This window comes from Nocardioides sp. (genome assembly GCF_030655615.1).
Taxonomy (GTDB): domain Bacteria; phylum Actinomycetota; class Actinomycetes; order Propionibacteriales; family Nocardioidaceae; genus Nocardioides.
Genome location: NZ_JAURVJ010000114.1, coordinates 1 through 51,462 on the forward strand (window position 1 = coordinate 1; position 51,462 = coordinate 51,462).

A 51,462-nucleotide genomic window follows, 5' to 3' on the forward strand; every position below is an offset into this window, starting at 1 on the left:
GTCGGGCACGTCGATCTCGTCGGTCTGCTCGAGCACCGGCACGACCTCGACCGCGGCGAACGACGTCTGCCGGCGGCCCTGGTTGTCGAAGGGGCTGATCCGCACCAGACGGTGCGTGCCGGCCTCGACCGAGAGCGTGCCGTAGGTGTAGGGCGCGTGGATCGCGAAGGTCGCGGACTTCAGCCCGGCCTCCTCGGCGTAGGAGGTCTCGAAGACCTCGACCTTGTAGTCGTGCTGCTCGGCCCAGCGGACGTACATCCGCATCAGCATCTCGGCGAAGTCGGCGGCGTCGACGCCACCGGCCCCGGACCGGATGGACACGAGGGCCTCGCGGGCGTCGTACTCGCCGTTGAGGAGGGTGCGGACCTCGAGGCTCTCGACGGCCTTGCGGACCTTGTCGAGCTCGCGCTCGGCGTCGGCGAGCGAGTCGGCGTCACCCTCCTCCTGGCCGAGCTCGACCATGATGCCGATGTCCTCGATGCGGGTGCTCAGCTCGTTGAAGCGGTCGAGCTGCCCCTGCAGCTCGGAGAGGCGGCCCGTGGTGCGGGTGGCGGCGTCGACGTCGTCCCAGAGGTCGGGTGCGGCGACCTGCTCGCCGAGGTCGGCGATCTCGACGCGCATGCCGTCGAGGTCGAGCACCTGGCCGATGGTGTGCATCGTCGCCTGGAGCTGCTTGATCTCGGTGTCGTAATCAGGGCCTGCCACAAGGGTCAAGGCTACTCGTGACCCCGTGGATCGTGAGATCGAGCCGCCCGCCGACCCGCCGCCGGGTCACATCTTGCGGCCGAAGACCTGCACCACCCACCACGCGCCGTGGCTGCGGACCGCGCCCATCCCGATGAGGCGGTACTGCCGGTTGAGGATGTTGGCGCGGTGGTCGCTCGACCGCATCCACTGGCGGACGACGCCGCGGCCGCGGTCGTTGGGCAGGGCCTGCGCGACGTTCTCGCCCCACGTGCTCAGACCGCAGCGGCGCCCGATCGCCATGAAGTCGGAGGTGTGGGAGATGGAGCGCTCGCGCGCCATCCGCACCGCCTGCTTGCGGGCGAAGGACTTGAGGCACGTGTTGAGGGTGAGGGCGCGCTGGTGGCGCCGCTGACGCTCCGCGTTGGTCGCGGTGCGGACCTCGCTGACGTAGGCGGTCGGGCGGGCCGCGCGGCGGGCGGACGGGTCACCGCCGACGCTGGCGGCGGAGGCGGGCGACGAGCTCACGACGGTGAGCGACAGCAGCGTGGCGGCCAGCAGGGACACCAGTGCGAGGAGAGACGTTGTGGGTCGGGACACGGACGCCCTTTGGCCCCGGCCGAGGGGCCTCAATCCACCCCTAGGGGTGGCTTCTGCGGGTCGGCGGGCCCGCTACCCGTAGGGGTTCTGGTCGGCGAGCGCAAGGGCGTAGTCGACCTTGAACGGCACTGTCTGCTGGTAGAGCCACGGCCGGTTGATCCACAGGTAGGCGTCGACGTTCTTGGCGGCGAGCCGGTTGATCCGCGCCGGCAGGCCCCATCGGGGGTTGGCGACGTCGGTCGTCGGCGGTACGCCGAGGGCGACGCACAGCTTCTGGTCCGGCGTCCTGCACATCTTGGCCCAGTTGATCGGGATGCTCCGTGGATAGACCTTGCGGAACTGCTTGCCGGAGAAGCCGCGGCCGTTGTCGGAGGTGTCGACGACAAAGTGCTTGCCCGTGATGCCGCGCGCGGCGAGGGCGTCGACGATCCGGGAGCCGAAGTTGACCGACTGACGCGTGGTGTCCATGTGGGTGATGCTGAGGGCGAAGCCACGGGTGTCGGCGACGCCGGCGTCGACGAGCATGCGGACGGCGTCGGTGATGTCGTTGCGGAACCAGCCGGGCGATCCCATGTCGATGTAGACCTGCGTGCGGGGCAGCGCGCTGAGCACCCGGGCCGACCACGCGATGAGGCGCGACGGGGCCTTGGACCCACCCGGCGCGCACCGCGCGAACGGGCCGTCGGGCTGCAGCACCACGGCCATCCTGGTGTCGCCGATGGCCTGGGCGGCGCTGGTGATGTAGCGCTTGTAGGACGCCGTCTCCGCCGCGGTGGGCAGCCGCTTGCAGGCGTCGCCCTCCCACGGCTTCATCCGGAAGATCGTCATCTGCGCCATCACGTCGGGGTCGCCGTGGGTGGTGTCGCGGATGTACTCGCCGACCTTGGACGCGATGTCGTCGTCCGGGATCCAGCGGCCGAACCACTTGGCCTTGGGCTGCAGCAGGATCTCGCCGATGGCGGCCTTGGTCTCGCCCTCGGCGTTGCGCCACGGGTCGTAGGAGTGCTCGGCCGGACCCAGGTAGACGCCCCACTCCTGGCCGGCGAGCGGGTTGGTCGGGTTGGCGGGCAGCGTCGGGGTCGCCGCGCCGTAGGTCAGCAGCAGCCGCTCCCCGACCCCCTGGCTGCGGGCACCGTCGGCCACGGCGCGGACCGCGACCTTGTAGGACGTCCCCTTGCTGAGCCCCTCGACCACGGCGGAGTGCACCGCGCCCTCGACGGTCGACCGCACCTTGCCGTCGACGAGCACCTCGTAGGACGTGGGCGCCCCCTCGGCGGGGTCGGACCAGCTGATCGCGAACGCGGGGGCGCCGCCCGAGCGGACGTCGACGTCGACGGCCGTGGGCGCACCGGGCGCCGGAGCCGCGGAGGCGCCGCCGCCGGACGGCGCGAGCGAGAGCAGGAGCGTCGCGGCGGTGGCGGCGACGAGGGCGACGTGGGGGGACCTGGGGCGCATGGTGCGACCAGTGGACGACGCGGCGCGGCCGCGGACAAGGGCGTGGGGCAAGGTCTGGCCGATCGGTCGTGGGGACTGGTCCGCACGGATCATCGGCGTCCTCCGGTCGACGCTTGAGAGGTCGTCGGGGTCCGGGCCTCAGGGCGCGAGCCGCACCGTGTCCCACCCGTCGCCGGTCCCGGCGGTCCGCCGGTAGACGAGCCGGTCGTGCATCCGGCTCGGCCGGCCCTGCCAGAACTCCACGACCTCGGGGCGCACGAGGTAGCCGCCCCACTCGTCGGGCGGCGGCACGGGGTCGCTGGTGTCGGTGCCCTCGGGGCCGCCGAACCTCGCCACCACCTCGTCGTACGACGCCGCGAGGGCCTCGCGCCCGGCCACCTCGCGCGACTGGTGCGACGCCCACGCGCCGAGCCGGGAGCCGCGGGGGCGCTGGGCGAAGTAGGCCTCGACGTCGGCGCGGGGCAGCGGCTCGGCGACCCCGTCGACGCGGACCTGCCGCTCGAGGGGGTGCCACGGGAAGAGCAGCGCGCAGCGCGGCTGGGTCGCGAGCTCGACGCCCTTGCGCGAGGCCTGGTTGGTGAAGAAGCGGAAGCCGTCGGGCCCGACCCCCTTGAGCAGCACGGTGCGCGCGGCCGGCTGCCCGGCGGCGTCGACGGTGGCGACGACCATGGCGTTGGGCTCGTGCAGGCCGGCGGCCCGCGCGTCGTCGTACCACCGCTCGAACATGGTGAGCGGGTCGGGCGCGAGGCCGCCCTCGGCGAGGCCGCCACGGGCGTAGTCCTCGCGGGCCGCGGCCAGGTCGTCGTTGAGGTCAGCCACGGTCCCGAACTTAGTACCGTCCCGGGAGGCCTCCACACCGGTGCGGCACAATGCCGGACGAGGCAAGAGGCCTCTTCACGAGCCCTCTTCACGATCCCTTCACGATCCCAAGGAGCGACGCATGACCGAGGTACACCACGGACTCGAGGGAGTCGTCGCGTTCGAGTCCGAGATCGCCGAGCCCGACAAGGAAGGATCGGCGCTGCGCTACCGCGGCGTCGACATCGAGGACATCGTCGGACGCGTCCCGTTCGAGAACGTCTGGGGCCTGCTCATCGACGGCTCCTACACCCCCGGTCTCGCACCGGCCGAGCCCTACAACCTCCCGGTCCACACCGGCGACGTGCGCGTCGACGTGCAGGCCGCCGTGGCCATGCTGGCGCCGGCGTTCGGCTTCGGCCAGACCTACGACATCACCGACGAGCAGGCCCGTGAGGACATCGGCCGGCTGGCCGTCATGGTCCTGTCCTACGCCGCCCAGTCGGCTCGCGGTCTCAACCAGGCCGTCGTGCCGCAGCGGAAGGTCGACGAGGGCAAGACCCTCGCCGAGAAGTTCCTCATCCGCTGGAAGGGTGAGGCCGACCCCAAGCACGTCCAGGCGATCGACGCCTACTGGAGCAGCGCGGCCGAGCACGGCATGAACGCCTCCACCTTCACCGCCCGCGTCATCACCTCGACCGGGGCCGACGTGGCCGCGGCCTTCTCGGGCGCCATCGGCGCGATGAGCGGGCCGCTGCACGGCGGCGCCCCGGCCCGCGTGCTGACGATGATCGAGGAGGTCGAGAAGTCCGGCGACGCCACGGCCTACGTCAAGGGTCTCCTCGACGCCGGCGAGCGGCTGATGGGCTTCGGCCACCGGGTCTACCGCGCCGAGGACCCGCGCGCGCGGGTGCTCCGTCGTACCGCCAAGGAGCTCGACGCCCCCCGCTACGCCGTCGCCGAGGCGCTCGAGCAGGCGGCCCTCAAGGAGCTGCGCGAGCGTCGCCCCGACCGCGTCCTCGAGACCAACGTCGAGTTCTGGGCCGCCATCGTCCTCGACTTCGCCGAGGTCCCGGCCAACATGTTCACCGCGATGTTCACCTGCGCCCGCACCGGTGGCTGGTCGGCGCACATCCTCGAGCAGAAGCGCACCGGCCGCCTGATCCGCCCCTCGGCGATCTACACCGGTCCCGCCGCCCGCAAGGCCGACGAGGTCGACGGCTGGCAGGCCGAGTGGGCCGGCTGACCCGCTGCCCCACCTGAAGCACCAGCACCTCCGTGGCCGAGTCGGCGTACATGTACGCCGACTCGGCGTCGTCCTCGGCCCGAGCTCAGCAGGAGGAGAAGGAGGAGGGCGTGACGAGACCGACGCTGCGGACCGAGCGGCTGGTGCTGGAGCCGCTGACGGTCGTGCACACCGAGCAGCTGGTCGAGCTCGACGCCGACCCGGAGGTGCTGCGGTTCATCTTCGGGCGGGGCCTGACCCGCGCCGAGGTGGTCGACACCTGGATGCCGAAGCGGACCCGCGCCGACGCCGACGCGCGCGGCATCGGCTACTGGGTCGGCCACGACGCGGGCGGCACCTTCCTCGGCTGGTGGTCGCTGGCCGTGGTCGACGACGACCCCGACAGCGCGGAGCTCGGCTACCGCCTGCGTCGCGACGCGTGGGGCCACGGCTATGCGACCGAGGGTGCGAGAGCACTGCTCGCGCACGCCTTCGAGACGGTCGGCCTCCGGCGCGTCTGCGCCGAGACGATGGCTGTCAACGCCGGGTCACGAGCCGTGCTGGAGAAGCTCGGCCTGAGCCACGTCGGCACGCGCGTCGAGCAGTGGGACGACCCACTGCCCGACGCCGCGCTCGGCGAGGTCGACTACGAGATCGACGCCGCGGCCTATCGGGCCCCGCGCCAGTCCTGAGCCGCGGGCTCAGCCAATCGTGCGGGCGGCGCCTCCCTGGCGTCCCTTGGGCGGGAACGGGACCTCCGGGCTGGAGCGCACGTTGCTGGGGTCGGACCCCTTGCGCACCTCGCGTCCGTCGTTGACGCGACCGTTGTCGGTGTCGTAGTCGACCGGGTCGCTCTTGCGACGGTTGTGCCGGCGGTTGGCGCTGCCGGTGATCTCGACCTTGTCCTTGAGGCCGTCGCGGTCGGTGTCGGCCGCGACCGGGTTGGTCCGCTTGAGACCGATCCGGAACGTCCCGGCCTTGGTGATCACCTGCTGCGTGATCCGGAAGCCCTTGACCTCGGCGCCGTCGGCGAGGCCGTCGCGGTCGGTGTCCTTGACGCAGGGGTTGGGCCGGACCCGGCCGATCGGCGCGGAGCCGCCGACCCGGACGACCTTCTGCTTCAGCACGACGCCACGCACCTCGACGCCGTCGGCGAGCGCGTCGGCGTCGGTGTCGCGACGCAGCGGGTTGGTCCGGCACCCGGCATAGCTCGACGGTCCCCTGACCTCGGCGCCGTCGAGCAGGCCGTCGCCGTCGGTGTCGGGGTCGTTGGGGTCGGTCCCGAGCGCGGCCTCCTGGGTGTTGGTGAGGCCGTCGTTGTCCGGGTCGGGGTTGGCGATGTCGTCGGCGCCGTTGAGCGGGTCGGTGCCCTGGCCGTTGACCTCGACGCCGTCGCTGACGCCGCCGTCGTCGGTGTCGGCGTCGAGCGGGTCGGTGCCGTGGGTCTCGACCTCGGCGCCGTCCGTGAGGCCGTCGTCGTCGGAGTCGGGGTCGGTCGGGCTCGTCCCGAGCGTGGCCTCCTCGGTGTCGGTCAGGCCGTCACCGTCGGCGTCGTCGACCGTCAGGTCGTCGGTGCCGACGAGCGGGTCGGTGCCGGCCGCCACCTCGGCACCGTCGGACACCCCACCGTCGTCGGTGTCGGCGTCCAGCGGGTTGGTCTCGTGGGTGTTGACCTCGGCGCCGTCGGTCAGGCCGTCGTCGTCGGAGTCCGGGTCGAGCGGGTCGGTCCCCTCGCTCGTCTCCTCGGCCGCGGTCAGGCCGTCACCGTCGGCGTCGTCCGTGACCACGTCGTCCGCGGGCACCATCGGGTCGGTGCCGCCGTCGACCTCGGCCCCGTCCGTCACCCCGCCGTCGTCCGTGTCGGGGTCTAGCGGGTCGGTGCCGTGGGTGTTGACCTCGGCGCCGTCGGTCAGGCCGTCGTCGTCGGTGTCGGCGTCGGCCGGGTCGGTGTCCTCGGTCGCCTCGTCGGCGTCGGTCAGACCGTCGCCGTCCGCGTCCCCGGTGGCCGGTACGTCGTCGGTCCCGTCGAGCGGGTCGGTGCCCTCCCCGACCTCCGGACCGTCGTCGACGCCACCGTCGTCGGTGTCGGCGTCCAGCGGATCGGTCTCGTGGGTGTTGACCTCGGCGCCGTCGGTCAGGCCGTCGTCGTCGGAGTCCGGGTCGAGGGGGTCGGTGCCCTCGGTCGCCTCGTCGGCGTCGGGCAGGCCGTCGCCGTCCGGGTCGTTGCCGGTCGGGAGGTCGTCGCTGCCGACGAGCGGGTCGGTCCCGTTGGTCACCTCGGCGCCGTCGATCACGCCGCCGTCGTCGGTGTCGCTGTCGAGCGGGTCGGTCTCGTGGGTGTTGACCTCGGCGCCGTCGGAGAGGCCGTCGTCGTCGGTGTCGGGGTCGAGCGGGTTGGTCTGCTCGTCGACCTCCTCGCCGTCGCTCAGGGCGTCACCGTCGGTGTCGGCGTTGTTGGGGTCCGTCCCGGCGTCGGTCTCGGCGCCGTCCGACACCCCGTCGCCGTCGGAGTCGGCGTCCAGCGGATCAGTGCTCTCGTCGTCGAAGCCGTCGTTCTCCGAGCCGCTGACCTCCTCGAGGTTGGTCAGGCCGTCGCCGTCGGGGTCCTCGTTCGCGTCGGAGGTGGCGTCGTCGTCGGAGTCGGGGTCCAACGGGTCGGTCTCGGTGTCGTTGACCTCCTCGTCGTCGGTGAGCCCGTCACCGTCGGAGTCGATCGAGCCGCACTCGACGCCGCCCGAGGGTGACGTGGCGCTGACGGCCATCTGCCCGACGCCGAGGTGCACGTCGGCGACCGGACCCAGGATGCTCGACACGTTGAGGTTCAGCCGCAGCACGGCGTCGAGCGTCGCGGACGCCGTACCCCCGGAGCTGGTGACGGTGGGGTCGAAGGCCCCGACGGTGAGGGTGACGCTGAGCGCCACCAGGTTGACCGGGATGGTGACCGAGCCGCCGTCTGCAGGGATCCGGATGACGTTGCCGCCAGCGAGCCGGACGGTCACCACCGGGTCCTCGTAGTCGACCTTGGTGGTGTCGCCGTCGCTCGTGGCGCGGAGGACAGCCGGGTTGACCACGTGCACCACCGCGGCCCCGCCGAGCAAGGAGACGTCGCCGACGACGGTGCTCGCCGTGGAGACCACCGCTGCCCCGCGACCACCCGGGCGGTCGACCAGCTTGGTGTCGGTGGTGGTCGTCGAGGCCGAGACCGCGGCCGTGCTGGCGATCCCGGGGATGCCGAGCAGGCTGAGCCCGGCCAGCCGGGTGACCGACCCGCCCAGCTGGCGCTCGCCGGCGACGGCGGGCACGCAGCTCGTGTCGTCGGTGTAGCTGGCGACCACGTCGCTGCTGATGACGCCGGCGGAGAGCACGGGCGCCAGCGGCACGGGCAGCAGCGTCTCGGCGGGCGGGTCCGACGAGGGGGGCGCCGTCGCCACCGCGCTGTCGGTCGGGAGGGGTGTGCCGCCGAGCGCGACCTCGAGGTTGGAGCTCGTGCTCCGGACCTCGGGCGTGGCGGCCGTGTCGGTCTCGACCCGACTGTGCCCGACGGCCACCTGGGCCAGGCTGCGGCCGAGGATCGTGGCCCGCACGTCGACGACGTCGCCGTGGGCCTCGGCCTCGTAGTGCGCCGGGAGAGGTGCGCGTGCCGTGGCCTGGCTGGCCGGCACGGCGGTCATCGCGGCGGCCATCGAGAGCACCAGGACGGCACGTCCGGGAAGGCGGGACGGGAGGTGGACAGAGCGCATGGAAGCTCCTGCTGTGGGGGGCGCACCGGTGGGGGCGGCGCTCGACCTCCGTACCCACCCCTCGGGGGGCTATGCCGGGCTGCCGGTCGTGGGCTATCGGCGACGATCGCGGGCGACGTACCAGGACGTCTTGCCGCGGGCCGCCCTGCGCGTCAGCGAGACGTGCACGTGGTCACGGTGCCGGAGGGTCTTGGAGCAGCTGCGCCGGTTGCGGCACGACGAGCTGAGGTAGGGCTCGGGCTCGAACTGGCGCCAGGCGGAGTACATCCGGTCGTTCCAGATGACGTACATGACGCCCATCCGCCGAGCCTTGACCGCCGGGTTGCCGTCGGCGTCGGGGGCGAAGAGGTCGTCGAGCACGCGGCGCGCCGCGGCCCGGCCGCGCTTGGTCCCGGCGTCGGCGAACCAGTCGATCGCGCGCCCCTCCTGGTGCTCGGAGCTCACCGCGCTCCCCCGGCGGCAGCCGCGCGAGATGGAGGCGTGGCTGCCGTGGCGCTTGACCAGCCAGCGGCTCAGCTCGCGGGCGCCCGGCTTGGCGGCGGGCGCGCACCGGCTGGCGGGCTGGTAGTCCGCGAAGTCCTCGAGCGGCAACCGCGCCGAGGCTGGGGCGAGCGGGAGGAGGGCGGTGGCGAGCAGGGCCGTCAGCAGCGCGGCGCACAGCCGGCCGAGGGCGTGGGAGGTCCGCGACATGGCCACGAGGCTAGGCAGCGTCCCGGTGCCCCGTAAGACCCCCGTGCGAGGTCTGGCCGGACGGCCGGGCCGCCATGGCCCGAGCGGGCCAGTTGGGTCAGTCGGGTCGGACGGTCCGGGCGAGGTAGGCCGCGCCCCGCGGCGAGACCTTGTAGCCGACACGGTGGCTGATGGTCAGGCCGAGGTTCTTGAGCTTGCGCACGTCGATCTTGAACGGCAGCGTCTCGCGGCCGACCATCTCGGCGAGGTCGGGCGCGCGACGCTCGGGGTGTTCCTGCACCAGGCGCAGGTAGGCGATCGTCCAGCGCCCGTGGGCACTGGCCCGGTCGAGCCGTTCGAGCCGCGTGTCGAGGTCGGTGACGTCGGCGTCGGTCAGGTCGGCGCTGGTCCGCAGCGCGAGCCGCGGGTCCTCCCCCGCCCACTCCACCCGCACGCGGTACGTCGTCCAGTCGGCCTCGCCGGCGAGCGCGGCCCGGAGCCGGTCGGCGTCGCGCCACCCCGCCAGCCCGGCCTCCTCGTCGGTGATGGCGGACGGGTCGACCACGTCGACGGCGGTCACCCGGACCATCCCGGACGACGACGTGAACACCGCGCCCGGCTTGACGTCCTGGCGCTGCCACCGCCGGAACGCGAGCGTCACCGACCCGTCGCGCACCCCGGCCGCGGCCTTCATCGGCAGCCTCATGCCGCTCCCCCGACCCGCAGGTCCTTGCCGAAGCACCGGCTCAGCGGCGCGTCCTTGTAGTAGCCGAAGCCGGGCACGGTCACGTAGCCCGACGACTCGTAGAGGGCGATCGCCTCGGGCTGCTTCGTCCCCGTCTCGAGCAGCAGGACCTCGGCGCCGGCGGCCGCGGCGGTCGCCTCGAGGTGGGCGAGCACCACCCGGGCCAGGCCCCGCCCGCGAGCCGCGGGCACGACGTACATCCGCTTGACCTCGGCGGTGCGGGTCGACCCGAACGCCACCACGTCGCTGCGCCGCCAGGCCCCGGTCGCCACCGGGGTGTCGCCGTCTCCGGCGTCGAGGTAGCCGACGTAGAAGCTGCCCGCGGGCGGCTCGAACATCAGCGGGTCGAGCGGCGTCGCGTCGGGGCTGCCGTAGCGGACGACGTACTCGGCCTGGACGTCCTCGACCAGTCGCAGCGCGTCGGGATCGCCGTAGGCGACGCGCTCCAGGCGCAACGAGCTGGTCCCGGGCACGACCCGTCCTCTTCTGATGGGGTAGGAACGAGGTGACCCTATCGGGAGGTTCACCGTGTCGATCCGTCCTGCCCTGCACATCCGCTCCCTGGCCCCCCTGCTGGTCGGGTCCCTCGTCGGCGGCCTGCTCGTCGCCCCTGCGGCGACCGCGCCGGCGGGTGCTCTCGAGAGGCCGCCAGCGCAGCGCGCACCGCAGGTCCTGCGCCACTCCTTCACCTACGACGGCACGGTCGTCCGGCTCGACCTGCGCCCGGTCGGCATCCGGTCGCCGGGTTTCCAGGCCTTCTCCCAGGGCGCCGACGGCACCCTCACCCCACGCCGGGTCGCGCCCGCCCGGGCCTACCTCGGCGGGGTCGTCGGCCAGCCGGGCGCGGTCGCGGTGGCGATCCGGCGCACCGACGGCGTGCTGGCCGGGCAGGTCACCGTCGACCGCGGCGCGACGGTGCGCTTCGCCGGTCGGGAGGTCGTGGAGACCCGCGGCCTGACCCCGCCGGCGGCGTTCGCGTGGCCGTCGGCCGAGGACGCGACCCGCAACGTCACCGTCGCCCCGGGCCAGGTCGGGACGGCCACCCGCCGGTGGGATCTCGGCGTCGACCTCGACGCCTCCTACGCGACCGGCGACCTGAGGCGCTCGATCGGCCCCGCCATGGACGCGGTCGACCTCCTCACGGTCCAGCTGCTCGCGACCTACGAGCGCGACGCCCGCCTGCGCCCGGCGCTCAAGCGGGTGGTGCTGCGCCTCGACGACGCCGCCAGCCCCTACGCCGGTGTCGAGGGCGGAGACCTCGGCAAGGTCCGCGAGGAGTGGACCCCGGCCCTCGACGCCGACGTGGTCGACGACGTCGCCCTGCTCCACGACGAGGGCGGGGGTGGCGTGGCCTACGTCGGCACGGCGGGGTCCGACTACGCGGTCTCCGTCAACGGTCCCGGCGCCGACATCGACGTCGTGCGCCACGAGCTCGGCCACCAGTGGGGCCCGGGTGACAACCACACCAACGGCCCCGAGGGCGCGACCATTGAGTCGGGCAACCAGTACGCCCGCTTCGACGGCACCGAGCTGTCGTCGATCTTCCGCCGCCGCGACACGCGCCTGGCCGACCAGCCGCGCCGCTTCCCGGTCGTGCCGACGCTGCGCACCGACCTGCCGCCGTACGCCGCCCTCGACCTGCGCGACCGCCTCCGCAGCGGCGTCGCCGTCACGCTGCGCCCGGCCCGCAACGACCACGACGCCAACGGGACCCGCGTGCGTCTCGCGTCGGTCGCCGGTCGCAGCCACCTCGGGGGCCGGGTCAGCCGGTCCGGGGAGGTCGTCACCTACGTCCCGCCGCGGGTCGGCGCGGTGCGCACGGTCGACTGGTTCACCTACCGCGTCGTCGACCCCACCGGCCGTCCGGCCACTGGCGTCGTCGTCGTCCGGGTGAGCCCCGGCTGAGACACTGGGCGGGTGACGATCGACATCCCCGCCGACCTGCTGCCCCGCGACGGACGCTTCGGCGCCGGCCCGTCCAAGATCCAGCCGGGCCACCTCGACGCCCTCGCCGCGACGGGCCGCTCGCTGATGGGCACCTCCCACCGGCAGGCGCCGGTGCGCGACCTGGTCGGCCGGGTCAGGTCGGGCCTGGCCGAGCTCTTCTCGATGCCCGACGGCTACGAGGTCGTGCTCGGCAACGGTGGCGCCACGGCGTTCTGGGACGTCGCGACCCACGGCCTGATCGAGCAGCGCTCGCAGCACCTGTCCTTCGGCGAGTTCACCTCCAAGTTCGCCGCGGCCGCCCAGGCGGCGCCGTGGCTCGATGACCCGTCGGTGATCAGGACCGACCCCGGCACCGCTCCGGTCGCCAAGGCCGAGGACGGCATCGACGCCTACGCCTGGGCCCACAACGAGACCTCGACCGCGGTGATGACCTCCGTGGTCCGCCCGGCCGGCACCACCCCCGACGAGGCCCTGGTGCTCGTCGACGCGACCTCGGGGGCCGGCGGCCTGCCGGTCGACCTGGCCGAGGTCGACGTCTACTACTTCGCCCCCCAGAAGTCGTTCGCCTCCGACGGCGGCCTGTGGCTGGCCTTCTTCTCACCGGCCGCCCTCGAGCGCGCCGCGCGCATCGCTGCGAGCGATCGGCACGTCCCGGCGTTCTTCGACCTCCCCACGGCGATCGACAACTCCACCAAGAACCAGACCTACAACACCCCGGCCGTCGCGACGCTGTTCCTGATGGCCGAGCAGCTCGACTGGATGAACGCCCACGGCCGGCTCGACGGGATGGTCGAGCGCACCACGGCCTCGTCCGACGCGCTCTACGGTTGGGCCGAGCGCTCGTCCTACGCCTATCCCTACGTGACCGAGCCCGCGCTCCGCTCGCTGGTCATCGGCACCATCAACTTCGACGAGTCCGTCGACGCCGCAGCCGTCGCCGCCGAGCTGCGCGCCAACGGAATCGTCGACACCGAGCCCTACCGCAAGCTCGGGCAGAACCAGCTCCGCATCGCGATGTACCCCGCCGTCGACCCCGCCGACGTCGAGGCCCTCACGCGGTGCATCGACCACGTGGTCGAGCGGCTCTGAGCTCCGCCCCTCTCAGCGGAGGACCGCCGACACGGCGTCGTACGTCGACCGGCCGAAGGCCACGATCCGGGCCTCGGTGACCTGGGTCGGGGTCGAGCCCAGGGTCTCGACGGCGGCGGTCACCGCGTCGTCGAAGGGCCAGCCGTAGACACCGGCCGAGACGAGAGGGAACGCGACGGTGAGAGCACCGATCTCGTCGGCGACGGCGAGGGCACGCGCATAGCAGGAGACCAGCAGCGAGCGGTCGGTCTCGCCGCGGGTGAAGTTGGGCCCGACGACGTGGATCACCCATCGCGCCGGCATCTGGCCGGCTGTCGTCCAGCCCGCGTCACCGGTCGCGAGCCCCTTCGGGAAGCGGCGCCGGCAGTCCTCGAGCACCGCCGGGCCGCCCGCCCGGTGGATCGCGCCGTCGACGCCGCCCCCGCCGCGCATCGCCCGGTTAGCGGCGTTGACGACCGCGTCGACGTCCTGGGTCGTGATGTCGCCCTCGACCACGGTCACCTCGGCCACGTCACGCCATCTCCTTGATCAGCTTGAGCGTCGCACGCTCCAGCGCCGCCTGCCGCTCGTCGGGGGTGTCGTAGCGGCGGCGCGTGGTCCGCTGGATGGTGATCCCGCGGTCGTAGGCCTCGATCACCCGCGGGTCGACGTAGGACGAACGCGCCAGGGTCGGGGTGTTGCCGAGGAACTCCGAGACCTCCTTCATCGCGCCGGAGACCGCGCGCTTGCGCGAGGCCTTGGTGCCGCCGGGCTCGGGCGTCTCGGCCAGCGCCGCCGCGGCGAGCACCGTGGCGTGCCAGGTGCGGAAGTCCTTGGCGGTCGCCTCGAGGCCCGTCGTCGCGCGCACGTAGGTGTTGACGAGGTCGGGGATGACCGACCGCCAGGACCGGCCCTCCTGGTAGGCCATCAGGCGCGGGTCGTCCTTGGCGCGCCGCTTGCGCATGATCTCGACGGCCTCGATCACGGTCTCGTCGTCGATCTCGATCCGGTGGTCGACCCCGGACTTTCCGGTGAAGGTGAAGACGAGGCGGTCCTGGTGGCGCTTGACGTGCCGCCGCTCGATCGTGGTCAGCCCGAACGAGCCGTTGGTGTCGGCGTAGACGTCGTTGCCGATCCGGAAGTAGCCCAGGTCGAGCAGGCGTACGGCGGCCGCGCACGCACGCTCGAGCGGCATCCCCTCGCGGCCCAGGTCGGCCAGCACCAGCTCGCGCGCCTTGACCAGGCCCTTGCCGAACAGCAGCATCCGGTCGAACTTCTCCGCGTCGCGACGGACCCGCCAGTCCGGGTGGTAGAGGTACTGGCGGCGCCCGGCGTCGTCGGTGCCGACGGCCTGCAGGTGGCCGTTGGCGTGGGGCGTCACCCAGACGTCCCGCCAGGCCGGCGGGATCACCAGCGCCTTGACCCGCGCGGCGTCCTCGGGCGGGAGGCGCTGGCCGTGGCGGTCGAGGTAGACGAACCCGGCGCCGGCGCGGCGGCGGGTCCAGCCCGGCTGGTCGGGCGACGTACGACGCAGTCTCACCACGCCTGGGAGCCTAGGAGCGGGCCGCAGGACCCGGCTTCACCCACGGGGACGGAGCGAGCGCACCAGCAGGCCGAGCATCACGACGCCGAAGCCGAGGCCGACCGCGTAGGGCCAGGCCGACCGTCCGCCGACCAGCTCGTCGGGGTCGCCGCTGATGTCAGGGTCCGGCGTGGGCTCCGCAGCGGGCAGGGTCGAGGACGGGTCGCCCGGCACGGCGGACGACGTGGGTGACGGTGGCGGCAGCGGCGCCACGGCCCGGGCGACCCGGCGCGGGAGCCGCACCCGCAGCACCTCGGACTGGGCGCCCTCGCTGGAGATCAGCACCACCCCGTCCTCGTCGACGGTGATCCCCTCGCCCTGCATCTGGTCGGGCAGGTCGAACCGGTCGACGAGCTCGAGGCCGGGCCAGGTGTAGACGGCGGCCGAGGAGTAGCCGCGCACGACCACGTGCCGCCCGTCGGGCCAGAAGGCGCCGTCGGTGGCGATCGCCCGGGCGTTGCCGATCGGCTGCAACCGGTTGGGGGCGTCGGCGTCGAGCCGCGCCGGGGCGAGCATGACGATCCCGCCGAAGACGCCCTTGGTGACGATCGCCAGGCGTCCGGTGCGCGGCTCGACCACCAGCGTCTCGGCGTCGTGCGGGCCGTCGGGATAGACGAGCTCGTAGGACGTCACCTCGCCGCGGACGTCGCGGTCGCCCCGCCCGACCGGGACCCTGGTGACGCTGACCGACGCGCGCTTCTCGCCGTTGTCACCGGTGTCGGCGACCCACACCTCGCCGGGGCCGGCCGGCGCCACCGCCTCGACGTCCTCCGGGTCGTCGGCCCACGTGGTGACGCCGACGGTCTCGCCGGTGCCGCGGTCGACGGTGAACACCCGGCCGGTGTCACCGGAGTCGTTGACGGTGACCACCAGGCCGTCGCGGGCGACCAGGCCGCTGGACTCGACGATCGCGGGGTCGGCGAAGGTCAGCTCGACCGTGGCCCTCGGCGCCGACGTCGCCCCGGCCGCGGCGATGCCGACGACGAACGGCAGCGCGACGGCCGCCGCGAGCAGGCGCCCCACGCGCCTCATGCCCCGAGCAGCGCGGCCAGCCGCGGCTGCAGGTGCCACTCGGCGACGAGCGCGTCGTAGTCGCGCTCGCTCTGCTCCCTGGCGGCGTCGGAGCCGGTCCGCACGCCGCGGAGCATCGTGTTGCGCGGCGTGTGCTCGCTCCCGACGAACTGGACCACGTCGACGCGATAGCCCTGGAGCCGCATCAGTGACGCGCGGAGCGCGTCGGTGAGGGTGTCGGCGAGCCGCTCGCGCAGGATCCCGTGGCGGGTCAGCTCGCCGTAGGGCGACGGGGTCTCCTCTCGCCGCAGCTGGGCGGCGATGTCGTGGTGGCAGCACGGGGCGGCCAGCACCAGCGCCGACTCCCACCCGACCGCGCGGGCGAGGGCCTCGTCGGTCGCGGTGTCGCACGCGTGGAGGGCGAGGACGACCTCGGGCGCCGGCTCGACGACGGCGTCGGCGATCGACCCCACGACGAAGGTCGCCTGCAGCCCGAGCTCGGCCGCGACCCGCGTGTTGTGCTCGCGCGACTGCTCCTTGACGTCGACCCCGGTCATCGCGACGGGCAGGCCGAGCACGCCGCCGAGGTAGCGCTGGGCGGCGAAGGTCAGGTAGGCGTTGCCACAACCCAGGTCGACGACCCGCAGCGGGTCCTCGGCCGTCGGCCTCCGCAGGTGGCCGGTCGCCCGCGCGTCGGCGACGGTCGCGTCGAGCAGCCGCAGGAACTCCTCGACCTGGCGCACCTTGGCCATCCGGGTCGGCTTGATCCGCCCGTCGGCGCCGGCGAGCCCGAGCGCCCGGTAGAGCGGGTCGTCGAGCGGCAGCAGCCGGTCCTTGCTGCGGTCGTGGTCGTGCTCGACGGCGACCGCCTCGGCGCGTGCCTTGCTCGAGACGAGCGCCTCGCCGCGCTTGGTCACCCGGACCTGGTGCGTCTGCGTCGCGGTCTCGACGTGCCAGTTGCCGAACGGCTCGGCGAGCAGCAGGTCGACCGCCGTGGCGGCCTCGGCCCCGGCCGCGTGGTTGGCCGTGTGCGCCTGCGTGGCGTCGTACGACGTCAGCTGGAGGTGCCGGCCGGACTTGAGGTCGACGTACCTCACCTCGACGCGCCGCCACGCGGGGACCGCTGTCTTGCGGCGACCGGACGCGACCGCCCGGACCAGCCCGTCGGCGTCGAGGAGCGCCTCTCGCACCAGGGCGAGGGCGGCGTCGAGCGTGGAGGTCACTTGCGGACCGCCGCGACCACCACGATCAGGAAGAGCCCCACCAGCGCCAGCGAGATCACGAGGCGACGGTGGCGGGGGTTCACCACCTCAGCCTAGGCCGCGCTCCGCACCCGCTCTCCACGGTGGTCGAGCCGGGCGGGCGCCGGCGAGCCCGCGCCCCCGCACCCGACGCACCCGACGCACCCGACGCACCCGACGCACCCGACGCACCCGACGCACCCGACCCGAGGCCACAGCTGGGCGACCGGCAGGAAGGCGCCCTGACCGCAGACCCATGCCCACCACAGGGCGCACGGAGCCCCGGGCCGGCCCTGCGACTCGGCGGCCGACACCCGGACCGGCGGCAGGAGTACCAGGCGGAGTCGGCCGCGAGACGCGGCCGGCCAGAGGCGACCAGTCCTACCAGTGCTCCATGGAGCTCCGGAAGACGCCGGCCAGGTCGTCGCCCGTGACCAGTTTGGGCGCGGTGGCGAGGAGCCGCTCCTGCTTGAGCGCCCCCTCGACCAGCCCGTCGACGTCGCCGCCGCCGTAGCCGACCTCGGCCAGGCCGTTGGGGATGCCGACGTCGCGCATCAGCGTCGACAGGACGTCGGGGAGCACGTCCGGGCCGGTCGCGGACGACGACAGCGTCGGGTCGAGCATCCGCGCGGCCGCGAGGTGGCGCTCGGGCGCGGCGTCGAAGGTGAAGCGGAAGGCCTCGGGCGCCGTGAGGGCGACCGCCATGCCGTGGGGCACGATCGGCTCGTCGGGCGGGTAGCCGTCGGGCCGGTAGTCGCGGACCCGGCCGGCGATGGGGTAGGCGTTGGCGTGGGGCACGTGGACGCCGGCGTTGCCGAAGCCCAGCCCGGCGAACGTCGCCGCGAGCGACATCTGCTCGCGGGCCGTGGCGTCGGCCCCGTCGGCGACGGCGGCCCGGAACGAGCCGGCGAGGAGGGCCATCGCCTTCTCCGACCACAGGTCGGCGATCGGGTTGGCCCCGCAGTAGGGCACCCGCTGCTCGGGCTGCTTGGCGTCGAAGTCGCCGTACCAGCGCGCGGTGTAGCTCTCGAGCGCGTGGCAGAGGATGTCCATCCCGGCCGCCGCCGTCACCATCGCGGGCTGGGTCAGGGTCAGCGACGGGTCGACGACGGCCATGGTCGGCCGCAGCCGCGGGTGGCTGATGCCGGTCTTGACGTGCAGCGACAGGACGTCGAGCACGCAGATCGTCGTGCTCTCGCTCCCGGTGCCCGTCGTGGTGGGGACGGCGACCAGCGGCAGCAGCGCGTCGACGGGCGCCTGCGCCTTGCCGACCGGGGCGTTGATGTAGTCCATCAGCTCGCCGGGGTTGGTGGTCAGCAGGTTGACGGCCTTGGCGGTGTCGATCGACGAGCCCCCGCCGACCGCCACGATCGCGTCGAACGGTCCGGCGTCGCGACCGAACGCGATCGCGTGGCTCAGCGACTCGTCGGTCGGCTCGACCCGAGCGGCGTCGTAGGTCGTCACCTCGAGGCCGCGCGCCTGCATCTGCTCGGCGATCCGGGCCGGGTGCCCGGTCGCGGCGACGCCGGGGTCGGTCACCAGGAGGACGCGGCGCACCCCCAGGACCGCCAGGTCGTGCCCGATCTCGGCGGAGGCGCCGGAACCGAACTTGAGGGCCGGGGACGCATAGGTGAAGACGGTCTCGCTCACTCCGTCACCCTAGGGCGTCACGATGCCTCAGGGGAGCCTGGGACCGGGGTCACTTGCGCCGTCCTGGAGGGCTACTTGAGCCTGCCTTGAGGTCAATCACAGGAGCCGTCGGACGGGCGTCATTGTCAACAAACTCTGTTACCCCGTTCAGGTTGAACTGTGTCGCAGGCGCGTGGGTTACTGGCTGGAAGATCGGTCCGAGATCCGGTTCCACACGGGCGGACTCGGCGTACAGGGGGACAGAGACGATGTCGGTTGAGACGACTGCGTCACGTCCGGCGGGCAAGTCCGCCGCGGCGGCGGCGATAGGCGTCCTGACGACCCTTGTCCTCTTCGTCGTGGTGATCCTGGCCTTCGTGGTCGCCCCGCTGCTCCTGCTGGCCGCGGCCCTGGCGGTCTACCTCGTCCTCCGTCCGACCTCCGAGTCGACGCCCACCCCGACCGCCGTCGGCGTCGCCCCCACCGCCACCGCCACCCACGGGTTCGGGTCGGGCGTCCGGTGAGCGGCACGGCGACCCGCTCGGTCCCGCGGCTCTCCGACGGTGTCGAGAACGAGCTCGGGCACGCGCTCCCCGAGGGCATCTGCCGCACGTTCCGCGTGATGCCCTACGCCCACCACCAGGGCCGCATCCTGGTGGCGGTCACCGACGCCGAGGACGCGATCGCCGAGCACGTCGTGGCCGAGCGCCTCGACCGCCCCGTCGTCCTGGTCCGCCACACGGCCCACGAGATCAGCGACGTCATCGACCAGGCCTACCCGCCGGTCGAGGCCGAGGTCGAGTCCCCCCAGGCCCGCCGGGCCCGGATGCAGATGACCCGGATGCTCACCCGCAGCGGCCTGGTGACCTCGGCGCAGATGCAGCGCGCGATGCTCGAGTACTCCCGCACCGGCGACCCGCTGGGCGACATCCTGGTCTCCCACGGGTCGATCTCCGAGGACGTGCTCGTCGCCGCCCTCTCCGAGATGCACCAGCTGCAGCGCGTCGGCCTGGTCGGCTTCGAGCCCGACTACGACATCGCCCGCCGCCTGCCCGAGAAGACCGTGCGGACCCTGCAGGCCATCCCGGTCGCCGAGACCGAGGGCGAGGTCCTGGTCGCGGTCGCCCGTCCGCTGTCGCCCGCCGACGCCCGCGAGGTCGAGGACCTCCTGGGCCAGCCCTTCCGCCAGCTGCTCGCCAACCGCAGCGACCTCGACCAGCTCATCCAGCGCATCCACAGCCACCACTACGTCGACGTGTCCACGCGGTTCCTCAAGGACAACTTCCCGGAGCGCTCGGCCCACGTGGTCGTCACGCCGGCGCAGAAGGCCCTCTTCCTCGTCGCGGTCGTCGCGGTCGTCGTCTGCGCCGCGTTCTGGCCGACCGCCACCGCCACCGCCGTGATCGGGGCCGGGACCCTGCTCTACCTCTTCGTGGCGCTCTACCGCGTGCGGCTCACGCTCCACGCCCTGGGGGCCCGCCTCGAGACCGACGTGACCGACGAGGAGATCGCGGCGCTCGACGAGCGCAACCTGCCCGTCTACACGATCCTGGTGCCGCTCTACCGCGAGGCCGCGATCGTGCCGCGGCTCATCCGCGACATCGACGCGCTCGACTACCCGCGCACCCGGCTCGACGTCAAGCTCCTCTGCGAGGCCGACGACCTCGACACGATCGACAAGATCAAGGAGCTGGCGCTCCCGCCCCACTACCACCTCGTGGTGGTGCCCGACAGCCAGCCCAAGACCAAGCCCAAGGCGTGCAACTACGGCCTGCAGCTGGCCACCGGGTCGCTCACCGTGATCTACGACGCCGAGGACCGCCCCGACCCCGACCAGCTCAAGAAGGTGCTCGTCGCCTTCGAGCGGGTGACCGACGACGTGGTGTGCGTCCAGGCCAAGCTCAACTACTACAACCAGGACCAGAACCTCCTCACGTCCTGGTTCGCCAACGAGTACTCCATGCAGTTCGAGCTGGTGCTGCCGGCGATGGGTGCCTCGGAGTCCCCGATCCCGCTGGGCGGCTCGTCCAACCACTTCAAGACCCACGTCCTGCGCGAGATCGGCGCCTGGGACCCCTACAACGTGACCGAGGACGCCGACCTCGGCATCCGTCTCCACCGCGAGGGCTACCGCACCGCGCTGGTCGACTCGACGACGCTCGAGGAGGCCAACTCGCAGGTCGGCAACTGGGTGCGCCAGCGCTCGCGCTGGAACAAGGGCTACTTCCAGACCTGGCTGGTGCACATGCGCCACCCGTTCCAGCTGCTCCGCCAGACCGGTCTCAAGGGCTTCGTGTCGTTCAACCTGACGATGGCCACGGCTCTCGTCCTGCTCATGAACCCGATCTTCTGGGCCCTCACCAGCGCCTACCTGCTGACCGAGTGGTCGGTCATCGAGGCCGTCTACCCCGCCCCGGTCTTCTACGCGTCGAGCCTGATGCTCGTCGTCGGCAACTTCGTCTTCGTCTACCTCAACGTCGCCGGCAGCCTGCAGCGCGGCGAGTTCGGTCTCACCCGGACCGCGCTGCTCTCCCCCATCTACTGGGGACTGATGAGCTATGCCGCCTGGCGCGGCTTCATCCAGCTGTTCACCAACCCGTTCTACTGGGAGAAGACCGAGCACGGCATCGACGAGGCACCCGCGCCATGACCTCCGAGGCCACCGAGACCACCGACGCCTCAGACGCCGCCGGCACCGCCGGGGCCACGGAGACCGCCGGGTCCGCGGTGACCGCCGGCGCCGGTGCGCGCGCGACGGGGGTGGCGACGGCGACCGAGTCCCCCGCCGCCGACACCTCGCTCCGCGGCCGCTCCTCGGGCGTCGTCCAGGCGGTCGGTCGCCGACCCGCCGACATCCGGCGCCGCCCGTGGGAGAGCCTCGCGATCTTCGTGGTCTTCGCCGTCTCCTACTCCGTGCTCGGCCACTGGCTGGTCGTCGACCTCCACGTCGTGGGCTTCGAGACCCTCGACCGCTGGGCGCGCGCCCTCATGGTCTCGACCAACGACCCGCCCAAGCTCGCCGCCGTCGGCTTCGACCTCCCACCCCTGTCGGTGCTGTTCCTCGCCCCGTTCGCGGTGGTCCCGGCCCTGACGAAGACGCTGGCCGTGGTCCCCGTCGTGTCGGCCGTCTTCGCCGGCTTCACGATGGTCACCGTCAACACGATGATGCGGCGCGCACAGGTCGTCATCGCCGTCCGGCTGGCCGTGCTGGCCGCGCTCGGCCTCAACCCGCTCGTGGTCATGTACGCCTCGACCGGTGGGCGGAGCTTCCTGTGGCTCGCGCTCGTGCTCGCCGCCCTGGGCGCGATCTTCGCCTGGTACGTCACCGCCGACATCCGCTTCGTGATGGTCGCCGGGGTGGCCTTCGCCGTCGCGACCCTCGCCGGCTACGGCAGCCTCGTGTGGTTCCTGGTCAGCCTCGTCCTGGTCGCGGTGATCCTCGCCCGCCTCGGCGCCGACGGCACCGAGGTCGAGGGCACCACCGTGGGCCTCGCGTCCCCGACCGTCTACGTGGTCGCGCTGTGGTCGGCGTTCAACCTGGCCATCCTCGGCGCGCCGTTCCACTGGGTGACCGAGAGCAGCGACGTGGGGACGTCCGGCGGTGTCTCCGACCTCTCCTTCCTCGAGATCCTGCGCGGGACCGGCGAGCTCGTCCTCGACGGCGCCCCGATCGCGATCGTCGTGCTGCCGGCCCTGCTCTTCACCGGCGTCGCGCGCCGCAACGGCTTCGCGCTCTGGCTCGGCATCCTGCTGCTCGTCACGATCCTCACCCCGGGCGTGGCGGTCCTGGTGCACCTGACCGACTCGCCGCTCACGATGGACAACGCCCTGCCGATGCTGCTCGTCTCCGTGGTCGGGGCAGTCTGGCTGGCGCGCTCGACCGTGCAGGGTCCGGGGCTGGTGGCCGCCGCCCTCGCCGCCGGTCTGGCCCTGAGCATCCCGTGGACCTTCTCCTCGATGGAGACCTTCCGTCACCAGGGCCTGGAGCGTGCGTTCCACGACGCCATCACCACGGGAGAGACCCAGGAGGGCACCCGCACCCTCGACGGGTCCTACGTCGGGTACGGCCTCGAGCAGGAGGTCGCCGACTACATCTCCGACCACGTCGACGGCCGGGGCTCGGTCCTCACCGACAACGCCTCCACCTACGCCGTGGTCCTGCTGACCGGCGCGCCCGAGCTCTTCCTCGACCGGGTCGACCGGTCCGACGACGACTGGGCCGAGGCCGCCGAGGCCCCCGCCGACCACGTCGACTACCTGCTCCTCTCCACCGACACCGCCCGCGACGCCCTGAGCCGCCGCTACCCCGAGGCCGCCGCCGGCGACGACCTGGTCCTCGAGCAGGTCTTCGCCAACGACCGCTACGTCCTGGTGAAGGTGCCCGACGACTACCGCTACGGCGACCAGCTGCCCGACGACCTCGACGCCGACGGCAACGGGGTCCTCGACAGCGAGGAGTCCGCCGACCCCGACGGCGCCCTCGACGAGGGCGGCGTGGGTGGCGTCGTCGGCGAGGGACCCGCAGACAGCACCGACAGCACTGCCGACGAGCAATCAGGAGGCACGCCATGATGCAGAAGAAGCCGTCCGTGATCGGGATCGCGCCCTCGGTCGCCGACATCAAGTCCGCACGCACCCGGGTCGGCAAGGTCGACTTCGGCACCAGTCTCAGTGCGCGCTTCTCGGAGGAGGAGCCCGACGGCACCCTCGACGAGATCGACGCCCCGCCGCCGGCCGCGCCGGCCGAGGCCCCCGAACCCGAGCCCGCGGACGACCCGTCCCACGAGGCCCACCTGGCTGTCGACGCCCTCGACGGCGAGACCCGGGCCGCCGCGCGCAGCACCGGGGAGATGCTCGAGCGGCTGATGTCGCTGATGGCCAAGGACACCCAGGACACCCAGGACACGCTCGACACCCAGCACACACCGCCGGAGGCGTTCGCCGTGCCCGACCCGACCTCGCCGAGCTTCTCGACCGGACCGACCCCGGCCCGTCCCGGGCGTCCCGACGAGGCCGTCGGCCGCACCGTGGCCGAGGTCGCCGAGTCGCTGATCGCCGCGATGCGGCGCGTCAACGAGGCCCACGAGCGTCACGTCGTGGCGCTCGAGCTCGAGACCGCGCGCCGCTGCGAGCTGCTCACCTCCCAGGCCGACCTCGACGCCGAGCTGATCCGGCTGCACGCGCGGCGCGACGCGCACGCCATCGTGTTCGCCGCCCGCTCGCGCACCGGCGAGGTCGACATCGACCTCCACGAGAGCGAGCAGCTCGAGGAGATCGGCGAGACGTTCTCCCGCTTCGCCGAGACGATCGAGACGACCGTCGCGTCGCGACGGCCGTTCCCCGACTTCCCGCAGGACTCGTGAAGCTGCCGCACACCCGCCCCGCCCTCCCGGCCGTCGCCCTGGGCCTCCTCCTCGTCCTGGTGCCGTCGGCCTGCAGCAGTGGCAGCTCCTCGGCCGGGTCCGCAGCGGAGCAGCCCTCGTCCGGTGAGCCGTCGCCCCTCCTCGGCGACGGCCCGGCCGCCGGTCCCGGCACGCCGGCAGCCCTCGACGAGGACCTCTTCAGCGTCGAGTCGCCGTGGAACGTCGCGGTCGAGGACGCCCCGGTCGACCCCGACTCGGCGGCCCTGCTCGACCAGTCCCTCCTGCGGACCCTCGAGGGACCCGACGGCGTCGTCAACGAGCGCGCCGTCGCCAACGTCTACCTCGACGTGCGCGAGGGCGGTCCGACCGTGGTCGCCGGAGGAGTCCCCACGGTGCTGACCTGCCGGCAGGACCGCTGCGGCGACGGCACGGGCGAGCTCACCGTCCCGGTTCCCGACGACGTCGACCCCGACCCGCTGCAGGACGGGCGCTTCACCGTCCTCGACCCGGCCACGCGTACCGGCTACGACCTGTGGCGCGCCCGGCGCGAGGACGACGGCACCATCTCCTACTACTTCCTGCGCCGGTGGGACCTCGACGGCCCGGGCTTCAGCCGGCCCTACGTCGAGGGGGCACGGGGCTCGGGCCTGCCGCTGTTCGCGGGCCTGGTCCGGCCCGACGAGCTCACGTCGTGCCGGATCGACCACGCCCTGGCCCTCAGCGTCCCCGGTCCGGCCGCCGGCTCCTTCGTGCAGCCCGCGTCGTCGACCGACGGCGACAACACCGGTGTCGCGGTGCCCGAGGGCGCCCGCCTCCGCCTGCGGCCCGACTTCCTCGCCGAGGCCCCGGTCGACCCGGTCACCGGCAGCACCCTGCCGTTCGACGCGGCCCAGCGCGACCGGGCCGACTGCATCGTCACGGCGCTGCAGCGCTACGGCGCCTTCGTGGTCGGCCGGGCCGACGTACCGACCCTGCACGTGCAGTCCGCCGCCGGCGACGCCGACGACGAGGCGACCGGGCTCACCGGCGACGAGCTGCTGAGCCTGGGCCTCGACGACTTCGAGGTCCTCGACCTCGACGGCCTGACGCGCTACCCCTACCCCGACCCGACCGACCCGACCGACCCGACCGACCCGACCGACCCGACCGAGGACGACCGATGACCGCCGCCCCCGCTCAGGGCCGCTCCCGCCGGTGGATCGCGGCCGGCCTGGCGCTGACCCTCGGCATCGGCCTCGCCGCCTGCAGCACCACCGACGACGACCTCGATCCCGCCGTCCCGTCCCAGGAGGTCCGGTCGATCAACCGCGCCGGGGTGGCTCCGGCGGGCGGCGACCAGGCTGGGTCCTTCGAGACGCCGGTCCCCCTCGACGAGCGGCCCGAGCCGACCCAGGGCCTCGTCGAGGTCGACGGCGACCCCGACACCCTCACCTCCACCGCCCGCACCTCCTTCGCCGACCGGGCCGACGACGTCACGGTCTCCCAGGAGTCCAACGGCGCCACCTTGGCGTTCGAGAGGCTGTGCGCAGGCGAGGTCGACGTCGTCGACTCGAGCCGCCCCATCACCGCCGACGACTACGCCGCGTGCCAGCGCAACGGGTTCGGTGTCGTCCGGCTCCGGGTGGCCGCCGACGGCGTCGTCCTCGCCGTCAGCAGCCGCACCGACGTCGGCGCCGACTGCCTCTCGGTCGACCAGCTCCGCACGGCGCTCGAGGCGGGCTCGACCGTCAGCACCTGGTCGCAGCTCGACCCCGCGCTCGACGACGTCGCGTTGCAGGTCGCCGGCCCGTCCGCCGGAACGCCCGTCGCCGACACCGTGGCCCGCACGGTGCTCTCCCTCCCCGAGACGTCCGGCTCCGACCTCCGCGACGGCTACACCGCCGCCGAGACGGAGGACCAGACCCTCGAGCTGGTGGCCGGCTCCGAGGACGACCAGGTCGACGAGCTCTACCTCGCGTCCCTCGAGGCCGAGCACGGCAAGCTGCAGGCCGACCTCAAGGCCGCCTGGGCCGCCTGGGCCGAGGCCGGGTCCGAGCTCGAGGCCGCCGTCCTCGAGCAGCGGCGAGGCGTCCGCGACGGCCACACCCCCGCCGCTCGCGCGGCCGAGGACGCCCGGGTCCGCACCGCCTCCGCCCGTCGCACCCGGGCGATCGAGCGCGTCGCCGCGGCCCGGACGGCGTTCCGCCCGGTCGACCGCACCTACCTCGACCTCGTCGACCGTCAGCGCCGGGCCGAGGAGCAGCGCGGGCGGGTCGGGCTGTTCAGCCAGGCCTATTACGCCGCCCACGCCGAGCTCCTGCGCCCGTTCGAGATCGACACCGACCCGGGCGAGGGGCGCGACTGCGTACTCCCCGACGTGCCGTCCGTCCTCGACGGCGACTACCCGCTCTCGCGCCAGCTCGAGCTCACCGTCACCACCCGGTCCTGGCAGCGTCCCGAGGTGCGCGCGTTCCTCACCGACTACCTCGAGCACAGCCAGGACCACGCCGCCCAGGCCGGCCTGGTGGCACTCCCCGACGCTGACGTGGCCCGTCAGCTCGCCTGGCTCGACGGGGACCCGCCGCGGTTCGTGGCCGAGGACGGCCGGGTCGAGGAGGTCCCGGAGGACGAGCCGGCGACGACCATGCCCACCACGCCGCCGGTGCAGGTCCCGGCCCGCTGAGCCCTAGCCGGCGGTGCGGAGGACGTCGAGCACCGTGGGCACGACCGGCACCGCGCCCGACTCGACGTCGGCGACCCGGACCCACTCGACGGCGTCGGTGGTGCCGTCGACCTCGACCGTGAAGGTGGCGTCGGGCGCCATCGTGGCGTCGTACACGAGGCCGACCGTCTGGACCTCCTCGTCGCGCCCGTTGGGCGCGGTGCCCCGCACGGTCTCGGTGGTCGTGGCGACGAGGCCGCCGACCGTGCAGGTCGCGCCGGTCTCCTCGCTGACCTCGCGTGCGACGGCGCCGGCCGGGTCCTCGTCGAAGTCGACTCCCCCACCGGGAAGCGACCACAGGCCGGTGTGGAAGCCACGCGGGGAGGTGCGGGTCAGCAGCACGGCGTCGTCCGGGTCGCTGCGCCGGACGAGGGCGTAGGCCGCGACCCGCTGCCAGCGGTAGGGCCGGTAGGCGTCGAGCGCCTCCTTGACCATCGCCACGGTGGGGACGCTGCCGTCGCGCACCCCGCTGATCGGTCGCCAGGCCGCCTCGATGGTGGAACCGTCGACCTCCACGACCTGCGGCTCGGGCGCGTCGACCGGCACCCACCCGTCATAGACGATGCGCAGCGAGTGCGCGTCGACGCGGCGACCGCGGCGCCAGGTGTCGGGCAGGTGCAGCGAGAAGGTCCGGGCGGTGTCGCCGATGGTGACGTCGAGACCGGTCTCCTCGTGCACCTCGCGGACGACCGCGTCGCGCGGGTCCTCGCCGTGGTCGAGGCCACCGCCGGGCAGGGTCCACAGCTCGCTGCGCGAGACGCGCGGCGCCAGGCGGCTGAGCAGGATCTGACCGTCGCGCACGATCACGGCGTAGGCCGCGACCCGCTGCACCCGGTTTCCTGACATGCCCTCAACCCTATTCAACGGCGGGGGACCACGTGGGGGTGACGGCGGAACGGGGCATCCCGTCGAGGGCGTAGGAGGTCTGCCGGTCGAGCGCGTCGCCGCCCAGGTGGGCGGGGTGCCACGGCGCCCACTCCCCGGGCCGGGGCCGGTGCTCGGGCAGTCGCTGCAGCCCGTCGAGGGTCGCCTGGAGCGTCGTGCCCAGCCGGCGGGTCGTCCCGACCAGGTCGGCGTCCGGCGGCACCCGCCAGGGCGCGCCGACCACCACGTCGACGGTGCGGCCGCGCGCGACCTCGGGCCTCGGGAAGGGCGCGTCGAGGGACCGCTTCTGCCCCCACAGCCGCTGCCCTCCCCAGACGGTCACGGGCACGAGGGGAGCCCCGGTCTCGCGGGCCAGCGCGACCGCGCCGGGCATCATCGCGCGCACGGCGTACGCCGCCGAGATCCCGGCCTCGGGGAACACGCAGACGACCTCGCCCTCGCGCAGCAGGCTGCGGGCGCGCAGGTAGGCCGCCGCGGGCGCCTCGCGATCGACCGGCACGTGCCGCATCGTCTCCATGAGCCGGCCTGCGGGCGAGTCCCAGATGTCGGCGCGGCACAGGAACCGGACCAGGCGGCCGGTGCCGAGCAGGGCCTGGCCGACGTAGAGGAAGTCGGGGAACGAGACGTGGTTGCACGCCAGCACGACCGGGCCGTCGGCTGGCAGGTGCTCGGCACCCTGGGACCGCACCCGGAGGTCGAGCCCACGCAGGGCGACCTTGCCGGCCGCGATCACGGCGCGGTAGGTCCGATCGGTCACGTCGGTTGTTCGGAGACGTTCAGGCGAACGGCGGGCGGTGGTCGACCGCGAGCGACCGGCGACCGGCCCAGCGCCACACGCGGGCGGCGCGGTCGCGGTCCTCGTCGGTGACCAGGTTGCCCATCCAGCGCAGGGCCAGGGTCATCAGCCAGTCCGAGCGCATCCCGGCGGGACCGAGCGCCGGCAGCAGCCGCGGCACGGTCACCAGACCGGCGAGGCGGCGGGCGATCGAGAACGACTCGCCGTAGTGGTCGCGCAGCAGCGCCGGCCACGCCAGGTCGAGCTCGTCGCGCTCCTGCATGACCTCGACCAGCAGGCGCCCGGTCTCGAGGCCGTAGTCGATGCCCTCCCCGTTGAGCGGGTTGACGCACCCGGCGGCGTCGCCGATCAGCGCCCAGTTGCGGCCGGCGACGTTGCTCACCGCGCCGCCCATCGGCAGCAGCGCCGACGTCTTGGCCCGGATCGGCCCCTCGAGCTCGAACTCCTCGCGGCGCTCCTCGGCATAGAAGTCCATGAGCGGCTTGATCGCGATCTCGGCCGGTCGCTTGGCGGTCGCGAGCGTGCCGACGCCGAGGTTCACCTCGCCGTTGCCGAGCGGGAAGATCCAGCCGTAGCCCGACAGGATCCCGCCGTCCTGGCCGCGCAGCTCGAGGTGGCTGCTGATCCACGGGTCGTCGGACTGGGCGCTCGCGACGTAGGACCGCCCGGCGACGCCGTAGACCGTCTCGCGGTGCCACTCCCGGCCGAGGACCTTGCCGAGCGGCGACCGGACGCCGTCGGCGACCACGAGGCGCCGGCAGCCGATCTCGAACGTCTCGTCGCCCTGCTTGAAGACCACGGCGGTCACGCGCGCACCGTCGCGTCGTACGTCGACCGCGCGGGCAGCGTCGACAGCCGTCGCGCCGCTCTTGATCGCGGTGGTGCGCAGGTGGTCGTCGAGCTCGGTGCGGGGCACCGCACTCCCCCAGTCGGGCAGCGTGCCGCCCGGCCACGGCAGCAGCAGCGTCTGACCGAAGCCGTGGGCGCGCAACCCCTGGTTGACCGTGCGGGCCCGCAGCCAGTCCTCGAGCCCCAGCCGCGACAGCTCGTCGACCGCGCGCGGGGTCAGGCCGTCGCCACAGGTCTTGTCGCGGGGGAACACCGCCGCGTCCGCCAGCACCGTGTCGAGCCCGGCCCGTGCCGCCCACGCGGCCGCAGCCGACCCCGCAGGACCCGCCCCCACGACCAGGACGTCGGTCTCCGTCGGCACGTTGCTCACCCCTCGATTGTCTCAGGCCCCGCCTCACCCTCCTGAATTGCCGCGTGGGTGGCGGGTGCGGGTGGGGCTGGGGGTCAGCCGGCGCGGTGGAAGGGGCGGTGGCCGATGAGGTGGACGCCGGCCTTGGCGCAGCCCGTCGTGCGGTGCGGGACGAACTGGGACACCGTCGAGTCGGGGACGTAGACGCGGAACCCGTCGACGGCGGTGGGGCGGCAGGCGCGGCGCGGGTAGTTGCCGGCGACGACCTCGTCGACGCGGCTGGCGACGCTGTCACCGGGGTCGAGGACGACGGTACGGACCCGGCCGCCGTCGCGCTCCGCGCTGGCGCCGACCTGCGTGCCGTTGCCGTGCCCGACGTAGGACAGGCCGCCGTAGCCGCGTACGAAGCACGTCCGGTCCGACGTCACGGTCAGCCGGATCACGCCGTAGCGGTGGCCGGCCCCGGCGTCGGTGGCGCGGTAGGACGCCGTGAGGTCGCGGTTGGCGCACTCGGGCGGCTGCGCGTGGGCGACGCCCGCGGTGCCCACGACGGCGCCGCTGGCCGCCAGCGCGAGTGCGGCGGTGGTCGTGGCGATCTTGGCCTTGAGGTTCATGGTGGTGGTCCTCCCTGTCGGCTCCCGTGCGGAGCCGTCAGGGGTGGGACCGGCAACCGCCCCTCGAAGTTGCCGCCCGCACCTGAGAAGACCCGAAAAAGCACGGTGACCCGTCGCGGCTGCGCGACGGGTCACCGTGTGTGGTGCTAGTTCTGGTACGACCCGAAGTCGAAGTCGTCCAGCGCGACTGCCTGTCCGGCATTGCCGAACTCGTAGTCGTAGGAGTCGTAGCCGGTGACGGAGTAGGCCGCGGCGCGGGCCTCCTCGGTCGGCTCGACCCGGATGTTGCGGTAGCGCTCCAGGCCGGTACCGGCCGGGATGAGCTTGCCGATGATCACGTTCTCCTTCAGGCCGCGGAGGCTGTCGGAACGACCGTGGATCGCGGCGTCGGTGAGCACCCGGGTGGTCTCCTGGAAGGAGGCCGCCGAGAGCCACGACTCCGTGGCGAGCGACGCCTTGGTGATGCCCATGAGGACCGGGCGACCCGAGGCCGGCTTGCCGCCCTCGGAGACCACGCGGCGGTTCTCCTCCTCGAACTTCACCCGGTCGACCAGGTCGGACGGGAGCAGGTTGGTCTCGCCCGACTCGATGACCGTCACGCGACGCAGCATCTGCCGCACGATGATCTCGATGTGCTTGTCGTGGATCGACACGCCCTGCGAGCGGTAGACCTTCTGGACCTCGTCGACGAGGTGCTCCTGCGCCTTGCGGACACCCAGGATGCGCAGGACGTCCTGCGGGTCCTCGGTGCCGACGATCAGGCGACGGCCGACCTCGATGTGCTCGCCGTCGGCGACCAGCAGGCGCGAGCGCTTGCTGACGGGGTACTCCTGCACCTCGGAGCCGTCGTCGGGCGTGACGAGGATCTTGCGAGCCTTGTCGGTCTCGTCGATCTCGACCCGGCCGGCAGCCTCGGAGATCGGCGCGCGACCCTTGGGCGAGCGGGCCTCGAAGAGCTCGACCACGCGGGGCAGACCCTGCGTGATGTCGTCGGCCGAGGCCGAGCCACCGGTGTGGAAGGTACGCATGGTCAGCTGCGTGCCGGGCTCACCGATCGACTGGGCGGCGATGATGCCGACCGCCTCACCGATGTCGACGAGCTTGCCGGTGGCCAGCGAGCGGCCGTAGCACTTGGCGCACGTACCGGTCTTGGCGTCGCAGGTCAGCACGGAGCGGACCTTGACGGTCGGGATGCCCGACGCGATCAGCTCGCCGATCTTGACGTCGCCCAGGTCGCCGCCCGCCTCGACCAGCACGTCGCCGGTCTCGGGGTGGACGACCTCGGTGGCCGCCGAACGCGCGTAGGCCGCGGTCTCGGCGTTCTCGTCCTTGCGGACGACACCGTCGTCGCCGACGACACCGATCACCTTGGGCAGACCGCGCTCGGTGCCACAGTCGTCCTCGCGGATGATGACGTCCTGCGACACGTCGACCAGACGACGGGTCAGGTAGCCCGAGTCGGCCGTGCGGAGCGCGGTGTCGGCCAGGCCCTTGCGAGCACCGTGGGTGGCGATGAAGTACTCCAGGACGGTCAGGCCCTCCCGGAAGTTGGACTTGATCGGCCGCGGGATGATCTCGCCCTTGGGGTTGGCCACGAGGCCACGCATGGCCGCGACCTGCCGGATCTGGTTCATGTTTCCGGAGGCACCCGAGTCGACCATCATGTAGATCGGGTTGGTGCGGTCGAAGTTGGCCTCCATGGCCTCACCGACCTTGTTCGACGCCTCGGTCCAGATCTCGATGAGCTCCTGGCGACGCTCCTCGTCGGTGACCAGGCCGCGCTCGAACTGCTTCTGGATCTTGGCCGCCTTGCCCTCGAACTCGGCCAGGATGACGGCCTTGTCGTCGGGGGTCGTGACGTCGTCGATCGAGACCGTGACGCCCGAGTGGGTGGCCCAGTAGAAGCCGGTGTCCTTGAGGGCGTCGAGCGAGGCGGCGACCTCGACCTTGGTGTAGCGCTCGGCGAGGTCGTTGACGATCGCGCCGAGGGCCTTCTTGCCCACCTCGTAGTTCACGAAGGGGTAGTCGGCCGGCAGGGTCTCGTTGAAGAGGGCCCGGCCCAGCGTCGTGTCGAGCGTCAGCGTCTTGAGCGTGCCGTCGAACTCGGCGTGCTCCATCGGGGGCACGACGTCGTCCATCCGGATCTTGACCTGGCTCTGGAGCGAGATCTCGTGCTTGTCGAACGCCATGATCGCCTCGGCGACCGAGGAGAACGCGCGGCCCTCGCCGCCACCCCCGTCACGGTCGGACGTCATGAAGAACAGCCCGATGATCATGTCCTGGGTCGGCATGGTGACCGGCCGGCCGTCGGACGGCTTGAGGATGTTGTTGGTCGACAGCATCAGGATCCGCGCCTCGGCCTGGGCCTCGGCCGACAGCGGCAGGTGCACCGCCATCTGGTCACCGTCGAAGTCGGCGTTGAACGCCGTGCAGACGAGCGGGTGGATCTGGATGGCCTTGCCCTCGATCAGCTGGGGCTCGAAGGCCTGGATGCCGAGGCGGTGGAGCGTGGGTGCACGGTTGAGCAGCACCGGGTGCTCGGTGATGACCTCTTCGAGCACGTCCCAGACCTCGGGGCGTACGGCGCGCTCGACCATCCGCTTGGCGGACTTGATGTTCTGCGCGTGGGAGAGGTCGACGAGCCGCTTCATCACGAAGGGCTTGAACAGCTCGATCGCCATGTTCTTGGGCAGACCGCACTGGTGCAGCTTGAGCTGCGGGCCCGAGACGATGACCGAACGGCCCGAGTAGTCGACGCGCTTGCCGAGCAGGTTCTGCCGGAAGCGACCCTGCTTGCCCTTGAGCATGTCGGACAGCGACTTCAGCGGCCGGTTGCCCGGGCCGGTGACGGGACGACCGCGGCGACCGTTGTCGAACAGCGAGTCGACGGCCTCCTGGAGCATCCGCTTCTCGTTGTTGACGATGATCTCGGGCGCACCGAGGTCGAGCAGCCGCTTGAGGCGGTTGTTGCGGTTGATGACGCGTCGGTAGAGGTCGTTGAGGTCGGAGGTGGCGAAGCGGCCACCGTCGAGCTGGACCATCGGGCGCAGGTCCGGCGGGATGACCGGGACGGCGTCGAGCACCATGCCGCGCGGCTCGTTGCCGGTCTTGCGGAACGCGTCGACGACCTTGAGGCGCTTGAGGGCGCGGACCTTCTTCTGGCCCTTGCCGTTGGCGATCGTGTCGCGCAGCGACTCGACCTCGGCCTCGATGTCGAAGCCCTCGAGGCGCTTCTGGATCGCCGTGGCGCCCATGTGGCCCTCGAAGTACTTGCCGAACCAGTTCTTCATCTCGCGGTAGAGCAGCTCGTCGCCCATGAGGTCCTGGATCTTGAGCGTCTTGAAGGTGCTCCAGACCTCCTCGAGCCGGTCGAGCTCGCGCTGCGCACGGTCGCGCAGCTGCTTCATCTCGCGCTCGGCACCGTCGCGCACCTTGCGGCGCTGGTCGGCCTTGGCACCCTCGGCCTCGAGAGCGGCCAGGTCGTCCTCGAGCTTCTTGGTGCGGTCCTCGAGGGAGCCGTCACGGCGCTTCTCGAGCATCTCGCGCTGCTGCTGCACCTTGGCCTCGAGCGAGGTCAGGTCGCGGTGGCGAGCGTCCTCGTCGACGGCGGTGATCATGTAGGCCGCGAAGTAGATGACCTTCTCGAGGTCCTTCGGGGCGAGGTCGAGCAAGTAGCCCAGCCGCGACGGGACGCCCTTGAAGTACCAGATGTGGGTCACCGGGGCGGCGAGCTCGATGTGGCCCATCCGCTCGCGGCGGACCTTGGAACGGGTCACCTCGACGCCGCAGCGCTCGCAGATGATGCCCTTGAAGCGCACGCGCTTGTACTTGCCGCAGTAGCACTCCCAGTCCCGGGTGGGACCGAAGATCTTCTCGCAGAAGAGACCGTCACGCTCGGGCTTGAGCGTCCGGTAGTTGATCGTCTCCGGCTTCTTGACCTCGCCGTGGCTCCACGTACGGATGTCGTCCGCGGTGGCCAGGCCGATCTTGAGCTGGTCGAAGAAGTTCACGTCGAGCACGATGGCTGCAACCCTTCGTAGTTCTTGAAGTAAGGAAGTTGGTGGGGGGCGGAGGCCGGCGGGTGGTCAGGGACCACCCGCCGGCGACTCACACCTCTTCGACCGAGCTGGGCTCGCGGCGGGACAGGTCGATGCCGAGCTCCTCGGCGGCGCGGAAGACGTCCTCCTCCGCGTCACGGAGCTCGATCTGCGAGCCGTCCTGGCTGAGCACCTCGACGTTGAGACACAGCGACTGCATCTCCTTGACGAGCACCTTGAACGACTCGGGGATGCCCGAGTCGGGGATGTTCTCGCCCTTGACGATGGCCTCGTAGACCTTGACGCGACCGGGCACGTCGTCGGACTTGATCGTGAGCAGCTCCTGCAGGGCGTAGGCGGCGCCGTAGGCCTCCATCGCCCAGACCTCCATCTCGCCGAACCGCTGGCCACCGAACTGGGCCTTACCGCCCAGGGGCTGCTGCGTGATCATCGAGTAGGGGCCGGTCGAGCGTGCGTGGATCTTGTCGTCGACGAGGTGGTGGAGCTTGAGGATGTACATGTAGCCCACGGATACCGGGTCGTTGAACGGCTCGCCGGAGCGGCCGTCGAACAGGTTGGCCTTGCCGGTGCCGTCGATCATCCGGACGCCGTCGCGGTTGGGGATCGTCGAGCCGAGCAGGCCCGTGATCTCGTCCTCGCGCGCACCGTCGAACACCGGGGTGGCGACCTTGGTGCCGGGCTTGGCCGTCGCGGCGTTGATGTCGATCAGGCGCTGCTTCCAGTCGGTCTTGCCCGGCTGGTCGCTCAGGTCGATGTCCCAGCCCTGCTTGGCGAGCCAGCCCATGTGGAGCTCGAGGATCTGGCCGATGTTCATCCGGCGCGGCACACCGAGCGGGTTGAGCACGACGTCGACGGGGGTGCCGTCCTCCATGAACGGCATGTCCTCGATGGGCAGGATCTTGGCGATGACGCCCTTGTTGCCGTGGCGACCGGCGAGCTTGTCACCGACGGAGATCTTGCGCTTCTGGGCCACGTAGACGCGGACCAGCTGGTTGACGCCGGGCGGCAGCTCGTCGCCGTCCTCGCGGTCGAAGACCCGGACGCCGATGACGGTGCCGGACTCGCCGTGGGGGACCTTCATCGACGTGTCGCGGACCTCGCGCGCCTTCTCGCCGAAGATCGCGCGGAGCAGCCGCTCCTCGGGGGTCAGCTCGGTCTCGCCCTTGGGCGTGACCTTGCCGACGAGGATGTCACCGGTGGTGACCTCGGCGCCGATGCGGATGATCCCGCGCTCGTCGAGGTCGGCCAGCATCTCCTCGGAGACGTTGGGGATGTCGCGGGTGATCTCCTCCGGCCCGAGCTTGGTGTCGCGGGCGTCGACCTCGTGCTCCTCGATGTGGATCGAGGTGAGGACGTCCTCCTGCACCAGGCGCTGGCTGAGGATGATCGCGTCCTCGTAGTTGTGGCCCTGCCACGGCATGAACGCGACCAGCAGGTTGGTGCCCAGCGCCATCTCGGCGTTGTCGGTGCACGGACCGTCGGCGATCGGCGAGCCGACCTCGACCCGGTCGCCCTCGGCGACCAGCGGGCGCTGGTTGATGCAGGTGCCCTGGTTGGACCGGCGGAACTTGGCCAGCTTGTAGGTCGTGTAGGTGCCGTCGTCGTTCATCGTCTCGACGAGGTCGGCGGACACCTCCTTGATGACACCGGCGTGGTCGGCGACGACCACGTCACCGGCGTCGACCGCGGCCCGGTACTCGATGCCCGTGCCGACGAACGGGCTGTCGCTGGTGATCAGCGGGACGGCCTGGCGCTGCATGTTGGCGCCCATGAGCGCACGGTTGGCGTCGTCGTGCTCGAGGAACGGGATGAGGGCGGTCGCGACCGACACCATCTGGCGCGGCGAGACGTCCATGTAGTTGACCTCGGCGGCCAGGATCTCGGAGACCTCGCCGTCGCGCTGGCGCACGAGAACGCGCTCCTCGACGAACTTGCCCTGGGCGTCGAGGACCTGGTTGGCCTGGGCGATGACCTGGCGGTCCTCGTCGTCGGCGGTCAGGTAGTCGATCTGGTCGGTGACCGAGCCGTTCTCGACCTTGCGGTAGGGCGTCTCGACGAACCCGAACGGGTTGATCCGCCCGTAGGAGGCGAGCGAGCCGATCAGGCCGATGTTGGGGCCCTCAGGGGTCTCGATCGGGCACATGCGGCCGTAGTGCGACGGGTGGACGTCGCGGACCTCCATGCCGGCGCGGTCACGGGACAGACCACCGGGGCCCAGCGCCGAGAGCCGACGCTTGTGCGTCAGGCCGGCGATGGGGTTGGTCTGGTCCATGAACTGCGAGAGCTGCGAGGTGCCGAAGAACTCCTTGAGCGCCGCGACGACGGGGCGGATGTTGATCAGCGACTGCGGCGTGATCGCCTCGACGTCCTGGGTCGTCATCCGCTCGCGCACGACGCGCTCCATGCGGGCCAGACCGGTGCGGAGCTGGTTCTGGATGAGCTCGCCGACCGTGCGCATGCGGCGGTTGCCGAAGTGGTCGATGTCGTCGGGGCCGACCTCGATGGTGCCGCCCGGCGCCTCGGCGGTCTCGCGGCCGTCGTGCAGCGCGACGATGTACTTGATCGCGTTGACGACGTCGGAGATCGTCAGGGTCTGCTTGTCGAAGGCCTCGACCAGACCGAGCTTCTTGTTGATCTTGTAGCGACCGACCTTGGCCAGGTCGTAGCGCTTGGGGTTGAAGTAGTAGTTCTTCAGCAGCGTCAGCGCGGCCTCGCGGGTCGGCGGCTCGCCCGGGCGCAGCTTGCGGTAGATGTCGAGCAGCGCGTCGTCGGGACCCTGGGTGTGGTCCTTCTCCTCGGTGAGCTGGATCGACTCGAACTGACGCAGCTCCTCCATCACGGCCTCGTAGTCGTAGGCCTCGCCGGTGTCCTCGGCGACGGCCTGCAGCGCCTTGAGGAGCACGGTGATGTTCTGCTTGCGCTTGCGGTCGAGGCGGACGCCGACGAGGTCGCGCTTGTCGATCTCGAACTCGAGCCAGGCGCCGCGCGAGGGGATCAGGCGCGAGGTGTAGATGTCCTTGTCGGACGTCTTGTCGGCGGTGCGCTCGAAGTAGACGCCCGGGCTGCGGACCAGCTGGGAGACGACGACGCGCTCGGTGCCGTTGATGACGAAGGTGCCCTTGGGGGTCATCAGGGGGAAGTCGCCCATGAAGACGGTCTGGCCCTTGATCTCACCGGTGTCGTTGTTGGTGAACTCGGCCGAGACGTAGAGCGGGGCGGAGTAGGTGAAGTCCTTCTCCTTGCACTCGTCGACGGAGTACTTGGGGTCGTAGAAGACCGGGTTCTCGAACGAGAGCGACATCGTCTCGGAGAAGTCCTCGATCGGCGAGATCTCCTCGAAGATCTCGGTCAGACCCGACTTGCGGGACGTGTCCTCGCCGGCGGCGAGGCGCCGCTCGACGACGGCGTCCCAGTTGGCGTTGCCGACGAGCCAGTCGAAGGCGTCGGTCTGCAGGGAGAGAAGCTTCGGAACCTCGAGGGGCTCGTCGATCTTCGCGAACGAGATGCGGCGGGGGTTGCCGATGTTGCCGGGGGTGGTGCTGGAACCAGACGTGCTGCGCGCGGCCAAGAGAGATCCTTCGACGTCAGTCGCGGTGAGGAGCGCCAGACCACCACAACATCGCCACCGGGCAGGCAGATGCGTATCTGAGGGCAGGCGCAATGCGCCACGATACACGAATCTCGGGCGCGCTACAACGTCAGCGTGCGCCGCAAAGACGAGCGTGGGTCGATGATGAACCCCGAGGGGCCCGTGGGTCAAGCGTGTCGGGCGTTTCCACAGGTACGACCACCGGCGGCTAGTCGCCGCAGGTGCCGCCCGGGGAGGTGACGAGGCAGTCGACCAACCACGAGCCGTCGACGTCGAGCATCCGAACGGTGACCTGGTCGCGCGAGACGACGTCCTTGGACACGTTGCGGGTGGGCCGGTTGACGAAGACCAGCACGTCGACCCGGTCGTCGCCGGTGCGCACGATCCCGGACGAGACCACCTGGGCGGTGACGATCGTCTGGGACTTGGGCGCGTTCTCCTCGATGACGGCGAAGTTCTTGTCGTACTCGTCGGCGTAGGCCGGGGTCATGAACGACGTCGCCGCCGCCCGGCTCTTGTCGAGGGTGCGGTAGTCGTAGGACAGCACCGGACCGATCGCCGTCTCGGCCGCCGCTCGGGCGGCCTGGACCTGGCGGGCGTCGGGAAGGCCGTCGTCGTCGGCCGCGGCCGGTGCGGTCGAGCCGCCCCCTGCCACGAGGGCCACGACGGTCGCGACGACCAGGACCAGCGCCACGATGCCGAGCCCGACGGCGAGGGCGACACGACTGGTGCCGGGCTCGCCCTCGTCCCCCGCCTCAGCCGTACGTCGGGTGCGCACCCTGACCGCGGTGTCCGGCGCGGCCGAGGCGCCGGTCGGGGTCTCGGGGTCGACGACGTCGGTGGAGCCGCCGAGGTCGTCCTCGTCCGGGTCCTGGGCCGCCAGGTCGGCGTCGTGCGCGGCGCGGCGCTCGGGGTCGAGCAGCACCTCGGCGGCGCGGTTGCGCTGCTTGAAGCGGCGGTCGGTGGGGTCGAGCCCCGCGACCGACTCCTGCCACGCGGCCCGGATCTCGTCGGCTGTCGCGGTCTCGTCGACGCCGAGGACGTCGTACCAGCTCGGGGTCACTGGATCGCCGCCCATCCACCGAGCGCGTCCACCAGGTTGTTGCTGGCCGCGGCGACCGCTCCTCGTTGCGTGGCGCAGTCGGCAGAGGCCCCGCTGACGCAGGTGGGGTCGAGGGCCACGACGGCGGCGTCGACGTTGGCGGCGGCGACCTGCGTGGCGCTGACCAGGTCGGCGATGGCGGCCGGCGGGGCGCCGGCGAAGACCTTGCTGTCGGGGTTGCTCGCGCCCTTGAGGCTGTTGGACAGGCTGCGGGCGGCGTCGCCCACCGCGGCGGGGGCCGCCGCGCACGCGGCGTCGTCAGCGGGGGCCGCGGTCGGGAAGCCGCAGCCGGAGAGTGCGTCGAGCGCGACGGAGAGGCTGTCCTGCCGGTTGGCGACGATCTCGGCGTAGCGCTCCACGACGCCCGACGAGGCGGCTCCGCTCGGGTCGCTGCTCGGGTCGCTGCTCGGGTCGACCGTCGAGGGGGCCGTGGGGTCCGCGGGCGCGTCGGTCGGCTCGCCCTCGACCTCGCCCTTGACCGGGGTGAAGTCGTCGACGAGCCAGGTGCCCTCGGTCTTGACCAGCCGCACCTCGTAGCGGAACAGGAGCGGCTCGTACTCGATCCGCCCGTCCTTGGTCGGGTCGGGGTAGGACTGGCTGATCGAGCCGGTGACGAGCACGGTGGCTAGGTCGGTGTCGATCGAGTCGGTGCCGGTCGCGTAGAGCTGGATGGTGCGCGCCAGGCCGGCCTGGGCGACGCTCTGCTCGGCGAGGGTGACCTGCTTCTCGAACTCGACGTCGAGCTTGGGCGTGATCATCTCCTTCACCCGTTCGACGTAGCCCGGCATCTTGTTGCTCTTGTCGAGGTCCTTGGGACCGTAGGTGTTGATCCGGATCATGAACTGGTTGGCCTGGCTCGCCACGAGCTCGCGGGTGCGGGTGTCGTCGACGGTCGGCTCGGCGGCCGTCTCGTCGTCACCGGTGAAGACCTGGCCCACCCGGTCCCCGAACGATCCCGAGGTGTCGGCGTAGCGCACCCCCAGCACGACCAGGCACACCACGATCGCGACGGCGAACACCGCGGACAGGATTGTCAGGACGGGGGAAGCGGAGTCGGAGCGGGGACCTACTGACCCGTCATGGGTTCGAGGTACAGCCACTTCCACGATTCCTTTCCGAGCGAACGAGGGGCAACGGTACCGCCGGACTCCCAAGGGGCGACCGGGTCGGGGTCGGTCTCGTCGGCGTAGGTGACCTTGCGGGTGTCGGGGTCGAAGAACGCGTCGGGCCGGGCGAACGAGGTCGCCGACCGCGGGAGGTTCTGCGCACCGCGGGCGTTGGTCTTGGTCGCGGGCTCGGTGCACTTGGCGTTGACGTTCATGCCCGGGTCCGTGAACCGCTCGTTGGGGGGACGTCGGACGGTGCCCTCGTAGCCCTCGAGGCACGGCTCGGTCGTGCTGAGGACGAGGCCGAAGTGGGCGTCGAACTTGCCGGTGCCTGGGCTCTTGGAGACGACGGTGAACCCGCCCTCGACGATGTAGGGGTAGATCACCAGGACCTGGTTGAGCCCGTCGAGGTGGTCGACGAAGATCTCGCCGGTCGTCACCAGGTTGTTGAGCAGCGACGACAGCTCGATCCGGTTGTCCTCGATGAACGTGCGCAGCTGGTTGGCCGCGAACGACCCGTTGTCGATCAGCCGGCGCAGGTCGGGGTCGGCGTCGGCCAGCGTGCCGCTGAAGAGCGCGAGCTGGTTGGCGAACGTCCGGAGGCTCGACTCCGAGTCGATCTGCGTGTTGAGGACGGTGTTGCCGTCCTCGATGAGCTTGGTGGTGATGTCGAAGTTGGCGTCGGCCGCATCGATGAAGGAGGTGCCGGTGTCGATGATCTGCTGCAGGTCGTCGCCGGTGCCGTTGAACGCCTTGCCGAGCTCGTCGACCGTGGTGCGCAGCGCGTCCTGGTCGACCGAGCTGACCGTCGTCGACAGGTCGGCGAGCAGCGTCTCGGTGGCGATCGGCGTACGGGTGTCGACGAGCTGGATCTCGGACCCCTGCTCGAGGACGTCGCCCTTGTCGACCTTGGGCTGCAGCTCGACGAACTGCTCCCCCACCGCGGACCGGTTGCCGACGGCGGCGATGGAGTCCGCGGGGATGTCGTCCCACTTGTTGTCGATCTTGAGGACGACGTCGACGCCGGCCTCGGTGAGCTTGAGCCGGTCGACGGTGCCGATGCCGACACCGCGGTAGGTGACCTCGGCGCCGGCGAAGATGCCGCCGGCCTCGGCGAAGTGGGCGGTGACCTCGTAGCTGGTGTCGCGGACCTTCTCGTCGAGGCGGGCGTAGCGCGCCCCCACGAAGGAGACGCCGAGCAGCGTGATGACCACGAAGATCAGCAGCTGCACCTTGGTCCGACGGGTGATCATCGCAGCACCATTCCCGGGGTCAGCAGGCTCACCAGAGCCGGGTCGTAGACGGCCATCAGCTGGCCCATCGTGGGTCCGCGGCCGGCCTTGGTGCTGGCGCCGACGGCGGGCCGGTTGAGCAGCCCGCCGAGGCCTCCGAGCCCTGGCAGGCCCGGGAGAGCCGGACCGGCGCCTCCGTTGGCACCGTTGCCGCCGCCGCCGAGGAGGCCGCCGTTACCGAGGAGCCCGCCGATCAGTCCGCCCACGACGTCGCAGATCGGGTTGTTGGGCGTCGCGTCGCAGACCGCGTCGACGAGACCGCGGATGCAGGCCCGGGTGAAGTTGTCGAGGCAGTCGGCCAACGCGTCCTGGGCGCCCGCGCAGAGGTCCTCGAAGTCGGGCAGCGGGCCCACCTGGGGGATCTGGCCCAACGGCGTGCAGGGGATGCCGGGGATCTCGGTGTTGCCCAGGTCGAGGTTGAGCTCGACCGAGAGGTTGGTGTAGTCGCCGATGTGGAGGTTGCGGGCGACCTGCGGGTCGCGGCCGACGACCTCGTCGACGAACGGGTAGGTCAGGATCACGTTGAACGAGTTGACCAGGTCGTCGCCGGCGTTGGCGAGCTGCGTCAGGGTCGGCTGCAGCTGGCGGATCGACGTGATGGTGTCGCTCTTCGACTTGCGGATGACGCGGACGCCGACGTCGCCGAGCCGGTCGAGCGCCTGGAGCATGTCGACCAGGTCGCCGCGCTGACGGTCGATCGAGAGCAGCGCGCTGGGCAGCTCCTCGAGGGCCAGGTCGATCTTGGGCTGCTGGCGGCGCACGCCCTTGGCCAGCTCGTTGAGCGACTCGATGGCGTCGACGATGTCCTGCTTGTTGGCGTCGAGCTGGCCCATGAAGGCCGACACCTGGGTCAGCAGCGACTTCACCGAGTCCTCGCGGTTCTCGAGCGCAGCATTCACCTCGGTCGCGATGGTCTTGACCTTGTCGAGACCACCGCCGTTGAGGAGCAGGCTCAGCGCGCCGAGCACCTCCTCGATCTCGGGGTTCTTGCCGGTGCGCTCGATCGGGATCTCGTCGCCGTCGGCCAGCTTCTCGGTGTCGGCCCCGGTCTCGGGGGCGTCGAGGGACACGAACTTCTCGCCCAGGAGGCTGGTCTGGCGCAGGGTGGCGGTCGCGTTGGCCGGGAGCTCGGTGTCGCCGCGGATCTCGAGCTTCACCTCGGCGACGTAGCCCAGGTCGCCGTTCTCGTCGTCCTTCTCCTTGATCTCGACCGACTTGACCTTGCCGACGGTGACGTCGCTGACCTTGACGCTCGACTGCGGCACGAGGTCGAGGACGTTCTCGAACTCGACGGTGACCGTCATCGGGTTGTCGCCGACGTCGGCGCCACCCGGGAGCGGGAGCTCGTAGACGTCGAAGTCGCATCCCGACAGCACGACGCTGCCGATCACCAGGGCCACCAGGGCGCGCGCGAGGCGGTTCACTTGGGGTCTCCGGTCGTGGTGGCGGCCGGTACGAGGCCGCCGAGGGTGGCGTCGGACGACGAGGTGTAGAGCGATCCCGTGCCCGGGCCGAACGTCGCGGCGCGGGGCAGCGGCAGGGTCTGGATGACGTCGCAGATCGAGCCGGTGGGGTCGTTGGCGGCAACCAGCGCGCACAGCACGGCGGTGGGGTTGCTGGTGATCTCGGTGACCAGGTTGCCGATGTTGGCGTTGGTGTCGAGGGTGCCGGCGTCGGGGTTGTAGGTCAGCTGAAGGTTGTTGAGCGCCAGCGGGGCGATCCGCAGCGTCTCGTCGAGGGCGGCACGCTGCTTGACCAGGACCTTGGCGACCCGGTTGAGGCCCTTGATGTCGGTGCCGAGGATCTCGCGGTTCTCGCGGACGAAGCCACCGACCTCGTCGAGCGCGGTCGCCAGGTTCTTGAGCGACCCGGCGAGCTCCTGCCGCTCGCCGGCCAGGAGGGTGGAGACCCGCCCGAGGGAGTCGTTGAAGTTGCGCACCGTCGTGTCGTTGTCGGCGAGGGTGGTGATGAACTTCTGCAGCTCCGCGGCCGCCCCGAACAGCTCGTCCTTGTTGTTGTCGAGGGTGGTGCTGAGTCGACCGAAGTTCTGGATCGTCTGGTTGAACTGGTTGCCCTGGCCACCGAAGTTCTTGGCGGTGACCTCGAGCAGGTCGGTCAGCGCACCGTCGGCGTTGGCGCCGTTGGGTCCGAGGGCGACGGTGAGGCGGTCGAGGTTGGCGTAGATCTCGTCGAGCTCGAGCGGGACCTGGCTGTCGCTCTCGAGCACGGCGTTGCGGGGCATCTCGGCGCCGCCGGTGTAGGCCGGGGTCACCTGGACGTAGCGGTCACCGACGATGGCGGGCGAGATGATCATCGCCTTGGCGTCCTTGGGCAGCCGGACCTCGGAGTCGTAGGACATCTCGACCCGGACCCGGGTGCCGTCGGGGACGATCTTGTCGACCTGACCGACCGAGACGCCGAGGACGCGGACGTCGCTGCCCTCGTAGAGGGAGACCGTGCGCGGGAAGTAGGCGGTGAGCTTCTTGTCACCCTCGCCGTCCCGGAACAGGGTGAAGCCGGCGACGACGACGAGGATCAGGATGACGAGGGGCGCAACGGCGCGCTTGAGGAGGTCCATCAGCCGATCTCCACTCCCGTGCCGGCACCCGGGACGGGCGGCAGGTTCTGGATGTAGGTGTCGAACCACGGGCCGGTGCCGAGGGTGTTGGCGAACACCCGGTAGAACGGCGCCATCAGCCGCAGGCTGTTGTCGAGGTTGTCCTCGTTCTTGTTGATGACGTCGAGGACCCGGTCGAGCTGGACCAGGGCGGGCTTGAGGTCGGACCGGGTCTGGCGCACCAGCGCGGTCAGCTCCTTGGACAGGGTCTGCGTCGACACCAGGAGCTGGTGGAGCTGGTCGCGGCGCTGCAGCAGCGCCTCGAACAGGACGTCGGCGTCGTCCATGAGCTTGACGATGTCCTCGTCGCGGTCGTCGAGGACGGTCGAGACCCGTTTGAGGTTGGTGAGCAGCGAGTTGATCTCGCCGTCGCGGTCAGCCAGGTTGGCCGACAGCCGCGAGAGCCCGTCGAGAGCGCCCTTGAACTCCTCAGGCGTGTTGCGGGTCAGGTCGGCCAGCACCGTGATCGAGTCGGCGAGCTGGGTGGTGTCGATGTCGCTCGTCTTGCTGCCGTCGCCGATCGTGTCGGCCAGCCCGCTGAAGGCGTCGATGACGTCGAACGGCTCCTCGGTGCGGTCGGCGGGGATGACCGAGCCCTTCTTGAGCTGGTCGTCGCCCGCCGGCTCGAGCGCGAGGTACATCGAGCCCAGCAGGGTCTTGACGCGGATCGCGGCGCCGGTGTCCTTGCCGAACTGCTCGTCGGAGGTGATCTTGAAGGTGACCTTGACCTGGCCGTCGTCGATCTCGACGTCCTTGACGATGCCGACGCGGACGCCGGCCATCCGGACCTCGTCCTGCGCCTGCAGGCCGCCGGTGTCCTCGAACATCGCGTAGTAGGTGTCGCCACCACCGATCAGCGGCAGGTCCTGGGCGCGGAAGGCGGCCAGCAGCAGCATCGCCAGGACGGCGAGGCTCAGCGCGCCGATGATCACGGGGTTGCGCTCGCGGAAGGGCTTCATCGGGGTCCCCTCGGGAGCATGCCGCTCGCGAGCGGAGCGAGCCGGACGCAGGGTCTCGTGGGGTGGTTCATCCGAGGTCACACCTCGCCCCACCGATGTCGGTCGCCTCGATGGACTGCTGAGGAAGCCCCGGGATCTTCACCACGCCCTTGAAGTTGCAGAGGTAGAAGTTGAAGAACGAGCCGTACGCCGCGGTGCGGCCGATCTTGTCGAGCTTGATCGGCAGCACCTGCAGGGCGCGGTCGAGCTCGCGCTTGTTGCGGTCGATGTTGGCCGTGAGCCGGCGCAGCTGCTTGATGTCCTCGACGAACGGCGGCCGCACGCCCGCCACCAGGTCGGCCGTCTCGACCGACAGCTGCGTGATCTGGTCGAACGAGTCGAGGATCGCGCGCCGGTCGTCCTTCAGACCCGCGACCAGGGTGCGGAAGTTGACGATCAGCGCGGAGAGTTGGTCGTCGCGGTCCGCGATGTGGTCGAGGACGAAGTCGAGGTTCTCGAGCAGCTGGCCGATGACCGCGTCGCGGTCGGCCAACGTGTCGGTCACCGAGGCGGTGCTCTGGAGCAGCCCCTCGAGGGTGCCGCCCTCGCCCTGGAACACCTGGATGACCTCGAACGACAGCTTGTTGATGTCGTCGGGCGACAGGGCCTCGAAGAGCGGCTTGAAGCCGTTGAACAGGCGCGTGAGGTCGAGCGCCTCGTCGGTCCGGGTCTCGGGGATGGTCTCCCCCGGCTCGAGCAGCCCGGGCTCGCCCTCGCCCTGGCTCAGCGACAGGTAGCGCTGGCCGACCAGGTTGCGGTAGCGGATGGCGGCGTAGGTCGCCTGGGTCAGCTCGGTGCCGTTCTCGACGGTGAAGGAGACCTCGGCCATCTTGTCGGGACCGTCGGCGTCGTCGCCGTCGACCACCTCGATGTCCTTGACCGTGCCGACCTTGACGCCGGCGATGCGGACGTCGTCGCCCTTGACCACGCCCGTCGCGTCGAGAAACACGGCCTTGTAGTCCTGGCTGCCCTTGAACCCGATGTTGCCGATGACGATGACGAGCAGTCCGGTCGCCATGATCGTGACCACCATGAAGATGACCAGCTTGGTGGCGTCGGTGGAGGTCTTCTTGTCCAGGAGCTTCATCGCATGCTCACCTCCGAGCCGCGCGCCATCGGGCCCATCAGGAGCGGTCCGAGGTCGCCGACCTGGTCGGGCGTGACGCCGAGGCCGGGTGCGAGGAGCTCGCGGTAGAGGTCGAACTCGCCCGTGGTGCCCTGCGAGCTCTCGCCGTCGCGGACGAGGTAGCCGGTGGCGACGCGGTCCGTGCCCTTGCCGGTCGGGCGGTCGACGCCGTCGTTGAAGTCGGGGATGCGGCGTACGGGGTTGGCCTGCGACCAGGGCGGCGTCGGAAGGTTGAGGCAGGTCGGCCCCCGGTTCTCGGCGATCCGCGGCCGGTCGTTGACGTCGTAGGGCCGCGGCTGGCGCGGCAGCGTCTCGAGGACGATGTGGAGCTGGAAGTTGCGGAACGCCTCGGCCTGGAGCTTGCCGGCCTTGACGATGCCACCGGCCAGGCACGGGAACTCCGGCGAGTAGCGCGCCAGCACGCGCAGGGTCTGCGTGCTGAGCGAGCCGAGTCGCACGATGTTGTCCTCGTTGTCGGCCAGGAAGGTGCGTGCGGTGTTGGAGAACCCGGCCACGTCGCGGAAGAGGGCGTTGAGCTTGGCCTCTCGGTCCTCGAGGGTGCCGGTCGTCGTGACGGTGTTCTCCAGCACCTCGCCGACCTCGGGGAGGATCTCGTTGTAGATGTCGGAGACGTCGGACGTCAGCCTGAGGTCCTCGACCAGCTCGGGGATGCGCGGGTTGAGGCGCTTGAGGTAGGCGTCGAGGGTCTCGAGGCTGTCGCCGAGCTTGTCACCGCGGCCCTCGAGGGCCGACGCGAGCGCCGTCAGGGTCGTGTTGATGTCGGCGGGCTGCACGGCCTCGAGCAGGGGGTAGAGGTCGGAGAGGACCTTCTCGACCTCGGTCGACACCTGGGTCTTGGAGATGGTGGCGCCGGCCTGGAGCTTGGTCGTGTCCTGCTCGCCGTCGGGGATGACCAGCGAGACGTACTTCTCCCCGAAGAGGGTCTTGGGCACGATCGATCCGGTGACGTCGGCCGGGATCGTGTCGATCTGGTCGGGATAGATGCCGAGGGTGACCGTGGCGCCGTCGACGGTCGCCTCGTAGTCGAGGACCTCGCCGACCTGGACGCCGCGCATCTTGATGTCGGCGCGGACGGGCAGCTGGAGGCCGATGGACGACGTCTCGAGGGTGATCTTCTCGTAGTCGGTGAACTGCTTGGTGAAGATCGCGTAGGTGAGGTAGACGCCGCCGACCAGCATCGCCAGGAAGACGATGCCGAGCAGGCGGGCGTTGAGGAGGGCGCGCTTCACCGGGTCACCCTGCCAATCTGACGGTCGTGGTGGTGCCCCAGATGGCCATCGACAGGAAGAGGTCGATCACGTTGACCGCGACGATGCTCGACCGGACGGCGCGACCCACCGCGACGCCCACGCCGGCGGGACCGCCCGAGGCGTTGTAGCCGTAGTAGCAGTGGATGAGGATGACCACGACGGAGAAGACGAGGACCTTGCCGAAGGACCACAGCACGTCTCCTGGTGGCAGGAACACGTTGAAGTAGTGGTCGTAGGCGCCGGCGCTCTGCCCGTAGAACTGGGTGACCACCAGCCGGCTGGCGACGTAGGACGACAGCAGGCCGACGACGTAGAGCGGCACGATGGCGATGAGGCCGCCCACGATGCGCGTGGTGACGAGGAACTGCATCGACGGGATGGCCATCACCTCGAGGGCGTCGACCTCCTCGGAGATGCGCATGGCACCGAGCTGGGCGGTGAACCCGCAGCCGACGGTCGCGGCGAGCGCGATGCCCGAGACGAGCGGGGCGATCTCGCGGGTGTTGAAGTAGGCCGAGACGAACCCGGCGTAGACCGAGGTGCCGAGCTGGTCGAGCGCGGCGTAGCCGGACAGCCCGACCTGGGCGCCGGTGAAGAAGGTCATGCCGAGGATGACCCCGACCGTGCCGCCGATGACGGCCAGCGAGCCGGAGCCGAGGGTGACCTCGGCCAGGATCCGGGCGATCTCCTTGGGGTAGCGGACGATCGACTTCGGGGTCGCGATGAGCGCGCGGATGTAGAACGCGAGCTGCTCGCCGAGGTCGTCGACGAAGGTGACGGGCTTTTGGTACACCGCTCTGAGGTTGGCCATGTCCGCTAACCGCCCTTCGGTGGCACGAGCTGCAGGTAGATCGTGCTGAGGACGAAGTTGACGACGAAGAGCAGCAGGAACGTGATGACGACGGACTCGTTGACCGCGTCACCCACGCCCTTGGGGCCACCGCCCGCGCTCATGCCCTTGTAGGACGCCACGATCGCGGCGATGAGCCCGAAGATGAGCGACTTGATGAGGCCGATGTAGAGGTCGGGGAGCTGCGCCAGCGCGGTGAAGCTCGCGATGTAGGCACCGGGGGTGCCGTCCTGGAGGATCACGTTGAAGACGTAGCCGCCGGCGACGCCGACCACGCTGACGAGGCCGTTGAGGAAGAACGCCACCAGCATGCAGGCGAGGACCCGGGGCACCACGAGGCGCTGGATCGGGTCGATGCCGAGCACCATCATGGCGTCGAGCTCTTCGCGGATCTTGCGGGCGCCGAGGTCGGCCGCGATGGCCGAGCCTCCGGCGCCGGCGATCAACAGCGCCGTGGCGATCGGGCCTGCCTGCTGGATGACGGCCAGGACCGACGCCGAGCCGGTGAAGGACTGGGCGCCGAACTGCTTGATCAGGCCGCCGACCTGGAGCGCGATGACGGCACCGAACGGGATCGCCACGAGGGCGGTCGGGACGATGGTCACCGAGGCGATGAACCAGGCCTGCTGCAGGAACTCACGCAGCTGGAAGGGACGGCGGAAGAGCCCGCGGCCGACGTCGAGACCGAAGGCGAACAGCTTGCCTGCGGTGCCGACGGGTCGCAGGACTCGCGCCGACGTGATGGATGCCATCTAGCGTCAGGTCCCCGGAGCCAGGCCGGCGTCGGCACTCTGGAACGAGCCCGGCGGAGGTGTCACGCCGTTCTCCTTGCACCAGGCTCCCGGCTCGCGCTGGCTGCGCCGCGGGATGCCGTTGGACGGCTCGAGCTGCATCGGGATGGGCGGCAGGGGCGGGAGCTCCTGGCCGGACTCGGCGGCGAGCTCGTCGGCGTCCTTCTCCTCCGACATCCCGATCGGGCCGACGCGCTGGGCGTTGAGGAACTGGCGCACGACCGGCTCCTCCGAGGCCAGGAGCATCTCGCGCGGGCCGAACATCGCCAGGTGGCGGTGGTAGAGCAGGCCGATGTTGTCGGGCACCGTGCGCGCGGTGTTGATGTCGTGGGTGACGATGAGGAACGTCGCGTCGATCTGGGCGTTGAGGTCGATGATCAGCTGGTTGAGGAACGCCGTGCGCACCGGGTCGAGACCCGAGTCGGGCTCGTCGAAGAGCACGATCTCGGGGTCGAGCACCAGCGCGCGGGCCAGGCCGGCCCGCTTGCGCATCCCGCCGGAGATCTCACCGGGCAGCTTGTCCTCGGCACCCAGGAGACCGACCAGGTCCATCTTCTCCATGACCACGTCACGGACCTCGGACTCAGACTTCTTGGTGTGCTCGCGCAGCGGGAAGGCGACGTTGTCGTAGAGGTTCATCGAGCCGAACATGGCGCCGTCCTGGAAGAGGACGCCGAACAGCTTGCGGATCTCGTAGAGCTCCTTCTCGGGGCACGACGCGATGTCGGTGCCCTCGATGATGACCGAGCCGCTGTCGGGCTTGAGCAAACCGATGAGGGTCTTGAGCAGGACCGACTTGCCCGTGCCCGAGGGGCCGAGCATCACGCTGATCTCGCCGGCGGGGACCGTCAGGGACACGTCGCCCCAGATCATCTGCTTGCCGAACGACTTGGTGAGATGGTCGATCTTGATCTCAACACCCATGGAAGTCCTTCTCTCGACCCGGTTCGGCGCAGGCGCCTGGGAGCATGCGGGACCCCTGTGCCTGTGCTGTGCACCGTGTGGCTGCCACCACACTCGTCAGTAACAACGGTCCCGTCGCCGCGAGGTTACGCGGGTTTGTGCGTGACGTCACGTTAAGGCCGGATCCCGATACTGACCCGTGACATGCGCTCTCACCTGCGACAACGCCACATAAAAACGCCGAGGCGACCACCCCCCTGGGGGGTGGTCGCCTCGGTCGTGTCGCGGGTCTGCGCTAGGAGGTCGTCCTAGCCGCTCGCCCGCAGCGGGTCACTTGAGGGTGACGGTCGCACCGGCGCCCTCGAGCGCCTCCTTGGCCTTTTCGGCCGCAGCCTTGTCGACCTTCTCCAGGACCGCCTTGGGTGCGGCCTCGACCAGCTCCTTGGCCTCCTTGAGACCGAGCGAGGTGAGGGCGCGCACCTCCTTGATGACGTTGATCTTCTTGTCGCCGGCGGCCTCGAGGACGACGTCGAACTCGTCCTGCGCGGCCTCCTCCTCGGCGGGAGCGGCAGCAGCGCCGCCAGCGGCGGCAACGGCGACGGGAGCAGCGGCGGTGACGCCGAAGGTCTCCTCGAACTGCTTCACGAACTCGGAGAGCTCGATCAGGGTCATCTCCTTGAAAGCCTCAAGGAGCTCAGTGGTGTTGAGCTTCGCCATGGTGGCGTTCCTTCCATTCGGTGGCACGACGTCCGCGGTGAGCGGCGGCGTACCGGGTTTCAGGTGGTGTGGTCAGCCTGGGATCAGGCGTCGGTGGTCTCGGCGGCCTCGTCGGTGGCCGCGGGGGCGTCCTCCGCTGCGGGGGCGTCCTCGGTCTGCTCTGCAGCAGCCTCGGGCACCTCTTCGGCGGGGGTCTCCTCCGTGGTCTCCTCGGCGGCAGCCGGGGCCTCCTCGGCGGCGGCCGGCGTACCGGCACCACCTGCGAGGATCGAGGGGTCCTCCTCGGCCTTGGCCTGCAGCGCACCCGCGAGACGGGCGGCCTGGGCGAGAGGCGCGTTGAGGAGGTAGACGGCCTGGGAGAGCGACGCGAGCATGGCGCCCGCGAGCTTGCCCAGGAGCACCTCGCGCGACTCGAGGTCGGCCAGCTTGGCGACCTCCTTCGCGTCGAGGATGTTGCCGTCGAGAACGCCGCCCTTGATGACAAGAGCGGGGTTGGCCTTGGCAAAGTCACGCAGACCCTTGGCCGCCTCGACCACGTCACCGCTGATGAAGGCGATGGCGGTCGGGCCGGTGAGCAGGTCGTCGAAGCCGCTGATGCCCACCTGGTTGGCGGCGATCTTGGCCAGCGTGTTCTTGACCACGGCGTAGCTGGCGTTCTCACCGAGGGAGCGGCGCAGGTCCTGCAGCTCCTTGACGGTGAGACCGCGGTACTCGGTCAGCACGGCACCGGCGGCATCGTTGAAGGACTCAACGATCTCCGCGACGGCGGCGTTTCTGTCTGCCCGCGCCATGGGTCTCCTTCCGGACGGGGAGACCGCCCCCGGCATCGTCAGGAAATGACGAACGCCCCGAGCGCGGGGCTCAGGGCGTGGACCTCGATGAGGCTGCTGCTCTGAATCCTGCGCGGGCCGTCCGCATCTCTGCGGCACCTTCGGTCTGACTGCATGCACAGCCTGACAACCGGCGGTCTCTGGTTTCAGGATGGAACTGTACGGGCGCCGGCGGGGGCGGCCAAATCGGTGGCCTCGCCACCGGGCGAGCCGGAGGGCCCGACCATGACGACGGCCCGCCCAGCAATGCTGGACGGGCCG

Annotated in this window: 42 protein-coding genes; 10 read left to right on the forward strand and 32 right to left on the reverse strand. The window is 71.3% G+C overall.

All coding sequences use genetic code 11. From position 1 onward, the window contains the following. The 4 genes from Q7T52_RS09395 to pdxH all read right to left on the reverse strand — a co-directional run. The coding region (locus Q7T52_RS09395; protein WP_304801755.1) for a PCRF domain-containing protein at positions 1–705 on the reverse strand (705 nt) is incomplete at its 3' end. A gap of 66 nt (positions 706–771) precedes the next feature. Beyond that, positions 772–1,251 (reverse strand): CAP domain-containing protein, encoded by a 480-nt coding sequence (locus Q7T52_RS09400; RefSeq protein WP_304801757.1) that lies wholly within the window; start codon positions 1,249–1,251, stop codon positions 772–774. Between the two features lie 105 nt (positions 1,252–1,356). Then, positions 1,357–2,739 carry a glycoside hydrolase family 6 protein gene (locus Q7T52_RS09405; RefSeq protein WP_304801759.1) on the reverse strand — a complete coding sequence of 461 codons (1,383 nt, stop codon included), beginning with the start codon at positions 2,737–2,739 and terminating at the stop codon, positions 1,357–1,359. Between the two features lie 138 nt (positions 2,740–2,877). Further along, positions 2,878–3,558 (reverse strand): pyridoxamine 5'-phosphate oxidase, encoded by a 681-nt coding sequence (gene pdxH, locus Q7T52_RS09410; RefSeq protein WP_304801761.1) that lies wholly within the window; start codon positions 3,556–3,558, stop codon positions 2,878–2,880. A gap of 121 nt (positions 3,559–3,679) precedes the next feature. Here pdxH and Q7T52_RS09415 point away from each other — a divergent pair, with 121 nt between their 5' ends. Both Q7T52_RS09415 and Q7T52_RS09420 read left to right on the forward strand, forming a co-directional pair. Then, a complete protein-coding gene (locus Q7T52_RS09415) occupies positions 3,680–4,783 on the forward strand; it encodes a citrate synthase 2 (RefSeq protein ID WP_304801763.1) in 1,104 nt (367 codons plus the stop codon). A 32-nt stretch (positions 4,784–4,815) separates the two neighbouring features. Next, positions 4,816–5,454 (forward strand): GNAT family N-acetyltransferase, encoded by a 639-nt coding sequence (locus tag Q7T52_RS09420; protein WP_304801766.1) that lies wholly within the window; start codon positions 4,816–4,818, stop codon positions 5,452–5,454. Positions 5,455–5,463: 9 nt separating this feature from the next. Here Q7T52_RS09420 and Q7T52_RS09425 read toward each other — a convergent pair whose 3' ends face one another. The 4 genes from Q7T52_RS09425 to Q7T52_RS09440 form a co-directional block, all read right to left on the reverse strand. Next, positions 5,464–8,502: a hypothetical protein gene (locus Q7T52_RS09425; protein ID WP_304801768.1), complete on the reverse strand. Its 3,039-nt coding sequence runs from the start codon at positions 8,500–8,502 to the stop codon at positions 5,464–5,466. A 93-nt stretch (positions 8,503–8,595) separates the two neighbouring features. Further along, positions 8,596–9,192, reverse strand: coding sequence for a hypothetical protein (locus tag Q7T52_RS09430; RefSeq protein WP_304801770.1), 597 nt, complete (start codon positions 9,190–9,192; stop codon positions 8,596–8,598). A gap of 97 nt (positions 9,193–9,289) precedes the next feature. Beyond that, positions 9,290–9,877 carry a hypothetical protein gene (locus Q7T52_RS09435; protein WP_304801772.1) on the reverse strand — a complete coding sequence of 196 codons (588 nt, stop codon included), beginning with the start codon at positions 9,875–9,877 and terminating at the stop codon, positions 9,290–9,292. Continuing rightward, positions 9,874–10,389: a GNAT family N-acetyltransferase gene (locus tag Q7T52_RS09440; protein WP_304801774.1), complete on the reverse strand. Its 516-nt coding sequence runs from the start codon at positions 10,387–10,389 to the stop codon at positions 9,874–9,876. The genes Q7T52_RS09435 and Q7T52_RS09440 overlap by 4 nt, the downstream gene beginning before the upstream one ends. 55 nt (positions 10,390–10,444) lie before the next feature. Here Q7T52_RS09440 and Q7T52_RS09445 point away from each other — a divergent pair, with 55 nt between their 5' ends. Together Q7T52_RS09445 and serC are read left to right on the forward strand one after the other, a co-directional pair. Further along, a complete protein-coding gene (locus Q7T52_RS09445; RefSeq protein ID WP_304801776.1) occupies positions 10,445–11,821 on the forward strand; it encodes a hypothetical protein in 1,377 nt (458 codons plus the stop codon). A gap of 12 nt (positions 11,822–11,833) precedes the next feature. Further along, positions 11,834–12,952: a phosphoserine transaminase gene (gene serC / locus Q7T52_RS09450; protein WP_304801778.1), complete on the forward strand. Its 1,119-nt coding sequence runs from the start codon at positions 11,834–11,836 to the stop codon at positions 12,950–12,952. Positions 12,953–12,964: 12 nt separating this feature from the next. On the opposite strand, the gene Q7T52_RS09455 is transcribed toward serC, so the two are convergent. The 5 genes from Q7T52_RS09455 to Q7T52_RS09475 form a co-directional block, all read right to left on the reverse strand. Then, positions 12,965–13,462, reverse strand: coding sequence for an O-acetyl-ADP-ribose deacetylase (locus Q7T52_RS09455; protein ID WP_304801781.1), 498 nt, complete (start codon positions 13,460–13,462; stop codon positions 12,965–12,967). Position 13,463: 1 nt separating this feature from the next. Further along, positions 13,464–14,474 (reverse strand): DNA topoisomerase IB, encoded by a 1,011-nt coding sequence (locus Q7T52_RS09460; protein ID WP_304801783.1) that lies wholly within the window; start codon positions 14,472–14,474, stop codon positions 13,464–13,466. A gap of 36 nt (positions 14,475–14,510) precedes the next feature. Beyond that, positions 14,511–15,545, reverse strand: a complete 1,035-nt coding sequence (locus Q7T52_RS09465) for a hypothetical protein (protein ID WP_304801786.1) — start codon at positions 15,543–15,545, stop codon at positions 14,511–14,513. Beyond that, positions 15,542–16,747: an SAM-dependent methyltransferase gene (locus tag Q7T52_RS09470; protein WP_304801788.1), complete on the reverse strand. Its 1,206-nt coding sequence runs from the start codon at positions 16,745–16,747 to the stop codon at positions 15,542–15,544. The genes Q7T52_RS09465 and Q7T52_RS09470 overlap by 4 nt, the downstream gene beginning before the upstream one ends. A 399-nt stretch (positions 16,748–17,146) precedes the next feature. After that, positions 17,147–18,415: a hydroxyacid-oxoacid transhydrogenase gene (locus Q7T52_RS09475; RefSeq protein ID WP_304801791.1), complete on the reverse strand. Its 1,269-nt coding sequence runs from the start codon at positions 18,413–18,415 to the stop codon at positions 17,147–17,149. A gap of 248 nt (positions 18,416–18,663) precedes the next feature. Here Q7T52_RS09475 and Q7T52_RS09480 point away from each other — a divergent pair, with 248 nt between their 5' ends. Genes Q7T52_RS09480 through Q7T52_RS09505 form a run of 6 tightly spaced genes read left to right on the forward strand, consistent with a single transcriptional unit; the run spans position 18,664 to position 26,419 of the window. Further along, complete coding sequence (locus Q7T52_RS09480) at positions 18,664–18,918, forward strand: hypothetical protein (protein WP_304801794.1); 255 nt, start codon at positions 18,664–18,666, stop codon at positions 18,916–18,918. Next, positions 18,915–21,044 carry a glycosyltransferase gene (locus Q7T52_RS09485; protein ID WP_304801797.1) on the forward strand — a complete coding sequence of 710 codons (2,130 nt, stop codon included), beginning with the start codon at positions 18,915–18,917 and terminating at the stop codon, positions 21,042–21,044. The genes Q7T52_RS09480 and Q7T52_RS09485 overlap by 4 nt, the downstream gene beginning before the upstream one ends. Further along, entirely contained in the window at positions 21,041–22,966 is a 1,926-nt protein-coding gene (locus Q7T52_RS09490) for a hypothetical protein (RefSeq protein WP_304801799.1), read from the forward strand. Before Q7T52_RS09485 ends, Q7T52_RS09490 begins: the two co-directional genes overlap by 4 nt. Further along, on the forward strand, positions 22,963–23,757 hold the full coding sequence (locus Q7T52_RS09495) for a hypothetical protein (RefSeq protein WP_304801801.1): 795 nt from the start codon (positions 22,963–22,965) through the stop codon (positions 23,755–23,757). The genes Q7T52_RS09490 and Q7T52_RS09495 overlap by 4 nt, the downstream gene beginning before the upstream one ends. Further along, on the forward strand, positions 23,754–24,920 hold the full coding sequence (locus Q7T52_RS09500) for a hypothetical protein (protein ID WP_304801804.1): 1,167 nt from the start codon (positions 23,754–23,756) through the stop codon (positions 24,918–24,920). Before Q7T52_RS09495 ends, Q7T52_RS09500 begins: the two co-directional genes overlap by 4 nt. Further along, positions 24,917–26,419, forward strand: a complete 1,503-nt coding sequence (locus Q7T52_RS09505) for a substrate-binding domain-containing protein (protein WP_304801807.1) — start codon at positions 24,917–24,919, stop codon at positions 26,417–26,419. Before Q7T52_RS09500 ends, Q7T52_RS09505 begins: the two co-directional genes overlap by 4 nt. 3 nt (positions 26,420–26,422) lie before the next feature. Here the strand turns inward: Q7T52_RS09505 and Q7T52_RS09510 are convergent, their stop codons facing one another. The 19 genes from Q7T52_RS09510 to rplJ all read right to left on the reverse strand — a co-directional run bounded on the left by Q7T52_RS09510 (position 26,423) and on the right by rplJ (position 51,162). Continuing rightward, complete coding sequence (locus Q7T52_RS09510; protein WP_304801809.1) at positions 26,423–27,304, reverse strand: NUDIX domain-containing protein; 882 nt, start codon at positions 27,302–27,304, stop codon at positions 26,423–26,425. 10 nt (positions 27,305–27,314) lie between these two features. Then, positions 27,315–28,100: a 1-acyl-sn-glycerol-3-phosphate acyltransferase gene (locus tag Q7T52_RS09515; protein ID WP_304801812.1), complete on the reverse strand. Its 786-nt coding sequence runs from the start codon at positions 28,098–28,100 to the stop codon at positions 27,315–27,317. A gap of 19 nt (positions 28,101–28,119) precedes the next feature. Next, the gene (locus tag Q7T52_RS09520) at positions 28,120–29,358 is read right to left on the reverse strand and encodes a geranylgeranyl reductase family protein (protein ID WP_304801814.1); all 1,239 of its coding nucleotides are present in this window, start codon (positions 29,356–29,358) and stop codon (positions 28,120–28,122) included. A gap of 74 nt (positions 29,359–29,432) precedes the next feature. Beyond that, positions 29,433–29,951 carry a DUF4232 domain-containing protein gene (locus Q7T52_RS09525; RefSeq protein WP_304801818.1) on the reverse strand — a complete coding sequence of 173 codons (519 nt, stop codon included), beginning with the start codon at positions 29,949–29,951 and terminating at the stop codon, positions 29,433–29,435. Between the two features lie 146 nt (positions 29,952–30,097). Beyond that, on the reverse strand, positions 30,098–33,970 hold the full coding sequence (locus Q7T52_RS09530) for a DNA-directed RNA polymerase subunit beta' (RefSeq protein WP_304801821.1): 3,873 nt from the start codon (positions 33,968–33,970) through the stop codon (positions 30,098–30,100). 88 nt (positions 33,971–34,058) lie between these two features. Beyond that, entirely contained in the window at positions 34,059–37,577 is a 3,519-nt protein-coding gene (gene rpoB / locus Q7T52_RS09535) for a DNA-directed RNA polymerase subunit beta (protein ID WP_304801824.1), read from the reverse strand. Between the two features lie 229 nt (positions 37,578–37,806). Beyond that, the gene (locus tag Q7T52_RS09540; RefSeq protein WP_304801828.1) at positions 37,807–38,676 is read right to left on the reverse strand and encodes a DnaJ domain-containing protein; all 870 of its coding nucleotides are present in this window, start codon (positions 38,674–38,676) and stop codon (positions 37,807–37,809) included. Then, positions 38,658–39,719: a hypothetical protein gene (locus Q7T52_RS09545; RefSeq protein WP_304801830.1), complete on the reverse strand. Its 1,062-nt coding sequence runs from the start codon at positions 39,717–39,719 to the stop codon at positions 38,658–38,660. Before Q7T52_RS09545 ends, Q7T52_RS09540 begins: the two co-directional genes overlap by 19 nt. Positions 39,720–39,766: 47 nt before the next feature. Then, the gene (locus Q7T52_RS09550) at positions 39,767–41,059 is read right to left on the reverse strand and encodes an MCE family protein (RefSeq protein WP_304801831.1); all 1,293 of its coding nucleotides are present in this window, start codon (positions 41,057–41,059) and stop codon (positions 39,767–39,769) included. Next, positions 41,056–42,522, reverse strand: a complete 1,467-nt coding sequence (locus tag Q7T52_RS09555) for an MCE family protein (protein WP_304801832.1) — start codon at positions 42,520–42,522, stop codon at positions 41,056–41,058. The genes Q7T52_RS09550 and Q7T52_RS09555 overlap by 4 nt, the downstream gene beginning before the upstream one ends. Beyond that, on the reverse strand, positions 42,519–43,676 hold the full coding sequence (locus Q7T52_RS09560; protein ID WP_304801835.1) for an MCE family protein: 1,158 nt from the start codon (positions 43,674–43,676) through the stop codon (positions 42,519–42,521). The genes Q7T52_RS09555 and Q7T52_RS09560 overlap by 4 nt, the downstream gene beginning before the upstream one ends. Beyond that, complete coding sequence (locus Q7T52_RS09565) at positions 43,676–44,674, reverse strand: MCE family protein (RefSeq protein WP_304801837.1); 999 nt, start codon at positions 44,672–44,674, stop codon at positions 43,676–43,678. The genes Q7T52_RS09560 and Q7T52_RS09565 overlap by 1 nt, the downstream gene beginning before the upstream one ends. Before the next feature lie 67 nt (positions 44,675–44,741). Then, entirely contained in the window at positions 44,742–45,800 is a 1,059-nt protein-coding gene (locus Q7T52_RS09570) for an MCE family protein (protein WP_304801839.1), read from the reverse strand. Continuing rightward, positions 45,797–47,089 carry an MCE family protein gene (locus tag Q7T52_RS09575; RefSeq protein ID WP_304801841.1) on the reverse strand — a complete coding sequence of 431 codons (1,293 nt, stop codon included), beginning with the start codon at positions 47,087–47,089 and terminating at the stop codon, positions 45,797–45,799. The genes Q7T52_RS09570 and Q7T52_RS09575 overlap by 4 nt, the downstream gene beginning before the upstream one ends. A gap of 4 nt (positions 47,090–47,093) precedes the next feature. Further along, on the reverse strand, positions 47,094–47,921 hold the full coding sequence (locus Q7T52_RS09580) for an ABC transporter permease (protein WP_304801843.1): 828 nt from the start codon (positions 47,919–47,921) through the stop codon (positions 47,094–47,096). Between the two features lie 5 nt (positions 47,922–47,926). Continuing rightward, positions 47,927–48,712 (reverse strand): ABC transporter permease, encoded by a 786-nt coding sequence (locus Q7T52_RS09585; protein WP_304801845.1) that lies wholly within the window; start codon positions 48,710–48,712, stop codon positions 47,927–47,929. A 6-nt stretch (positions 48,713–48,718) separates the two neighbouring features. After that, positions 48,719–49,675 (reverse strand): ABC transporter ATP-binding protein, encoded by a 957-nt coding sequence (locus Q7T52_RS09590; RefSeq protein WP_304801847.1) that lies wholly within the window; start codon positions 49,673–49,675, stop codon positions 48,719–48,721. Between the two features lie 309 nt (positions 49,676–49,984). Continuing rightward, complete coding sequence (rplL, locus tag Q7T52_RS09595) at positions 49,985–50,371, reverse strand: 50S ribosomal protein L7/L12 (RefSeq protein ID WP_304801849.1); 387 nt, start codon at positions 50,369–50,371, stop codon at positions 49,985–49,987. 83 nt (positions 50,372–50,454) lie between these two features. Next, positions 50,455–51,162, reverse strand: coding sequence for a 50S ribosomal protein L10 (gene rplJ, locus Q7T52_RS09600; protein WP_304801851.1), 708 nt, complete (start codon positions 51,160–51,162; stop codon positions 50,455–50,457). Positions 51,163–51,462: the final 300 nt, after the last annotated feature.

Excerpts from the sequence above, each read along its gene's own strand:
- Q7T52_RS09405 (WP_304801759.1), bottom strand. The coding sequence starts at position 2,739 with ATGCGCCCCAGGTCCCCCCACGTCGCCCTCGTCGCCGCCACCGCCGCG.
- Q7T52_RS09415 (WP_304801763.1), top strand. The coding sequence starts at position 3,680 with ATGACCGAGGTACACCACGGACTCGAGGGAGTCGTCGCGTTCGAGTCC.
- Q7T52_RS09425 (WP_304801768.1), bottom strand. The coding sequence starts at position 8,502 with ATGCGCTCTGTCCACCTCCCGTCCCGCCTTCCCGGACGTGCCGTCCTG.
- Q7T52_RS09430 (WP_304801770.1), bottom strand. The coding sequence starts at position 9,192 with ATGTCGCGGACCTCCCACGCCCTCGGCCGGCTGTGCGCCGCGCTGCTG.
- Q7T52_RS09435 (WP_304801772.1), bottom strand. The coding sequence starts at position 9,877 with ATGAGGCTGCCGATGAAGGCCGCGGCCGGGGTGCGCGACGGGTCGGTG.
- Q7T52_RS09465 (WP_304801786.1), bottom strand. The coding sequence starts at position 15,545 with ATGAGGCGCGTGGGGCGCCTGCTCGCGGCGGCCGTCGCGCTGCCGTTC.
- Q7T52_RS09480 (WP_304801794.1), top strand. The coding sequence starts at position 18,664 with ATGTCGGTTGAGACGACTGCGTCACGTCCGGCGGGCAAGTCCGCCGCG.
- Q7T52_RS09490 (WP_304801799.1), top strand. The coding sequence starts at position 21,041 with ATGACCTCCGAGGCCACCGAGACCACCGACGCCTCAGACGCCGCCGGC.
- Q7T52_RS09495 (WP_304801801.1), top strand. The coding sequence starts at position 22,963 with ATGATGCAGAAGAAGCCGTCCGTGATCGGGATCGCGCCCTCGGTCGCC.
- Q7T52_RS09505 (WP_304801807.1), top strand. The coding sequence starts at position 24,917 with ATGACCGCCGCCCCCGCTCAGGGCCGCTCCCGCCGGTGGATCGCGGCC.
- Q7T52_RS09510 (WP_304801809.1), bottom strand. The coding sequence starts at position 27,304 with ATGTCAGGAAACCGGGTGCAGCGGGTCGCGGCCTACGCCGTGATCGTG.
- Q7T52_RS09525 (WP_304801818.1), bottom strand. The coding sequence starts at position 29,951 with ATGAACCTCAAGGCCAAGATCGCCACGACCACCGCCGCACTCGCGCTG.
- Q7T52_RS09540 (WP_304801828.1), bottom strand. The coding sequence starts at position 38,676 with ATGGGCGGCGATCCAGTGACCCCGAGCTGGTACGACGTCCTCGGCGTC.
- Q7T52_RS09550 (WP_304801831.1), bottom strand. The coding sequence starts at position 41,059 with ATGATCACCCGTCGGACCAAGGTGCAGCTGCTGATCTTCGTGGTCATC.
- Q7T52_RS09560 (WP_304801835.1), bottom strand. The coding sequence starts at position 43,676 with ATGGACCTCCTCAAGCGCGCCGTTGCGCCCCTCGTCATCCTGATCCTC.
- Q7T52_RS09565 (WP_304801837.1), bottom strand. The coding sequence starts at position 44,674 with ATGAAGCCCTTCCGCGAGCGCAACCCCGTGATCATCGGCGCGCTGAGC.
- Q7T52_RS09570 (WP_304801839.1), bottom strand. The coding sequence starts at position 45,800 with ATGAAGCTCCTGGACAAGAAGACCTCCACCGACGCCACCAAGCTGGTC.
- Q7T52_RS09580 (WP_304801843.1), bottom strand. The coding sequence starts at position 47,921 with ATGGCCAACCTCAGAGCGGTGTACCAAAAGCCCGTCACCTTCGTCGAC.
- Q7T52_RS09585 (WP_304801845.1), bottom strand. The coding sequence starts at position 48,712 with ATGGCATCCATCACGTCGGCGCGAGTCCTGCGACCCGTCGGCACCGCA.
- Q7T52_RS09590 (WP_304801847.1), bottom strand. The coding sequence starts at position 49,675 with ATGGGTGTTGAGATCAAGATCGACCATCTCACCAAGTCGTTCGGCAAG.
- rplL (WP_304801849.1), bottom strand. The coding sequence starts at position 50,371 with ATGGCGAAGCTCAACACCACTGAGCTCCTTGAGGCTTTCAAGGAGATG.
- rplJ (WP_304801851.1), bottom strand. The coding sequence starts at position 51,162 with ATGGCGCGGGCAGACAGAAACGCCGCCGTCGCGGAGATCGTTGAGTCC.